Origin of the sequence: Gloeocapsopsis sp. IPPAS B-1203, assembly GCF_002749975.1 — a bacterium.
Classification (GTDB): Bacteria; Cyanobacteriota; Cyanobacteriia; order Cyanobacteriales; family Chroococcidiopsidaceae; genus Gloeocapsopsis.
In genome coordinates this window covers 1-57671 of the sequence record NZ_PEIG01000008.1, presented here as the reverse complement: position 1 = coordinate 57671, position 57671 = coordinate 1, and the positions used below count along the sequence as shown (strand labels likewise).

The following is a 57671-nucleotide window of genomic DNA, read 5'->3' as shown; positions in this document are numbered from 1 at the left end:
TATATCTCCAAAATTAGAATAGGTATAGTTATACTTGTCCACAAACTATATTCTCCTGCCTTTTGAGCATACAATACATGAAATGGTGAGACTGCTATTAATGCAATAGCTATCCATCCAGTCAGTGAAGAGCCAAATAATTCTATGCATAGCCAATAAAAATAGGAAAAAATGAGTATACTAATCAATACAGATAAACTTCTCATCGTTGCAACTAAATCACCTAGCCATTGCGTCCAGAGTTGAGCAGCTAAGAAGTACAAAGGCGGGTGTTGTGGGGCTTCTGTTGCTAAAGAATAAATTGTAGCAAGTAGCGTTGTTTTTGAACTAACTTTTTGGTATTTCTGTAAAGTTTGAACGCTGATTTTCTTACCATCAAATATTTGCTGAACTACTTCAGCGTGTCTGTAGCTTGCAACTCTTAGTGATGTTATAGTTTCATCATACCAGTAAACTTTTTGGTCAAAATTAATAAATCGAAAAAAGCTCCTATTAATGACAGAACTATAAATAAAAAACATATCTTTTGTGGGAGTAATGGTTTAATTCTTATTTTTTCTAAAATATTCAATTTTATACTTGCTTAAGCTTAAAGTACGTTGTATAAGCTGTACTAATTTGACTAATTTTTTTAGTAATATCAGGTGAAAAGAGTTGCATCAAAAACCATTTTATAAAGAAGTACTGAGTTGTGTGGTTAAGTAAAATTCTTGGAGATAAACGTACTGCTATCTGTAGTTTTTTTCCGGCTTGTTTAACATCCTCAAGATTAGTAGCTTGAGCCAAACGTAAACCTGTTAGATATTGATAGAGATTTGCTAAATTTTTATTTTTAAAGTGTTGGAACTGAGGAGGAGCAGCAGAGAAAACAGAGTCAATGACGAGGAGAAGACGTTGTTCCATCAAATCGACTTGTGCCGAAGCTGAAGTGGAAGATTGACGATAGAAAACTTGCCCAACAGGAACAACAACAAACTGGACAACAGCAGCCAAGCGGACAAACAACTCCCAGTCTTCACCATGAGTCAGCGTAGGTTCAAACCCACCCACTAGGACAAGTGCATCACGGCGCACTAAAGGATTGGAACCACTGTAAAGGAAGTTGCGCACTAACAACTGCTGGTACACATCCCCCTCAAACCACACCCCTGGCGCAGCATGCATCGTTGTTGCTGTGGCATTCATGAAATATGTCCAACTATATGCCACTGCTGCATGAGGATATTGTTGCAAAGCCGCAACTTGCAACTCAAGTTTGTCTGCACTCCACAAGTCATCTGCATCCAAAAATGCAATCAGTTCGCCTTGGGCTAGGGCAATGCCGCGATTACGTGCTACTGATACTCCTGCGTTGCTGTAGTGATACACTCGCATTCTTGGTTCTCTGATCCGCTTGAGTAGTTCTGGTGTGCGATCGCTACTCCCGTCATCTATCACAATCAGTTCCCAATCCTGAATTGTTTGCTGTTGAACGCTGGCGATTGTGGCTACTATTGTTTGCTCTGCATTGTATGCTGGTACTATTACTGTTACTTTTGCCATTTAATTTTTATAACTTCAACAATCTACTTGAATAAATGCCTTAAAAATGCTCTTAAAAAGTTAATTATTGTAGTAAGTACTACTTAATAACACTCAGCAGCGACTTTTCAATTCCATTGATCATATTGTCTAAATTAAACTCTGATAAAATATGTTTGCGACACCTATTACCTAGATCAGAATCTCTATCTCGCCAATCAATTGTTTGAGTTAGAGTATTAAATAAAGCTTGTTCATTTCCTGGTTCAAAAAGCTTTTTCTCAAACTCTTCTGTTAAAATTTCGGGGATTCCTCCAGTGCGACTAGCTACTACAGGAGTTCCACAAGCCATGGACTCAATAATGACTCTGCCAAAAGGTTCAGACCACAAGCTAGGTACAACTGTAACATCGCTAACTTGATAAATATAAGTTGTATTTGTTACATGACCAAGAAAATTTACATATTCTGCTATACCTAAATTAATTGATAACTGTTCTAAGGATTTCTTGTAAATTTCACCTTCTTCAGGAGTGGAGTGGGCTACTGGCTTTCCAGCAATTAGTAACTTAATATTAGTGCTACTTTTTATGAGTAAAGCAAAAGCTTTAATTAATACTTCTATTCCTTTCTCTTTATCAATTCTACCTACATATGAAATAACTCTAGTATCTTCGGAAATACCCCACTGTTTTTTCAAAGTAGATAAGCTACCCGTAGGCTGATATGTTTCCCAATTAATACCGACATGAACTATATCAAATTTTTCTTCTTTCAAGCCAACATCAAGCCAGTCTAATTTTGTTTGTTTTGAAAGCGCAATAAACTTATTTACACCTTTTAATCCAAGTGTATGTGGACGACCAAACTTTTTTGTGTGTGGAGGTAGTTGTAAGTAACAAACAAAGGGAATCTGTTTAATTAATGACAACAGATACCCAAAAACAACATCATGATATCGATTACTATAAACTACACTATTTTTACTAATCGGTACTTTCCAAATATCTGTAAAGAATTTTAAGCTGTTTTTAATAGTATTTCGATCGAGAAGAAAACTATTGACTTTAATTAAATGAGTACAGAACTCTTGGTATTGTTTAATTAAGTTGCCTTCCTCCAGATAAAGTAAACTGATTTGATGCCCGCGTTCGGCTAAACCTTTACAAACATCTAGTAAAATTAGCTCTTGTCCACCGCGTTGTGAAGATGGTTGATTTTCTAAAACAATAACGTGCATACAGTAACCTTTAACTATGCAAAATTAACTCTTTGCTTTTTTCTAAGTTTTATTTATGATTTCTTTGATAAAATCAACAAAAAATAATTAATACTCTAGTTCTTCTTTAAGTGCAACACCTAGCATAATTAAGCCTAACCAATACAGGTGAACTATGTAGGAAATATCTATAACAGAGCTAAAAAGAAATAGGACTAAAACAATGCCTAAACCAACTCTAGCAGTCGCATTTTTTTGAGCTTTATATAATAAATTAATGAAACTCCAAAATAAGGGAATGACAAAAGCACTTAAACCAACTATTCCTCGAATAAACAAAAGACCAACCCAAGTGTGATGAGTGCCAATTCCTGGAGTGTTTAGCCAAGGAGTAACAATGCCATGTCCCCAAAGAGGAGCTTCATACCAGCGATCTAATGCTAAGTTAACTAAAAGTCCTCTTACCTCTGAAGAACTTGCACGGAAACTATCGAATTGTTCGCGGGAAGTTTGAATCAAATTAAATAATTGAGGAGTAAATATACTGGTAAGAAAACTGGCTACTGCTAAAGTAATATGAGTTGTAGGCTGAGTCAGCTTTCCTAATACCCAAACTAGTGCAAAAACAGTTGGTAAGCAGATTATAGCTGCGCGAGAGAAAGAACCAATAACCATAGCGATCGCACCAATTACACCAATAATTCTCCATTTACTATTTTTTTCTTGAATAGTAAGAAGAAAATAAATATTAGCTATCATTCCTAACTCAGGACACCAGGGAGCTAGCAATTTTAATCGCAACAAATTAGTTCCATATTCAATTTCATAAAAAGCTACTGAATAAAGCTCGTTTGAACCGCCTCCTAAGATTGCTAAAGGAGAAATATATTCAATGTGAGGTAGAGGTAATATAAAAACTAAATAAGAAATAAAAGCAAAAACTAAGCTTTGCAAGCAAATAATACAAGCTGCACGATAAAGAATTTGAGGTCGTATACTAAGGCAGCCTACTAAGGGAAACAAGGCTAAAAGGACATATTGTCTAGCCCAATTGTTAATTGATGAAAAAATAGTTTTGATTAACCCTAAATCAAAATCTATATGCCCCATAATTAAAGCAAACTCTAAAAGGAACATAGCAACAATCCATACCCAGATTGAAACAGGAATTTTAACTTTCTCAGCTAAAGGATTTTGTATTTGCTGCCAAATTCGCTTACATAGGTAGAGTGTTAAAAGCCAGGCGATCGCAGGTATAAAAATGTACTGTGCTCCTAGCAAATAAAAAACATAAGTACATATTGCCGAGTATAATATGACTTTCTCTTCAAGATTTTGAGGTTTCATCCTAAAATTTAATGGTGTAGTGATAGCTCAAATTTATGGTTTTTGAAACTTTGATTTTGGTCGAGGATCAACTGATTTTTGATAGCGATACATTCCAAACAGTGCTATACTTGTAGTTGCGAAAATCGAAGCTAATACAGTACCAAACAAAACAAATTCTTTTTTTGGCCAACTTGTAGTTTGTGGTAAGTTAGGTTGTGTAACAAATTGAACAAGTGGATAAGAACCAAAAGTATCTGACTTACCTATATCTAGTCTAGTTAGTGTGGAAGAAAAGACTGCTTCAGTAACTTGTAAATCTCTCTGCAAAGCATCTAAATCAGATTCTTTTTGTGCTAATTGGTTAAGTCTATTTTGAAGTAGGGTAATTTGCTCGTCAGTGGTTTGTGCTTGTGCTTGAAATCCTTTTTGTTCTGCTTGAGTCGTTACTAGTTGTTGAAAAAGACTTTCGCGTGCTGAATCCGAGTTAGTGCTATTAAGATTAAGTTGATGTATGGTTGCTTGGCTAACTGGTTTTCTTAAAAGATACTGACTGCGATTGAGTAATGCTGTTTGAGCAGCATTTTGTTTAGCTTGCTGTGCAACTAACTGAGGATTGCCAGGTAGAAACTTTGCGTCTAGAACACTTAGTGTAGCGCTAGCTTCACTGTAATCTTTCAAGTTTTGCTGAAATATTTGATCTGTTTGTAATGTAAAGGCATCTACAGCTTCTAAATTTGATAAATTTAAACTGGCTGATAATTGACTTAAACGAGCACTAGCTTGCTGCTGTTGAGCTAAAATCTCAACTTTTTGTTTGCGTAGCTGTTCAATATTATTAGAAAGATCTCTAAGTTGCTCGTTAGAACTCAAACCTGAACTAGTTTTGTAAGTGGAAAGTCGCTGTTGAGCAATTTCTAACTTTTTCCAAGAGTCACTTAGCGCGTTTTGAACACTTGACTCTCGGCGAATTGCTTCTTCACTTCTTAATTCATTAAGTTTAGCTTCAAAAGCATTATAGAAAGCTAAAGATTTACTCCGCGCTTCTTCAGGACTCGCACCCCTAAAATCGACAGTCATAATTGTAGTGCCATCGATAATTCCAATTCGCGGTTTACCAAATTTTGCTACGGGTATATTTAGCTGATTAGCTGCTGCATTCAATACAGGTTCGCTTTGGGCAATAAACTTATAATTTTCTCTTGGATCTTGGGTTGTACTAGCGTAGAGAGAGGAATTTTCATAAGAAGCTTGTCCTATGTTTGGTAAGTTCACATTTGCCGCCGATCCGGCTTCTGGTAAAGTAATTGCTGAGTGACTTGTATAAGTTGGTGGTACTAGCTTTAAGTAGAGTAAAGCTAAAATTCCAAAGGTTGCGTTAGCTAATAATCCTAGAAGTAAATAACGCTGCCAATAGCTTTGCTTAAAACTTGTTTTGGGAAATGATTTGGGGAATATTACAGAACCAGCCATTAGAAATCCTCAATAAAAGTTTGAACTTGACTTAGTTGCAACTAACGGTAAGAGAATCTATTTGTAAGTTGAGTTTGTACGTTAGGCTTCTCAACTTTGTATAAATGCGATCGCCTAAAATTTATTCCTAAGTTGATAGCTGAAGTTGGTTTTGTCCAAGCTGAACGCTTTAGTTCAGTTCGATTCAAGCCATTTAAATTTTGATACTTATATTGAGTTGAATTAAATCGAAAAATATCAATTTCTTTTTTAGAATTAATGAATTTTGTATTTGCCATACTTACTGTCTGAGTATTTTGACAGTCAGAAAAATTAAGCTTTTGCTTCAAAATCAACCAAAAGAAAGGCAGATCATCTACTAAATATCTTTGCCATAATCTTTGAGGCTCGCACAGTAATCTGTAACACCACTCCAAACCAAAACTACTCATCCATTTTGGAGATCTTTTCAAATTACCTGCTTCAAAATCAATAGTAGCTCCTAAAGCTAAAAATATTTTGATTTTTGATAGCTTACGTCTATATTTATAGATCCATTTTTCTTGCTTTGGTGCGCCTAGCCCTACTGCAAGAACTGTAGCATCTGTGCTGTTAATCATTTTTATAATTTCCTGACACTCTTCTTCGTCTTGCTCAAACCCAAAAGATGGAGAATGTGCCCCTACAACTATGTTCCTTGCAATTTTATTATTAATATTTTTTTGAGCTTGATTAGCTATTCCTTTACCTGCTCCTAACAAAAATATTTTAATATTCTCATTGGTTTTATGGTAGTTATAAAAATCAGGAAAGAAATCAGAACCAGATATTTTTTCTTTAATAGGCGTGCCTAAAAATTTAGATGCATACATAACTATTTGACTATCACAAACCTTGTAATCGGCAACATTGTAAGCCTCTACAAATTCTTTATCTTTTTGTAATTTAATGAGATGATCTACATTGGTTGTAAAAACAATTCCTTTGTTTAATTCTTTTAAAAGTTTTGATGTGGGTAAATTATCAATTTCAACATTTAGCAAATTTACCTTTTGCATTTTTCTTCTCCAATTCATTAGTCAATTTGCTTATGGTTTTACATCGCTAATTGCTAACTGTTCATTACTAATAGAAAACTTATTCGTTACGATTAGCTATTAGCCAATCGCCAGAACCAACTGATGTGTCAATGAATCTTAGTTATCTTGTTATGCCTAATGCGATAAAACTGCGATCGCTTGATTAGTACAGTAATAGGTATCTAAAAACTTTAGCTGTCGGTAAAGCATGGCAAGTTGTGGAGTATCAAGCCCAACTTTTTGAGCAGCATATAAAGGTTTACCAAAGATTGCTTCCACCTCTAGCGATCGCCTTTGATCAAAATCAATTTTTGTACTCGTGCGATATGGTCCCATCTTGGCAATAAATTTGAGCCGTTTTTCGATATAGTCATCTGCGATCGCTCGACCATAAGCCGCCGCAACAGCTACCATCTCCTGCATCATCTGCTCGATCAAAGCCCGTGTATGAACGTCACTTATCAAGTCTTTGATAGTTGCATTGAGTACAACAGTTAGACCATTAAAGGGAATGTTGCAGATAAGTTTTTTCCAACGAGCTAAAAGCAGATCTTCAGCTAACTGAATGAGAACCCCAGCACTCTCAAAGTCACTTTTGACTTGAAGCATACGCTCGGTAATTCCACAACTTAGATAATTACAAGCATATTCGGCGAGCGTAATTACACCGTAATGAAGATGACGAATGTGACCTGGAGCAACTTTGTCATTGCAAGTAAAGCACAAGCCACCCATGACGCGATGCGAGCCGACGATCGCCGCGACGTCCTCTTCTACACCTAGACCATTTTGCAAGACTAAGACAACACTGTTATCTTTAACTAAACTAGGTAGCATTTGCCGTAATAAATTATTTTGCGTTGTCTTTAGCGCAACGATAACAACATCACAAGGTGGTACATCGAGCACGTTACGGTAGGCATTAACATGGGAGAGGCGGAAAGATCCATCTGGAGATTCGATAAATAAACCATGTTTCTTGACATACTCATAATCACTACGCAACAGAAAGTGAACATCGAGTCCAACCTGTTGTAAGCGAGCACCATAAAACCCACCTAATGCTCCAGTGCCAAGAATTGCATAGCTGCGGTTTTCGCTCAGCCGCGTAGCAGGAGAATTGAACTTAGAGTCAGATAGTACTTCCACATCAATCCTCACCAATGATCTTGAGTAGGGACGCAGGATTGCTAGAGAAATCAAAGGTTCAACTGTAAATTAGGCTTCAACTTTCCTGTGATTGAGATGCTGACACCAAGCGATCGCCCTTGACAAAATGCTGAATTTCAGCAGCAACTTTTGCCGGTTGTTCGACGTGCAAGTAGTGACCCGCATTAGGTATCGTAACCAAGCGAGAGTTTTCAATTTGCCACTGTAACATCTTAGATTTGCGTGGCGAGATAATTACGTCATCGTCTCCGGTGAGAATCAATGTCGGTAGCCGTAAAGCTGACACGGCACTACTGAGATCGACACGACTTACACCCATGAAATCAGAAGCATCTGCTTGCAATAAAGTATATTGGAATTCACTTAATACAAGAGCTTTAACATTTTCAGGAATTTCAGGAGCAAAACTTTGACGGAGAGTTTCATAATGCCATTGCCCAGTTATCGCCTGCTGCAGAAAATCAGGATGAAGTTGAATGCGTGCAGAGGTTGCCATTAAGACCAACTGTGCAACTCGATCTGGGTAAGCAAGCGCAAATTGAAGTCCGATCAAGCCTCCCATCGATTGTCCTACGTAACAAATAGGATGCTCAATGCCTAAGCGATTCAAAAAAACATTGAGAAATTCAGCAACGGCATCAATTGAATCAGGTACATACCCCTCCGAAGCCCCATGTCCTGGTAAATCGAGCGCTACAGGAAATTCTGTCGCATCGAATTGAGCTAGCATTGGTTCCCAATGACGGCTGCTACCTCCAGCACCATGTACTAGCAACATTATTTTGCGATCGCCTTGAGACGGCAACCCAAAAGGTGCATTGTAATAAACTTTGCGATTTGCAACCTGAATAAAAGACATACTTGCAATAGGTAATGAGTAATTGGTAATGGGGTGACTAATTAGGACTCCATCACGAGATTGGTTAGCATCGTATTCATCTTGTTAACCGATTCAACATATTCGTTTTGAGGAACCGATTCAGCTACAATACCTGCACCCGCGTTGAGATGAACAGAGTCACCATATTGATAAACAGAGCGAATTGCGATCGCTAAATCTGCTGTACCACTGCTATCAATCCAACCAATACCACCAGCATAAATTCCTCTTGGTTCTTCCTCCAAGCGGTCAATCCATGCTAAAGCTTCTTGTTTATTAATTCCAGAGACTGTAATACCAGGAAACAGCACTTTCAATGCATCCCATAGCGTCTTTCCTGATTTGAGTTGACCGCCTACCCGTGAAGATAAGTGTTGAACGCAACGGTACTGCTTAACTTGCATAAAATCAAAAATCTGTACAGTTTCAGGTGAGCAAACTGTGCTAATCTCACTTTGCGCTAACCAAACAGAAAGTGCGTGTTCCTTAACTTCTTTAGCATCAATAAATAACTCATCACTCAAACGCGTATCTTCTTCTAAATCTGAACTACGCGGTCGCGTTCCTGCTAGAGGATTTGTTACAACAAAACCATCTGTGCTAACTTCCATCAAAATCTCAGGGCTAAACCCTACAGCGCAGACATCTCCCACACTTATACAATACGAACGCGCAGCGTTATTACTCTTAGCTCCTAATATATAAGTGCCAAGCACATCCATATTGCCCTTCACCTTTACTGATCGCGAGATAATCGCTTTATGCAGTTCGCCATTTTGAATGGCATCAATTAGAGTTGCAACTTGTTTTTCATACTGTTGGTTTTCAGTTGCAGCTACAACGGGAGGCGTTGGTACATATTCTGCTAATTTGCTATCAGCAGATAAGACTTCTAGCACTTTTGCAGGTGACTTAATACTTCTAATGTGTACTCCCTTTGTGGTAATGTAAAGTTCGGTTTCTGGAACCAAAAAGTAAAGTAAAGGCTGGTCAATAGCTTTGGAGTAGGAGTAATAAAAACGGGCAATGTCAAAGCCAACGTAACCATAAGCTGTCCAGTTTTCTACTGGCAAAGATGCAAAAATTGACTCGACTTGCTTCAGTGGATCGGTGCAAATTTCTGAGTGCTTCTGGCTCATAAAGCGACTAGACACAGCTTCAGCACTGACTGAAACCTCAGCTAAAGCATTACCCGCAATCCGTACCTCGCTCTCGCTTTCGTACATCACATATTCAGAAAAAACCCCAGTTTGCAATAAAGTTTGCAAGATAACGAGTGGGTCTTTTTGACCTGGAACAAACATTTCGTGATATGTTAAAAAATCACTGGCTAGCTGGTACATTGATAGTTACTCCTTGGGGTTGTCGCGGCAAGTATTAGACAGCGTTTGTTGTAAGAGTCTTAGCAGACCAAGCTTCAACTTTTTCTTTAATCGCTCGCATTTGAACGCGAGTATTTCGGTTAAGAAATGACTCCATCTGTTCAGTTGTCCACTTGCATTCATCGTGGATCTCAAACTTTTGCATCCAAGTCATCACCACACCCACGCCTTGAGGTAACTCCTCATAAGTCCAGTGAATTTTCATGTCCTTAAATGGAAAGGCTTTTTCTACGCGTTCCGCCGTAGCTTGTTTACCAGGCTTGTCAATCAGCCGCCGCGAAACCCAAGTTCGTGAAGGGCGATCGCCTTCAGGATAAGTCGTCAAACTAAACAAAACTTCGTTACCATTGCGCTCTAGTACTTCTGCTTTTTCGTACTCAGTAAATAGTTGTGGCCAAAGCCCAATATCGTTTGTTAGATCGAAAACAGTATTAAAATCTCGCAAAATAACAATATTGTTCTCTGTGTAACCTGTCATATTTACACTCCGTAAAATCTATAAGTTACTGTTGTGAAGTAGTTAGGTGGTAATTGGTAATTGGTAATCGGTAAATACTCCTATTCCCCATTACCCATTTACTATCCCTACTGCGCGTACCCAACTTGCATCTAATCCTTTAACACGCAAAGGAAAGCAAGCAACTTGAAATCCTGTATCGGGTAGCTGTTCGAGATTGACGAGACGTTCGATTTGAATGTATTCGCGTTCGCGACCATAGAAGTGTGCTGGCCAAAGATAACTGCGATCGCCTGTCCGCCAAAAGTCTTCTAGCATCGTGACAAATGGACGGTCAAAGCCGTAGGTGTCAATGCCGATAACTTTGATGCCTTGTTCTACTAACCACTCAGTCGCTTCTCGACTCATGCCTGGTGCATGGGAAAAATACTCACGCTTACCCCAAAGTTTATCGGTTCCTGTCCAAACTAGAACAATATCTAGAGGCTTGAGTTGGTGTTTAGTTGCATCTAAGGCAGTTTTGATGTCTGCAATGCTAATAAAGTCTTGTGGCTGTTTGTGGCGTAAGTCGAGTCGTACTCCATCACTGAAAAACCACTCTAGGGGTAATTCATCGACAGAACGCGCTGGAGAACCTGCACAATCTGAACCGTAATGAATCGGGGCGTCAATATGCGTCCCCATGTGTGTGGGTAAGGTGACAGTATCTAAAGTAATAAAGGCACCATTGGGAAAATCTTCAGGTTCAAGACGGCGATCGTCAGACTTAGCAGCATTTCGCGTTGCCACTTCCGCACAAAAATGCTTAGCACCATTGATGTGATCGAGTCGCTCAACGCGAATTTCCATCGGCTCTGAAGCCGAGTTTTCGACTAAGACACTCAAGTCAACTAGCCGTCGCACCTGCAACCTCCTTTGTTTCGGCTGTGGTGTGTGAGATCGTCTCCATTGCTTGATCTAATGCCATATTGACATCTGTAATGCCAACAATTGGTAGTGCTAAGAGAATTGCAGCAATCACTTCTTCTTTGGTTGCTCCAGCTGCGATCGCGCGCTCTACGTGCGTGTTGATGCCTCGTAAACCCCGATGTGCGCTAAATATACCGATAATAACTAACTCATTAACCTTTTCATCAAGCGGAGAATACTGCTTCACCGATTTTGCCAGATCGAAGAAACTCTGGGCAACATCCGGCGCTTCTTGCATCATGTTCTTCATTTAGTGTTCTCCTTCAAGAATAATGTGTCCGTCTTTGGGGGAAGGTGCTAAGGGAGCCGAGGCAAAGACAACTCGGATTTCCTCATTACCAACGTTAACAATCGAATGCGCTGCACCTTGGGGAGTCAGTACTGCTTGTCCGGCTTGAAAGGGTACAACACCAACGTCTGCAATCTCGATTTCACCTTGACCTTGCAGTACGTAAAAACACTCTTCACCATGTGGGTGTGCGTGACATAATACTCTGCCGCCAACTGGTACGGTTGCTGTGCCCATAATTAACTTGGTGGACTGCACGCTGGTAGGAGAAATCAATACATGAATTTCACCACCTCTGTCGGCGATCGTCGGAACATCACTTGGTCCCATTACCAAGTGTCTTTGTTGCTGCGTTACCATTGAGTTATCCTTTCTTATTGAACCAATTGACTAGCTTTAAGTAATGCCTTGCGGTGAATTTTTCCTGTTGACGTACGCGGTAATCGTTCTAAAAATTGAATCTTTTTCGGAGCTTTAAATCGAGGCAATTGCATTTTGGTAAATCTACGAATGCTTTCTTCTAGTTCAGCCGACTCGGAAAAACCAAACTTCAGGCTAACGTAGGCTACAACTTGAGTTAAATTTTCACCACTTTCAGATTCTGGTACTACTGCAACATCAAGCACACTCTCGTGTTGCAGCAACACGTCTTCAATTTCAAAGGGCGACACCCATTGCCCGTTAACCTTAAAAAGGTCGTCTTTGCGTCCCATAAACCAGAAATAGCCATCTTCATCACAGAGATATTTATCTCCGGTACGCATGGTCTTACCGTAGATCACTTGGCGTGTTTCTTGATGACGGTTCCAATACCGCAGCATCAAACTATCGCCACCTACTTGCAAGTTGCCAATTTCGCCAGTAGGCATTAGGACACCATTCTCATCAATGATGCGGATATCGTAACCAGCAACAGGTTTACCTGAACTACCTGGACGGCATTCGCCTAAACGATTTGAAAGAAAGATATGTAAAAATTCAGTTGTGCCAATACCTTCACAAATTTCTTTACCGTAGGTATTGCGCCATTTTTGCCAAATGCTTTTAGGTAGTTGCTCAGCTGCTGATACACATAAGCGTAATGTTGCAGCATTTAAAGGGGCAATGTCTTGCACTGCCAGAATACTAGCATAAGTAGCAGGAATTGCAAACAAAATTGTTGGTTGATAGTGATGAATATCGGCAATGATGTCGAAGGCATTATTTGCATCCGATAAAATTGATGCTGCACCAACTGCCATTGGCATATACAAAGTGTTTCCTAGACCGTAGGCAAATGGCATCTTGGCGATTGAATATGTAATATCGTTATGATGCAAACCAAGAGTCGCTTTACCGTACTGCTCTGCGCAGACAATCATACTGCGATGAATGTGAATCGCGCCTTTGGGTCTACCTGTACTACCGGAAGTATACAGCCAGAATGCTGGTTCGTCGGGTGATGTTTGTGCCGGCGATAGTTCTTGAGAAAATGAGTTTGAGAGTGTTCTAAAAGAGTTCTCTCCATCTATAAGGAGAATATTTTGTAAGAATGGAGACTGAATTGGAGAAAGCTTTTCTTGCCAGTCTTGAGTTGTGAGTAAGATTTTAGCGCGGCAATCTTGCAGAATATACTCAATATCATTCAAGTTACACGCAGTGTTGATTGGTACAGGTATAGCACCTAACCAAATCGCACCCCAAAAGGCAAATACAAAGTCTGGGCTATCGGGTAATAGGAGTGCGATTCGATTTTCGCGTTCTAAACCTAACTCAGCGAGTAATCCAGCAGCAGCGCAAACTTCATTACTTACTTTACGATACGTGTACGTCTCATCGTGATAGTACAGAGCAATTTTTTCACCATATCCTTTATGCAAATTACCTTTGATAAAGTAAGCTGCCACATTAAAAATATCAGGTAGTTGTTCGTACTGATTCATGTTTATTCGCCCTTTGAAAGAACGTGAACCATCACATAGTCATCCCAATAGCACCAAGTTGCCAGCCATGCTTTCACTCCACACTGCAATGCTTTTTGTTGTGCTACGCCGCGCAACTTAATTGTCAAGCCCGACTGAACTATGACTGTTTCAATCTCATTCCAGTTGATATCAACTAATCCAGTTCCTAAAGCTTTGCCTACAGCTTCTTTAACCGAAAAACAGACGGCGTAATATCGACTAGGATGCGGTGCAAACTGACACTGTTCAATTTCGTCGGGAGTAAAAAGTAGAGTAAGCGTTTCGCTGTTGTAGCGGCTTACTAAAGAGGCAATTTTACTAATAGATGCAATATCAATTCCTATCCCTTTAACTTCGGCAAGTTTTGGTTGGGCAAGTTGTAGATACATGAAAACTTGTGTTCCTTTGCTAGGAAGTCTTATGTAGCAGTAGCAGTAGCAGCGATCGCTTGGTTAACCATCTCGCAGACATCCCCTAATGTCATGTCTTTGCGTGATTCGAGTTTGACATTGACACCGAAGCGACGTTTTAATCCTAGAGAAATGTCTACTGTTTCTGTTGAGTCGAGCTGCAAGTCTTTGCGGAGGAGTGCTGCTGCTGTAATTTCTTGTTCAGGAATTCCTAAATCAAGCAAAATGTCTTTTAGCGCATCCATGACCATAAGTAGATACCTCAATTAAAAATGTAACTTTAGTTTTGATTGGTATTTGCTGTGATGAAGAGCGATTGGGCGAACTTTGGCACTTTCATGCGATCGCAACACATTACTGACCAATCACAAACGATGCATTGACTCCCTCGCGAGCGCGAGAATTCACTAGTGCATGGCGCACCGGATGACTTTGGGGTTGAGTGACAAAGTTGAGCCGACAGTCGGAATCTGGCTCAGTTTGGTTCATTGTAGGTAATTGTTCTGTCTCCATTGCCAAAAGGCTGCAAGCTACCTCAGTAACACAACTTGCACCATAAAGGTGCCCGTAGAGTGCTTTAGGAACTGAAACCGCGACATTTGGTGCTTGGGCAAAAACATTGGCGATCGCTCCGCCCTCAACGCGATCGTTTTGTTGCGTTCCGCATCCTTCGGCTAAGACAATATCAATATCTGTTGGTTGGAGTTGTGCAGATTGAATCGCGCGTGCCATGCAGCGCTCAAAGTTAGCACCGCTAGTGGGATCGGTATCCGTCGTCATACAACCAGAGACAACCTTGCCATAAATCTTCGCACCACGCCCAAGTGCGTGTTCTTTTGATTCTAGTACCAAAACGGTACTGCCCTCACCTAGTACTAAGCCTGAGCGATTGCGGTCAAATGGTAAATAAGCTTTTTCTGGATCACTCGCGGCACTAACTTCTCCTGTTTCGTAATAACACGTCATCCCAAACCGCGTGATCGGTGCTTCCGAACCGCCAGCAATAACGACATCATTAAATCCTTCTTGGATTGACTTGATGCCAAAGTACAATCCACTTGCGCCACTAGCGCGATCGCAAACAAAACTCTTGCTGTACCCGCGAATACCGTAGCGGATTGTAACATACCCTTGAGCCGCTGTCGGAAACCACGCCGTTGCTTGCCAAGGATTAACCATCGTTGCGCCGTCGTTATACAGTTCGTAAAATCCACGTTCGCAGATATCCCAACCGCCTGCGTTGTTACCAAACCAAACACCAACGCGATAGGAATCTTCTTGTGTTAAATCAAGTGCTGCATCTTGCAGTGCCAATTCAGTTGCAGCCAAGGCGTAGTGCGTGAATCGATCTGTTTTGACAATGAAGCGACGCGGAATATAGTCTGCTGGTTCAAACTCTGCAATCTCACCTGCTACCTTGGTTGGAAAGTCTGTAGAATCAAAACGGCTAATCGCACGAATTGCAGATTTACCTGTACTGATATTGTGCCAAAACTCATCTTTGCCAGTACCAGCAGGGTTAATAATACCAATGCCAGTAATGACTACATCGTGTTTACTCACCTAAAAATTCCTCCCGATACTTTTTGAAAATTGCTGCGGAATGGATGCCACCAAAGCCACTCGCAGTTAGTAGTGCAGTGTTGACATCTGTAGAACGTGCCTCGTTGGGTACGTAGTCAAGATCGCAGTTAGGATCAGGAAACTCATAATTAGCTGTTGGGTGAACAACAGAAAGTTCAATTGCACCTAAAGTTGCCACAACTCCTACTAAACTGGCAGAAGAAAGCGAATGACCGATCATTGATTTAGTTGAACTAATTGGCAAGCGATAGGCTTTATCGCCTAGTACTTGTTTGTAAGCATTCGTTTCAAATAGATCATTTTGCGGTGTAGAACTGCCATGTGCATTGATATAATCAAGCTCTTCTGGTTCAACATTGCCTAGGTTTAGCGTTCGTTCCATCACTGCTGCCATTGGGACTCCGTGATCGGGAAGATCAGTCATATGAAAGGCATTACTGACGCTGTAATAACTCACAACTTCGGCATAAATGTGGGCGTTGCGCTCAAGTGCATGTTCTAATTCCTCTAGCACTAATACTGCACCAGCTTCACTAATGACAAATCCACCGCGCTTCGCATCAAATGGACGAGATGCCTTTTCTGGTTCGCAATCGGCTACCGAAAGAGAACCAATGACGTCGAGTGTGGCATAAGTTAAACTAGTAAGCGGCGCTTCAGAAGCTCCTGCCAGCATCACCTGGCATTCTCCAGAACGAATCAGTTCAAAACTTAGTCCTAAAGCATCTAAGCCAGCAGTGCAACCTGTCGATAGCGAGGTACACGGTCCTTGAAATCCGTGCTTTCGTGCTAGAAGTGCCGCAGGATAGTTGAACATACCTGCGTTGTAGAAATTCTCACCAGTGGCAACGTGTCTTAAGGGTTGGCTGCCTTTTTCACTGCATCGCTCAAAGATTTTTTGGATTGTTGGCGTACCACCGATCGCTGAGGAAAAGATAATTCCTAAAGATTCTGGGTTTTCTTGACTTAAGTCTAAACCTGAATCAGCGATCGCCGCCGTACCAGAAACAACACCAAACTGCACTACGCGATCTTGCTCAACCAAATGGTCAAACTCCGCTCCTGAACAGTAATCGGAAAGATCAAAATCAGCAACTCGACACACGACTTTGCTTTTAATACCCATTGCTTCCATTTCAGGGTCAGCTTGCAAATACGATTGTCCGCGAATTGCATTTTTCCAAAACTGCTCCTTACCGATTCCTAAAGGAGCCACAACACCAATGCCTGTAATTACTACTCGTTTCATTCTTTAATTCTTAGTAAGAAAAGTGTTTAATTAGCTTTTAGCCAATTGCTAAGTGCTTTCAAGTGATTGTGCTGCGTTGGGCTTGTCGTAGTCCTGCTAATTCGACAATCTGAGAACAGTCACTAGAACCAATTAATCGCAAGTGAATACCGCGAATGCCTTCGATGGCTTGTATACCTTGAATTAACTCTAAAGTGACTTTAAGGCTTTCTGACTTGCGATCGCTGCTGCGAATGCGCTCAACTACATCATTTGGGATGATGAAACTTGGGATTGTTTGTAAAAACTCAAGTCCTTTCCAGCTACTAACAGGAAAAACTGCTCCAATAAAATGAACTCGTTTGTGCCATCCTCGTTTCACAACTTCTGCCATCCATTGCTGCATTGTGGTCAGATCGAAAGTTGCTTGTAGCTGAATATAGCGTGCACCACGATTAATCTTTGCCGCCAAAAGAGCCATGCTCTCATCTAATTTATCGGGCGCTGTGGAAGGAACTGCGATTGTACCTATATAAAAATCTGGAGCTGGCGCGATCGCATCTCCATTAAACATTTTGCCGTACGTTGTTAGGTTGTGAGTTGCGGCGATCGCATCAATTGCAGAGATGTCATTTACCTCCTTAGCATCTGGATCGCTACCAATTGAACAGGGATAACCCCCTAAAATCATGACATTACGAATTCCTAGTGCTGCTAGTCCTAATAAGTCACTCTGCAAAGCAATCCGGTTTTTGTGACGTAGTGTTAATTGCACAACAGGTTCAATTCCTATTTGCTGGATTAAGTGTGCGGCTACAACATTAGATAACCGTGCTTGTGAAAGCGCATTGTCATTTATGTGTACTACATCTACGTAGGCAGCAATCTTTTCCGCTTTGCTAATCAATGGCTTTATCTTGTAGTGTCGCGGCGGTGTTAATTCAGCTGACACAACAAAATGACCAGCATTTAACAATGTTTGTAACCTATTTGCAGCAATCATTGATTAAATTTAATGCTTGAATACCAACAAGTCACGAGAGATATATCACCTGTTCAACAGGTATTTAGATATTTCTAAATTAGCTCTTGCTCTAATACTAAAATTACTTAATTGAAGTATTCTCAAGTAATTAAAATATTTTAGTTTATTGTTTTGTCAGTTATGGCTAAGTGTTTTTGATGATACTATCTTATATGGCAATGAGAATTTGAGTTTACAGTTAATTACTCCTACTTAATGTTTTTAATAAAATCAAATTCTTTAGTAATACACAAAGCTACAACTTAAGAATTCTAACCCTTAAAACTAAAATCAAGTATCCTCATTTTTAAAAGAATAAGAATGACTCACAAGTATTGAGATTCTTAACTCAATAAGGAAAAAACTTGGCTGCTTCATAACAGTTTATTTGAAAATTTCACCATCTATAACTAGATAAAAAATTCATTAAATTTTTTCCATCAAGGTTGACACAAGAAGCAACATGCAAATGATGCTTTATATTTTTGCATATCTGACAAATTAATCAAGCCCAGTAAGGGTTTAAAGATGTGTATTTTATGTGTTTTTTTTGTATACAGTTTAGTTTGAGTGGTTTTTTCTATAATCTGTTATTTTTAATACAATTTTTGTTTTTTTTATACGAAAAATTTGTTTTTTACACTACAAATATCTTTTACATATTAATCCTCCGTAAGGAAGAGGAAAAAAAATGTTAAAGTAGGAAAAATATTATAAATTCAACCCTCAAGCTTTATGTAAACAATAAATAGTAGCTTTGTAAAATTAATAATTTGAGAGCTAGATAATAGCGAGTATCTGGTGTAAAAAATTACCAAGAATAGTTTAGCTCATTTGTTATGAATAGCTTGACTTATTAGATGAGCTTATTCTATATATATTTTGGGGCATATGTAAGGTTGGATAAGCACGAAAAAATATTGATTGTTGTGGTGAATACAGACTGAATTAATTAGATTATTCTATAATCACAAAAAATTAGCTAATGTGAGTGATCTTCCCAAGCTAGTTTCCTGACTTTTTGAGTTAGCTCTAAATACTGTTAGACAAGTTCTATTCATTACAAACAGACATGAAAGTACAGGCAGGGCGATCGCTAAAAGCATCACCAGAAGGACTCAACCGTGCTAATCGGGCTATGTTGATGTTTGCAACTAAACTTGACTTGGCAGATGAGTTAGAAGTCTCTCGCTCGACAGTACAAAAGTTTTTTGCTGGCAAACCAGTAGGGCGGGAAAATTTTCATAAAATCTGTCAAAGATTAGAATTACCTTGGCAAGATGTTGCTGAACTAGAAAATTGGGAGGAAGAAACTGCTGACTTAATTGAGGAAGTTGAACTTGTTCAGTTAGGGTTAGCTCACTTCAATAGTAAGTGTGACCTAGACGTATTAGTACAAGACATACGCGATAAAGTGCGCACTACCATACAACAAAGGTGTGGGCTAATGCGGGTACTAGATATGTCCCAGCCCATCGAATTAAATAACATTTATACTAAGGTAAACCTACTCAAAAAAATTACAGGACGACGCCGATTAGAACTCACTGATTTGCTCAAAGTTTGCGCACCAGACGAATTTGAGCGTCCTAACTTTGGGGAAGTTACTCAAAGCTCAATATCTGGTTTAGAAGCACTGCAAGAGTACACCAAGTTAGTCGTATTGGGTAAACCAGGCGCAGGTAAAACTACTTTTCTAAAACATATTGCCTTGCAGTGTATTAATGGCAAGCTAAAAGATAACCGAGTACCAATATTAATCGCGCTCAAAGACTTTGCTGAAGCACCAGAACAGCCAAATCTGCTTGAGTACATAGCACAGCAGTTGACAACTTGCGGAGTGACGGATTCTACAGTCATTGCACAAATATTAAGTCATGGTAGGGCGCTAGTCTTACTTGATGGACTCGATGAAGTACAGGGAAAAAATTGCTATCGCGTTGTTCAGGAGATCCGAAGTTTTTCAGCTAAGTTTCTTCATAGCCATTTTGTACTTACCTGTAGAATTGCAACACGCGAATATACCTTTGAAGAGTTTACTGAGGTAGAAATTGCTGATTTTGATGCCGATCAGATAACTAGTTTTGCTTATAATTGGTTTGCTTCTCAAGAAGAGAGTCGAAGTTTTCTGCAGAAACTCCAGCAAAACTCTACAATTCGCGAACTAGCTACTAATCCGTTATTACTGACACTGATATGTCTAGTCTTTGCAGAAACAGCTAGTTTTCCCATAAATCGCACCCAATTTTACAAAGAAGGAATAAATTTACTACTAAAAAAATGGGATGCTAAGCGTAATATTGAACGCGAGCAGGTTTACAAAAACTTGTCAGTTAGACACAAGGAAGATCTATTAAGCCAGATTGCTTTACAGACATTTGAGCAAGGTGAATACTTCTTTAGACAGCAGCAACTAGAACAATACATTGCTGATTATATCCGTAGCTTGCCTAGTGTTGTGACAGCTACTCAACCGTTGCAACTCGATAGTGAGATCGTGCTCAAATCAATCGAAGCTCAACATGGCTTGTTAGTCGAGCGTGCTAGAGGAATTTATTCGTTTTCCCACTTGACATTTCATGAATATTTCACTGCACGAACAATTGTTGATAATTCTGATGTTCAAGCTTTAAATCAAAGTTTACAACAACTAGTTAGTCATGTCACGGAGAAACGCTGGCGGGAAGTATTTTTATTCAGCGTTAGTATGTTACAAAATGCTGACTACCTGCTTCAGTCAATGAAGCAACACGTCGATCAAATCCTTGTTGCAGATGAGCGATTACAAGAGTTTCTCACCTGGATTAGTCAAAAAGCCCGTAGTATGTATCTACAGAAGTCGGTACTTGTGAGAGCTTTTTATTTTGACCTTGACTTAGCGCGTACCTCTAATTTACTTAGTAGTACTTTAGATTTAGCGCGTGCACTTGAGCCGACAATGACTCGAAAAATTAATGATGAGCTGGCGCTTGATCTTGCACTTGATCGTACGCTTGCGCTTAACTACGTGATTAAAGACACTCCAAAATGTATTTTGACTTTTAAGCGCGTTCTTGAACGAGCAATTACCCGTGCTAGTGTTGTTGATTCCAATCTAGAGCAAGAATTGCAACAACTTAAACAAGTATTCAGTTCACTTCAGGACAGTGAATTTGACCTGTGGTGGAAAGCTAACGGTGATACTTGGATGGAACAGTTAAAGCTAGTATCGATTTCCTATCGCAATTTTGGCTACAATTGGCAGTTTAATACTCAGCAGATGGAAAAACTTAAACAGTACTACGATACCAATCAATTATTGATAGATTGCCTGAACAATAGCTGTTATGTCAGTAATAGAGTGCAGCAGGAAATTCAAGATACTTTGTTACTGCCACTTGCCGAACTTCAATCATTGTCAACTTGGTACGATGCTTGTCAAGCAAGCTAAATAATATTAAGTAGGAAATATAACTAATGGTAGAAAACGAGTTGATGAATCTTGCTCGCAACCAAGAGTATGAAAAGATTCTTAATCAGTATCAAGACTATGCGATCGCTTCTATTGCTGAAGTTGCAGATTTCTTACGCGCGGAAGATGTGTACAAAGTAACGACAAAATTATATCAACACTTACTAAAACATAAAGAGACACCAGACTTTCACTATGGAATCGGTCAATGTTATGGCAAAACTTACAATTACGAAACTTCGCTTTATCATCTTGAACAAGCGTTTATCACAAATAGAAACGAGGGAGCAAATTATTACGCCTACATTCTAGAACGAAATTTTCTGATGGATCGTGCTTATGAGTGGTATCACAAAGCTTTAAAGAATGGCTATGACGATGACTTATGGACTCTCTCACATTATGCTTACTTTCTAGAAAAGTACAACCGCCTAGAAGAAGCAGAACAAGTTTACAATGATGTTCTTACCAAAAATCCTGCTTACACTTGGGCAATAAAAAGGTATGCAGTTTTCTTACTGAAACAGAATGACTCTAATCGTTCTGTGCAGGTTATGCAAGATGCATTGCAAAAATTCCCTAACAACCCTTTTGTAAAACTCAACTATTTAGAATATCTCATCATCAGAGGAATGCTAGAAGAATATGATGAGTATTCTCAAAGTTTAGGTTATGACAAACTAGTATTGCCATTTCAAATACTAATCGATCTATTTGACTATTTTTGCTATTTTCTACTCCAGGGCAAAACAGATATTATGAGGGTGAAGTTCTATAAAGAGAAAATCAAAAAGTTTAAGGATGGAATTCATCGAGATTTTGATGATTTAACTGACATTCTTGCAACTAATAATGGCGATCTAGTTGAGTGGAAACGTTTACTTGAGGCGTTATTAGTTTAGTTCGCTAATAGCCTTGATTTTGATTGAAGGGCATCTGGGAGCCATGTAGGAGGTTTTTTGAAGCTACTGAATTACTATGAAAAAGCGGAATAAGCAAGTATTTCGAGTAGATCGAGAGCATCGTAAGCGTTGCGGACACTATATTCCACCCGATAAGCAGACTCAGTTTTTAGCAGCATTTTACTTATTTGAAAAGCGCTTAGAAACTATTCTTGATTGGCTCAAAAACTTAGCCTTTATAGAAATTATTCAACTCATCGGAAATTTATCAATTCTTTCTGCTGTGATTTTTGTTGTTTTTAATGAGCGCCAACAGCGCAATACAGAAATTTATCAAGCATGGCAAGTGATTACCGCAGCATACGATCAATCTGGAAGTGGTGGGCGCATTGAAGCACTTGAGTTTTTAAATAGTACACCTAGAAGAATTCCTTGGTTTTGGTTAGAGTGGGAGCAACAAAGTTTAGCAGGTTTAGCAGCCCAAAAAGCTTATTTGGTAAATATTCAACTCTCTGATGCAATTTTGATTAATGCCAATTTACAGCAAGCTATTCTCGCAAAAGCAAACTTGCAACAGGCTACCTTATTCAAAGCTAATCTCCAAGAGTCTATTTTAGAAGAAGCTAATTTACAGAAGACTAACCTAGCAGGAGCTAATCTACAAAATGCTGATTTGGCAGGAGCTAATTTGCAAGAAACGGTTTTAGCAGGAGCTAACTTATATCAAGCCAACATTCAAGTAGTTGATTTGCAAAGAGCAAAATATACAGATAAGAATACTACATCAGAACTTTGTCACCAATATTTTTTGAGGTATCCTTGTCCTACCATCTTTCCTAGTAATTTTAATCCTCAAGTAGCAGGAATGGTTTTGTTAAAGTAGAAATTTTATTCTAATTGCGATCGCGCTCTTTAACCTTTACCACGATGTCTTGCCTTCGCTTTTTGCTGTGCAATTAGGCGCTTTTGCTCTTTTTCAGCTTCTTTCTGGGCTTTAGAGGTCACTTTCTTTTCTTTTTTTCGAGTTTCTAGCTCTTGTTGAATTACTTCTTGTGCCATTGTAGACACTCCTCTAATAGATTCTTTGGCAACTTCTCTTGCAAGCCTTTTAGGATTAACTCTTTTCTCTTCAGCTATATTTATCTCTATTGAAGAGGTCGTGTTTTCTAATATTTTTAATGCTGAATGAATTACAAAATTCAAGACTTCAGGATCTTTAGGTTCTGAACCAAATATATGTTTTCCTGCTTTAAAACAACCTTCGTAGTTTACTTCAACTATTCCTTCCCAGAATTGACCGTTAAATAGAATTGTCAGTTTCAATTCTCACTCCAATCATCATGATAAAAACTTAAATTATTTGCGAAGAAATAATATTGCATCACACATCATCAAGGGGATGCATGAAAATATTTTTATGCTTAATACATTGTTGAATCAATAGTTATTTGACTTTTCAACAGCATGATTTATAGGAATTTTAGCAATGTCATATCACTAGATATATTAATATTCAACTTTTTTAAAGTAGTGATTGACTAAAAACAAATATTGCACATATCTACACCAAAAGTCTGACATAAAAAATACGTTCATTTTGGTTTTTAGTTCTATGATTTAGTGAACTTAAGTAGAAAATTGTACATATATTACTCAAATATTTTTCTAGCTGGATCAGCTTCTGCTCAAAAATAGTTTACGAACTTATCTATCTTTTTATGTACACGATTCCGGTCAAATGAAGAATCTATAAATTATACAAATTAAGCCTCAAAATGAAAAAAGTAACGGTGATTATTCCGGTGTACAAAGTAGAGAAGTATATAGGTGCAGCAGTAGCATCAGTACTAGCACAGACATATCAAAACTGGGAACTGTTGATCGTGGATGATGGCTCACCGGATGCAAGTGTGACAATTTGTCAGCAGTTTGACGATGCCAGAATAAAAATTATTCAACAGTCAAACAGTGGTGTATCCGCAGCACGCAATACGGGAATTCGTCATGCCCAAGGTGAATATATAGCATTTTTAGATGGCGACGACTTATGGCTACCACAAAAGCTGGAAAAACATCTGGCGCATCTAGAATCTTCTTTTCGTGTGGGTGTCAGCTTTAGCCGTTCCGCTTTTATTGATGAATCAGGAAGTTCTTTAGGGATTTACCAGCTATCCCAACTAAAGGCGATCGCACCATCGTACATACTTTACCGCAATCCAATCGGCAATGGCTCGGCTCCAGTCATTCGACGCGAGGTTTTAGAGGCAATTAAATACACACATAATCGAAACGACTGTTATTTTGATGAGCAGCTACATCATATTGAGGACGTTGAATGTTGGCTGCGTATTGCACTGCAAACTTCTTGGCAAATCGAGGGAATTCCTGACGCCCTCACACTATATCGTGTCAATTCAAAGGGAGCTTCCACAAACGGATTGCAACAGTTAGAGTCATTAGAAAAGGTACTAGCAAAAACGCGAAGCTACGCCCCCGAATTGATTGCACAATGGGAACGTCCCGCGAAAGCTTATCAGTTAAGGTTTTTAGCTCGTAGAGCAATACGCATCCAAGCTACCTCAAAAGCTATACAACTTGTCCATCGAGCTTTGGCGACTCATTGGCAGATCTTGTGGGAAGAACCACGCCGAACATTTCTAACCTTAGCTGCTGCTTACTCACTTTGGCTTCTACCTAACTCAATCCACAAAAAGATGGAAGCAGTTGCTCTCAAAATAACAGGAAATAGTCAAAAACGCCGCATTCTTCAAGAACAATCTAGGCAATTGGTATAAACCACATTACGACAAAGTCACACCTCAAAATGAAAAAAGTAACGGTGATTATTCCGGTGTACAAAGTAGAGAAGTATATAGGTGCAGCAGTAGCATCAGTACTAGCACAGACATATCAAAACTGGGAACTGTTGATCGTGGATGATGGCTCACCGGATGCAAGTGTGACAATTTGTCAGCAGTTTGACGATGCCAGAATAAAAATTATTCAACAGTCAAACAGTGGTGTATCCGCAGCACGCAATACGGGAATTCGTCATGCCCAAGGTGAATATATAGCATTTTTAGATGGCGACGACTTATGGCTACCACAAAAGCTGGAAAAACATCTGGCGCATCTAGAATCTTCTTTTCGTGTGGGTGTCAGCTTTAGCCGTTCCGCTTTTATTGATGAATCAGGCAAGTTGCTTGGGACATTTATGATGCCTAAACTTAAAGATATTACTCCGTCATATCTCCTGATTGATAGTGTCGTTGGGAACGGTTCTGCGGCTGTGATCCGGCGAGAAGTTATAAAAGATAGTGCGATGCAGGATTGTTGTTTCGACGAGCAATTGCATCATGCTGAGGATCTGGAATATTGGCTGCGTATTGCAATTCAAACTTCTTGGCAAATTGAGGGAATTTCTGATGCCCTTACATTGTATCGAGTCAATCCTCAAGGAGCTTCAAAAAATTTACTCAAGCAGCTAGAGTCTTTTGAGAAGGTATTAGCAAAGACCCGAACCTATGCACCTGAACTAATTGCACAGTGCGAACGTCCCGCTAAGGCTTATCAACTCAAGTCGCTGGCGCGTAGTGCGATTCGACTACAAGCAGGCTTTGTAGCTGTCAAGTTAATGCATCAAGCTTTGGCGACTCATTGGAGCATTTTGAAAGAACCGCGTCGTACGCTAATGACTGTAGTTGCTGCGTACTTACTTTGGTTTTTACCAGAATCTTTTTATCGCCGGATTGAGACTACTGCTTTAAAAGCCATAGGGGCTGTACAAAAGTACCGCATTTTGCAAGCCAGACAATCAGGATGAATCCCATGAAGTATGCTAACCGCCCTTGTTCTCGGTCTCGTTTTATCCGGTTTGGGCTACTGGTACTGTCTTCTGGATTGACAACAATGATATGCGATCGCCTCCAAGCGGCACAACCTACAACAGTTAAAACCAGCCGATTACAGACTTTAGCCAAAGGTTTCAACCTCGCACACTGGCAACGACACAGCCTCTTAGATGGATACTATACTGAGGCAAAATTGCAGCAGTACAAGCATTTAGGGCTAACTTACACCCGCCTACCAGTTGTTTTATCAACATTTTTTAATGACAACAACCCTGGTGTTTTAAAAACTGACTCACTAGCGGCACTTGATGCGATCGTGCGTCTTCATATCAAAACAGGGCTAGGAATTATATTGTCGCCGTTCAATCATCCTAAATCGTTGTATTCTGATCCTGCTGTACTGGCTAAATTTGTCGCATTCTTCAACGCTTTTGCGGCTCACATGAACCGCACCGATCCCGAGAAAGTGTTTTTGGAAGTAATGAATGAACCGAATGCAGAAACACCTCAAGCCTGGGATCGAGTGCAAACTGAGTTAGTTAAAGCTATTCGCTCGGGCGCACCAGATCATACAATTATTGCAAGTTCCAATGTCAGTGCTACTACAAATGATTGGAACAACGCGCGATCGCTACCGATGACTCGCATTGTTGCAGATAAGAACGTAGTGTACAACTTTCACTTCTACGAGCCATTTGTTTTCACCCATCAAGGTGCTTCCTGGGGATGGCGTGCTACACAGTTTATGAAGAACATCCCCTATCCTGCAACTCTTGCCAAAGTTGATCCCCTACTCAATGCAATTCAGGATACCGAGGCAAAAAAGGCTATAGAGCATTATGCTCAACAACAGTGGGATCGAGGTCGGCTGATAAGTCTCTTATCTCCTATTGCAAACTGGGCAAGAACGAACAAAGTAGCAGTTTTGTGTAACGAATTCGGTGCAATTCCCTGGACAGTTCCTCGAAGTTCACTGCTGCACTATCTTAAAGATGTTAGACAAGTGCTAGAGTCTTTGGAGATTGGCTGGGGACAATGGTTTGAGTTAGATGTTCGCGATGAGGAATTGATGCAAGCACTTGGGTTGGAATCAATTCGGGATATTCGTAGTTCGTCATCAAAGTTGCACACATATCACACGTAAAATACACATATCTGCTTAGTTATTTGGATGCAGTTGTAGTTATTTTATGAAAGACTTTTAGCAGCTAGATAAACAGCTTTCCCCTGCAACTGTCAACTCAGAATTATTACGAGCTTGAATAATGTTATTAAACAAATAAAGTCTAAGCAGTACGTGAAATTATTATTCTTATTCTGACTTCGGTGTGTTTTGTCACATTTTTTTGAGTACCTCCGACGTCAATCGAAGAGCTATGAATTTTAAACTTTTAACCACATAACGAACGAAATGTCTCGATATAAGTTTACCCAAATTAGTCAAGTTAGTGCTTCCCATGCTGTATTTAGAGGCGCTACTATCAATGACCAAGGAACCGTAATTTTTGAAGGCTTTGGTAACGAAGCTTATCCGCCGAGTGGAATTTTTGCTAGTAAAGGAGAGGAGAATGCAACAGTTGTTGATGGCAGCCCTTTCACTCATATTTTCTTCAGTTCTAATATCAATAACAACAACACTAAGTCATTTATCGGTGTTTTTTATAGTCCAGATTTCGTAGAATCTTATAGAGGTGTTTTTGTCAAGAAGAATGGGGAAGTTAGTACTATTGTTGATAGCAATAGCGAATTTGGTTACTTTAGCCACGCCAAGATGAACAACAAAGGTACAATAGTTTTTAATGCCCTTTTGGATACAGCAGAATCTGGGATTTTTGTAAGTAAAGATGGCAAAGTTACAAATATTGCTTCAAGTAGCGATCGCTTTAGTAATTTCAATGTCGGTTTTAGAACTGTAGGAACTGATGGTCCTGCTAGCGCTTTTAGCGTACCATCTATTAATGATGCTGACACAGTTGCCTTTCACGCTACCTTGGATACAGGAGCAACTGGTATCTTTCTCGGTAGAGGTAAAGGAACTATTACAGTTGCTGATAGTACTGGTAGATTTAGATCTTTCAGTTCACCATCAATTAATAACAATGGAACTGTTGCTTTTTTAGCTCAATTGAATGATGGCAAGCACGGTATCTTTAAAAAGAGACGCGATCAAGAAATAGAGACATTTGTTGACGATAGTAGTCCTTTTAGCTTTTTTCAATCGAATCCTGCACTTAATGACCAAGGTCAAATTGCCTTTTTAGCTTATCTTGACGCAGGAGGTGGTAGTGGTATTTATACAGGAAAAAACCCGAATACTAATAAAGTTATTGCGGTTGGCGATCCTCTTGCTGGTTCTAAAGTGGTAGATTTGATTATTGGAGGAAACAGTTTGAATAATGCTGGTCAAGTTACCTTTGAAGCAATCTTAGAAAATGGTAGTATTGCAGTTTTTCGTGCTGATCCAGTGACTCAATCTCATAGCGGTACACTCTCTCTTGTATCTGTCAGCATTTTCGCTATGGTTGGTTTGTGTTGGCGTAAATGGCATAATTCAGTTGGTAAGTAGAATTGTGGGCAAGCATTCTTGCCCATTTATACACACAAAAAAAACACAAGTTACACACTTTTACACAGTTGTTGAGAGTAGTTTAAAGACAAATTGTGTCATACTAATTTGTAATGTAGATTCGTAGTTGCTACTTCGTAGATGTGTATAAAGGCTTAAAGTAAAATGTAACGCATGATGTGGTTACGAATCGTTTAGAGCTTGAAATCTCAATTAATAACTACAGATAGATCTTGGGAATTATAGCTTGATAAAAGGTGTGGGGTACTTGATCGAATTATCATATCTAGGTTTTTCCCGACTTCAATAACTATTGCCCAAAATTCTCTGCTGTACAGTGCCTATATCTGTTCGCATTACAGCAGGATCATGCAGATATATGAGCAAGATACTATGTCAAGCGTCACAGAGAAGCCAAGGTCAGTTGAGCAGCCGCATTCAAATTCAAAAGGTAAGTGGCGTGTTTCTCTAGCCCTTGCGACAAGTGTTGTTATCGGAACAGTTGCTTTAATAAGATTTTATCAGGTTCCAAATCAAAATACCCCTACAACAGTCACTCCGACGACACCAATTACTCAATCTATTGTTGCTTTAGGGCGTTTAGAACCGCAGGGAGAAGTCATAACACTGTCTCCACCAAGTTCAGCACAAGGCGCAAGGGTTGAGCAGATCTTAGTAAAAGAGGGCGATTGGGTTAAAGCAGGTGAAACAGTTGCGGTTCTAGACACTCATACTCGTCTTGCAGCTGCGCTAGAAAATGCTCAAGCCGATGTTCAAGTTGCGCGGGCGGCGTTAGCAAAAATCCAGGCGGGAGCGCAAACAGGAGAAATCGAAGCTCAAAAAGCTGCGATCGCACGTCTCGAAGCTGAATTAGAAGGACAACAAGAAACTTTGCAAGCAACAGTTGCTCGTCAAGTAGCAGCGCTGCGCAATGCCCAAAGTGACTACGAACGCTACCAGCAATTGTATCAAGAGGGTGCCATTTCTACTCAAGAACTTGAGACGAGACGCTTAAATGCAGAAACTGCACAACAGCAAGTGAATGAAAGCCAAGCAAGTCGTAACGAAACAATTGTAACTCTGCAACGACAAATTGATGAAGCGCGAGCCAATCTCAACCGCATTACAGAAGTACGCCCAACTGATGTGCGCGAAGCCCAAGCCCAAGTAAATCGTATGGTTGCTGCTGTTAAATTAACTCAAGCAGATTTAGCGTTGAGCTATATTAAAGCTCCAATTGATGGTGAAATCATTAAACTTCACACTCGTTCTGGAGAAACAATTAGCACAAATGGAATTGCTGAACTGGCTCGTACCGATCAAATGGTTGTCATTGCAGAAGTTCTTGAAGAAGATATTAGCAAAGTGCGTCCTGGTCAAGCAGTAAGTGTTACTAGTGAAAACCGCGCTTTTACTGAAAAAATTAAGGGAACTGTAGCTCAAGTTGGCAGACAAATTGGTAAACAAAATATTCTAGATAGCGATCCTGCTGCGGATGTTGATGCCAGAGTAGTAGAAGTGAGAATTAGTTTACCCACAACGGCTAGCGAATTAGTTTCTGGTTTTACTTACGCCAAAGTGGTTGTAGAAATTAATGTTTAAATCGAACAATACTTATTTAATGCCAAGAAAATGATTCGTAAAATTCCTTTGGCATGGTTACAACTCACGCGTGAAAAAACACGGTTAATCGTAGCATTAGCTGGAATTGCTTTTGCCAATATTTTAATGTTTATGCAATTAGGTTTTCGAGAAGCACTGTTTGATGGTAATGTTCAGTTTCACCAAAGCTTGAATGGCGAAATTGTTGTCATCAATCCTCAATCGGATGCGTTACTTTCTCTGAAAACTTTTTCCCAGCGGCGTTTGTACCAAGTTTTAGCACTTGAGGAAGTGGAATCCGTTCATCCTATTTATATAGGTTTTACTTCATGGAGAAACCCTCAAACACGCAAGCTGCGTAGTATTCAAGTCATTGGATTTGACCCAGATGCTTCTATCGTTAACTTACCAGGAGTCCAACAAAACCTCGATAAAATTAAGCAACCAGATGTTTTTTTGTTCGACCAAGGTTCGCGTCAAGAGTTCGGTACAATCGCCGCTGATTTTCTGCAAGGGAAGGCGATCGCAACTGAAGTAGGAGGTCGCACAATTAAAATTGGTGGATTGTTTCAGTTAGGAACATCATTTGGTGCTGATGGTAATTTGATGACAAGCGATTTGAATTTTTTTCGATTATTTAATCAAGATGGACGGAACTTCGGACTCATTGATATAGGTTTAGTTAAACTTAAACCAGGAGCAAGCACTGAGGTTGTTCTTGAAAAACTACGCAGTTCGATAACCCAGAAAGATATTAGATTACTATCGAAACAAGAGTTTATTGATTTTGAAAAATCTTATTGGGCAAGTAGTACGGCAATTGGCTTTATCTTTACTCTGGGAACAATCATGGCGTTTGTTGTGGGAACTGTGATTGTTTATCAAATATTGTACAGTGAAATTGCCGATCATTTACCAGAATATGCAACACTCAAAGCAATAGGTTATACTCAAATCTACTTATTAATTGTTATTTTTCAACAAGCCTTAATATTAGCCATTTTAGGCTATATGCCTGGATTTGCTTTCGCAACTTTTCAATATAGCATAGTACAAAAAGAAACGCTTTTGCCAATTACAATGACGATAGGTCGAGCACTATTGGTATTACTTTTGACCGTTTTAATGTGCTGCATATCGGGTGCGATCGCCATACGTAAACTAAGTGCTGCTGACCCAGCAGATATCTTTAATTAAGCAACAGTATATGCAAAAACCAGCACTTAAAATTCAATCTCTCAATCATTACTATGGTAGAGGTGTTTTACAAAAGCAAACTTTACTAGATATTAATTTGGAAATTGGTGTAGGAGAGTTTGTCATTATTACAGGGCAATCAGGCTCAGGAAAAACAACGCTACTAAGTTTGATTGGTGGTTTAAGATCTGTACAAACAGGAAGTATCCAGTTTCTTGGTCAGGAATTATCTGGTACTAGTCAGAAAAGATTAGTTCAACTGCGGCGTCAAATTGGCTATATTTTTCAATCGCACAACCTGCTAGGCTTTCTCACTGCTCAACAAAATGTTCAAATGGCAGCGCAGGTCAATGATAACATCTCGATGCAAGCTGCCCGTGCGCGATCGCAAACGATGCTACAGGCAGTTGGTTTAGGCGATCGCCTAAATTACTATCCGGAAAACCTCTCAGGCGGGCAAAAACAACGCATTGCAATTGCTAGGGCTTTAGTAAATCAACCCAAACTTGTGTTAGCTGACGAACCTACAGCATCATTAGATAGTACATCTGGGCGTGCTGTCGTCGAGTTAATGCAGCATCTTGCTCAAGAACAGATGTGTACGATCGTGATGGTGACACACGATAATCGCATCTTAGACGTTGCAGATCGCATTATTCATATGGAAGATGGTCGCTTAAGCTACAACAATAGCCTTACACCAGCACGCCTATCGAGGCAATTTGAGAGTAACACCTAACAAACAAAAAGTTACACATAAGTTGTACAGGATCTACTCTTTTCTAAAACTTACTTATCGCATTTATGTGAGAAACTATTTACTAAATTACTAAAAGTAAGTATTTTCTAATGTTTTTATCCTTCTAAACTGCTATCTTGAAAAACTCAATAACGTAATAAATCTAGGTTTTTGTAGTTTTGATTCCTTTAAAAAGTTGGTATTTTTAGTCAAAGCTTTAAATTTCTCTAAAAAATAGTTCTACACGGAATTAGATTGCTCTTTTGTCTAATGCCAATTTTTCAAGCTTGAGCAAAAAATTCTACTTTCCAGGAAATAAATTCCGTCTTACCTAACTACAAGCTGCATAAATAATGTACGGCAAAAAATATGAACACAGTAGTGGAACAACACGTTAGAAATCGCCAATCATCTAACAAACAAGATAATAAACTTTATCCTGCATTGCGCAAAGCAGCTTGGCATGAAGTTCATTCTCAACGGCAAGGAAGATTCATAGCAGATGTTCGTATTCGCGGAATTATGCGTATATATTCACAAAAGCGTAATGACGAACAGCCTATATCGATACTCGCTGACTACCCTGTTATAGGTAATAACATTGTCGATGTAGTGCGTTACGCAGAACCAAAGCAGAGTGGCGAAAACGGACTAATTTGGATCAACAAAAAGCAGTACTTCAAGAACATACCATCACAAGTTTGGAACTATCAAATTTGTCAAAAATGGATCAAAGATCGTGAAGGTTCTTATCTCAGTAACAAAGATATTCGACAATATCAACGGATAGTAACCGCATTGAATGAAATGATTGAGTTAATGGCAGGAATTGAGGCAGTATTTCAGCTTGGCTCAAATAAAGAACAATTATTTATCGCCGCTCATCAGTAAGGCAAGGCTAAAGCATGGTTTCATCGCAACACAAACCCTCAGACGCTACAGCACCTCGTCCACTAGTTGCTCAAGGCGTACCACCGCAAGTAAAAATTCTTCAAATGATGAATGCTTATCGACTTGCACAGTCGATTTCTGTGGTGGCAAAGCTTGGTATTGCAGACTTGTTGACACAACCACAGAGTATTACAGAGTTAGCACAAACAACAGCAACTCACGAACAGTCACTTTATCGATTGTTGAGAGTACTTGCTAGTTTTGATATCTTCACTGAAGACGAGAGCGGTTTATTTCACTTGACCCCTAGAGGTGCGTTACTACAGAGTAACGTTTCCAATTCGCTACGAGATTATGCGATCGTTGTTGGTGAAATGTGGCACTGGCGGATGTGGGGAGGAATTCTTCACAGTTTTAAAACAGGTGAACCTGCCTTTGACCATCTTTTTGGAATGGAGTTTGAAGAATACTATCAGCAAAATCCTGAAGTTGCCAAAAATTTTGATGGAGCAATGGTCAGTGCTTTAGCGATGACTGACGTGGCAATTTTAGCTAACTATGACTTTGCCTCGTTTGAGTGCATCGTTGATATTGGAACAGGAGGTCAAGGAGATGGTAAACTCATTGCTTCCATATTAAAGAACAACTCATTGCAACGTGGAGTTTACTTCGACAGTCCAACTCGAATTGAACAGGTAAAACGGCTTGTTGAAGTAACAGGGCTGAGCGATCGCTGCGAAGTTGTCACAGGTGATGTCTTTGCATCTTTTCCTTCTGGTGGTAATGTTTACATTATTAAAAATTTAATTCACGATTATGATGACGATCGCGCGATCGCTATTTTAAAAAACTGCCGTCAGGCGATCGCAGAACATGGCAAACTGTTACTTATTGAGATAGTTATTCCTCCAGGTAACGAACCATCTTTAGGCAAAATTTTAGATGTAGAAGCACTGCTAATGAGTACGGGTGCAATCGAACGCACCGAAGAACAATATCGAGAAGTCCTCAGCGCATCTGGTTTCCAACTTACAAACGTTATCTCCTCAAAGTCTCCAATGAGCATTATTGAATCTATACCAGCTTGATTAAATAATTCATAATTTGTAATTATTTGTTCTTTGCAAAGTAACTTTCTCGAAAATGAATCATGAATTTTTTAGGAGTATTCATTCTCTAAAGTAACTACTTAGAAATTACTCAAGGAGTCAACATGACTACAATCGTCAACAACGAAGAACTCACCACAATATCTAAAGATACTGACTGCATCACTTTAATTAATGTATTTATTGTTGAGCCAGAAAACCAGCAATTACTCGTTGATTTATTAGTAAAAGCAACTGAAGAAGTCATGTGTAATCTTCCTGGTTTTATTGCGGCAAATATCCACAAAAGTTTAGACGGTAAAAGAGTAACAAACTACGCACAATGGCAAAGTATTGAGGACTTTCGCGGTATTTTTAATAATCCTGAAGCTGTGGCACATATGCCTGCAATCGGTAAAATTGCACAATCCGATCCGACGCTTTACGAAGTTTGCTACACCAAACATTCTTAGCATTTTTCAAAACAATCAAGACATCAAAGAGTGAGCGAGAGTCAATAACTACACCTGTAAAGAATTAATAGTCAACGGAAAATCAACAATTAACTATTAACTGACATAAAAAATGTGGTACATAACTATGCCCACTTACCTTAAGAATTTCTGGTTGCCAAATGAGTAAAGAGGGATGATGTCTCAAGCAAATCTTCAACCAAAACCTAAAAAGCCTCCTATGGCGCTGATTCAAGCAATGATGAATGTTACCAGTTCATTGCAGAAATTTAGAGCCAAAATGATGCCACCCCAAGTGGCAATGGTGGAGATGATCAATGCTTACCAGGTTTCGCAAGCAATTTATGTTGCAGCACAACTAGGAATTGCTGACTTGCTTAAAGATGGCGCTAAAAGTAGTAAGGAACTAGCACACCTGACTAGAGTAGATGAACAGTCACTTTATCGATTATTGCGATCGCTTGCGAGTTTTGGAATATTTGCCGAAGACGAGGAAAAATGCTTTGACTTAACAGCTTTAGCTGTGACGTTACAAATAGATTCTCCTGAATCAGTACGTGCTTGGGCAATTATGTCAGGTGAAAAGTGGCACTGGAATTTGTGGAGTAACTTGATTGAAAGTGTCAAAACAGGTAAAACCGCTGTTGAATATACCTTTGGTAAGCCAAATATTTTTGAGTACTTTGTCCAAGATTCTCAAGCTGGCAATCATTTTGATGAGGCGATGACTAATTTAGCTTCGTTAAATAATAGCGCGATCGCCACTGGCTACGATTTTTCAGGAATCTCTAAATTAGTTGATATTGGTGGTGGTTATGGTAGTCATCTGACAACAATTCTTAAAACATATCCATCAATCAAAGGTGTTCTATTCGATCAGCCATCTGTCATTGCTGGTGCTAAAGAGTTTATTACAGAAAATGGACTAGCGGAGCGGTGTGAGTTAGTTGCTGGCGACTTTTTTCAGTCTGTACCGCCAGGCGGTGATGTTTACCTTCTTAAAACCGTTATTCATGACTGGGATGAACATAATGCAGTTAAGATTCTCAAAAACTGTCGTCGCGCCATGACAGAACACAGCAAGCTATTGCTTGTTGAAGCAGTAATTCCTCCTGGAAATACACCTTATTTCGGTAAACTTCTGGATTTAGAAATGTTAACAACTTCTGGTGGACGCGAACGTACAGAAGCAGAATATCGCACACTTTTTGATGCCGCAGGTTTCAAGCTGACAAAAGTCTTTGCCACAGCATCTCCTTGGAAAATCATTGAGGCTGTTGGTGTTAGTTGATCAGGGAAAACAATAGCAAGTTACATAGAAGAATCGTTCATTACAAATTAGTATGCCCCTCACCATCTAACTATCTAGAGAAATGATTACTACTAAACCAAATCCCAATATGCCACCAGACTTACCTCCACAAGTGGCAATGATGCAAATGTTAGGGGGTTTACGAGTAGCACGATTAATCTATGCTGCTGCTGAATTGGGCATTGCTGACTTATTAGCAGATGGTTCTCAAACTGTTGAGGCGTTGGCACAAGCAACCGGAACTCATGCACCATCACTTTATCGGTTGATGCGATCGCTTGCAAGTGTTGGTATTTTTGCCGAGTATGAGTGTTATTTTAGCTTAACGCCCCTTGCTGAGTTCCTTCAAAGTGACACTCCTGATTCAGTCCGCGCTGCTGTTAAATTTTTTGGTCAAGATTGGCACTGGAATGTTTGGGAAAATCTGCATTACAGTGTCAAAACTGGAGAACCTGCGTTTGAATACCTTTATAAACAAGGATTATTTGAATTTTATCAAGATCCCGAAGTTGCGCGAGTTTCTAACGAGTCCAAGGCGAGTATTTCGCAGCGTGCAGCGCAATCGCTACTTGCAAATTATGACTTTTCATTGATTAATAAAGTCGTTGATATTGGTATTTTTGCCAGTGGCGGCACAGTTATTTCACTGTTACAAGCAAACCCCACAATGCAAGGGGTACTTTTTGATTATCCTGCGGCGATCGCTGCGGCAACTTCAGCAATTGAATCAGCCAAAGTTGCAGATCGCTGTGAATTGATTGCAGGTAATTGTTTAGATTCAGTACCTAGTGGCGGTGATGCATACATTCTCATGTTTGTCGTTCACAATTGGGATGACAATCGCGCAGTGCAACTTCTGAAAAACTGTCGTGAGGCAATGTCAGCAGATGGCAGACTTTTAATCGTAGAAATGATTATGCCTCTTGGTAATCAGCCTTTTGTCGGAAAGTTAATTGATTTAGAATCGTTACTCACAACTCCTGGTGGCTATGAACGTACTGAAGCACAATACCGATCTCTCTTAGCATCTGCTGGTCTTCAGGTAACAAGAATTATCCCTACACAAACTGCTAATAGCATCATCGAAGCTGTACGCGCTTGAGCAAAGGAGCTATTTTTAATGGTTGTCCAAACAAAACCAACGTCACAATTTAAACCAGCAGAGGAAATGCCTGGTAGCTTTGGTAAGCTATTTGGAGGTGAGACAAAAGAGCTATTTAGAGACGAAGAACTTTTTTACTGGGATCACTTTCAGCGCTATGGCTCAGTTTTTAAATCACGGATTTTTGGTAAAAATTTCGCTTTTTTAGTTGGTCCTGATGCTAACCGCTTAGTTCTAGCAGAAAAAGCAGATCATCTTTCTGCACGACTAGGTTGGATTTTTTTAGAACCCATTTTTGGTAAAGGGTTGCTCTTACAAGATGGTGCAGAACATCAAGCAACACGCCGCTTAATGTATCCAGGAATGCACGGGCGATCGCTTAATAATTACTTTGACACAATTCAAGAAATTGTTGATAAGTTTTTTGAAGACTGGCAAGCAGGTAGTACAATTTCCCTCATTGAAGAATTCACCAATCTTTCAACAACAATTGCAATTCGCCTCATCTTAGGCACTGAAACCGAAAGCGAATTTGCAGAAGCAACACAGTATTTTTTAGGAATGCTTGTGGGACGAAGGGCAAAGTTAAAACTCGATATTCCCCAAACATTATATGGGCGATCGCAGCAAGCACGGCGCAATTTACAAGCTTTCTTACGGCGTAAAATTGCTCAACGCAGACAACAGGGATTACTACAAGAGTCACGCGATTTTCTTGGATTGTTACTCGCATCTGTTGATGAAAATGGTAACTCTTTGAGTGCATCGGATATTATTGACCAATTACTGATGGTCCTATTTGCAGGACATGAAAATCCGGCAGTGCTACTTGCATGGTTGATGTTTGAGTTAGTCGCGCATCCTGAGTGGTGCGATCGCCTACGTACTGAATACGCCCAAGTCGTGGGTCATGAACCACTTAACTTATCTCATCTTAAACAACTTCCTCAAATGGGCTACGCCCTCAAAGAGGTAGAACGTCTGTATCCTCCTGTACAAAATATGTCGCGTGGGGTTGTTAAAGATATTTATTACGCAGGCTACTGCATTCCCGCTGGCTGGCACGTCGATATTTCTCCACTGCTAACGCATCGTTTACCTGAAATCTATACTGATCCCGATCGCTTTGATCCTGATCGTTTTGCCCCACCGCGTGAAGAAGATAAAAAGCACTCCTTTGCATTAGTAGGCTTTGGTAGTGGTCCGCACAGTTGCTTGGGCTGGCAATTTGCCCAGATGGAAATGAAGATTATCCTCTCCAAGTTGTTGCGTTACGACTGGAGTGTGACTCCTGAACCAAGTGCAATCGTGCCAGTGCGTCAGCCTTCCAAGTATCAAGATAGTCTCCAAGCACAAGTTAAGAAAGTTTTAAATGCGTGAGTTTTAAGTTGTTAATAAATATTTTTCTAATCACCAATTACCAACCTTTCCTATTGGCTATAAGTGTCAACTAGACTGTTAAGGGTTTACTGTACTATGCAACTTAGTTTTGTCAGTCACCCACGATATACGTTGCAACTTGTTAGTAAGCGAATTATTGACATTTTGGGCGCTGGTGTAGGAATACTTCTGCTGAGTCCTTTGATGCTTGCGATCGCACTTGTGATTTCTCTAGACTCAAAAGGATCAATTTTCTTTCGGCAAGAACGTTTGGGGCGCGGTGGAAAACCTTTCTTGATCTGGAAATTTCGCACTATGGTAGTGAATGCTGAGCAACTTTTGCAAGAGCTAGAGCATTTAAATGAATCAGACGGTGGAGTACTCTTTAAAATGAAAGAAGATCCTCGTATCACCCGCGTTGGTAAATTCTTGCGACGGACTAGTTTAGATGAGTTGCCACAACTATTTAACGTTGTTCAAGGTCATATGAGCTTAGTAGGTCCGCGTCCTCTGCAATTACGCGATTGTACTCTAGCCATCAAAAACCATCGCAATACTTTTATAAAACGTTTAGAACTCATGCCTGGGGTCACTGGTTTGTGGCAGATTAGTGGACGTAGTGAGGTGAGCTTTGAATATATGCTGCACTTAGATATGATTTATCGCGATCGCTGGTCTTTATGGTTAGATCTATATATTATCTGGCAAACCGTTATGGTTGTGATTACAGGTAAAGGTGCTTATTAAATTTTTTGTCACACAATTAAACTACTCTAAGTTTATGTAGTTACGCAAGAAAACCAAGGAAACAAAAAAGGAGAAAGCCTTGAGACTTTTCTCCTCATGTGTAAAATACTACTTATTTAGCAGCTTAGATATCAAGTTCAGCAAGATTTAGGCGAGAACCGTAAGTTTCAATAAACTCACGACGTGGGGCGACGCGATCGCCCATCAAAATCGTAAAGATGCGATCAGCTTCGGCAGCGTCTTCAATCTCGACTCGTTTCATCGTGCGCGTTTCAGGGTTCATTGTTGTTGCCCATAGTTGCTCAGGCATCATTTCACCCAACCCTTTAAAGCGTTGAATTGTATAGTTAGCATTGTCAGGGAACTCGTGCCGAATCAAGTTTTGCAGTTCGCGTTCGCTATAGCAGTAGTAGTGATTGCGCCCGCGTTCTACTTTATATAGTGGGGGACAAGCAATGTAAATATAACCTTGATCGATCAGTTCGCGCTGATAGCGATAAAAGAAAGTTAATAAGAGTGTTCTGATATGCGCTCCATCAACATCAGCATCAGTCATAATGACAATGTGGTGATAACGCAATTGCGAAGCATCAAATTCTTCACCCTTAACACCTAATCCTAATGCAGTAATTAAGGCTTGAATTTCGGTGTTCTTGTAGATTTTGGCGTCGTCTGTTTTCTCAATATTGAGAATCTTACCACGCAATGGCAGAATTGCTTGAAAGCGGCGATCGCGTCCTTGCTTTGCACTTCCTCCTGCACTATCCCCTTCCACGATGAAGATTTCTGACTCGCTGGCATCTCTAGAACTACAATCTGCTAACTTACCAGGTAAGGGAGATGATTCTAGTACTGATTTACGCCGGACTAGTTCTCTTGCATGACGTGCAGCTTCTGCAGCTTTGAAAGCTTGAATTGCTTTATCTAGAACCGAATCAGCAACATTAGGATGAAAATCTAAATACTCGGTGAGAACTTCACCAACAAGCGAGTCAACAATACCCCGAACTTCGGTATTACCCAGCTTTGTTTTCGTTTGTCCCTCAAACTCAGGGTCTGGAACTTTAACAGAGATGACTCCTGTTAAACCTTCGCGGACATGTTCGCCACTCAGATTAGGTTCATTATCCTTAATTTTGTTCCGCTTACGAGCGATCGCGTTCAGTGTACGTGTTAGTACAGCTTTTAATCCTTCTAGGTGTGTACCACCGTCAACAGTACGAATATTGTTAGCAAAACCTAATATATTATCTGTGTATGCATCAACAGACCATTGCAAAGCAACTTCAACTTGGACGTTGTTGCGTTCTCCTTGCACAAAGATAATTTCTTCGTGTAAAGGCTGCTTATCCCGGTTCATGTACGCGATATACTCTTTAATTCCACCTTTGTACTCATATGTCTCGACTTTCGGTTCGCTGCTTTTTAATAGTTCTAAGCGGCGATCGCTAAAAGTAATCTTGACACCAGCATTGAGGTATGCGAGTTCGCGCAAACGACCAGCTAGAGTAATGTAATCAAACTCGGTTCCTGTTGTGAAAATCGTTGCATCTGGCTTAAAGGTGACAGAAGTTCCTGTTTTACCCTCATTAAAAGCTTTAACTTGTAATTCAGTCACAGGAATGCCACGCTCGAAACGTTGAACGTGAACACGTTTGTCACGCCATACAGTAACTTCAATCAACTCAGATAAAGCATTGACAACGGAAATTCCAACTCCGTGCAATCCTCCAGAAACTTTGTAACCACCTCCACCGAATTTTCCTCCGGCGTGTAATACTGTCATTACTGTTTCTAATGCTGATTTGCCAGTTTGGGGGTGCGTATCTGTGGGAATGCCTCGACCATCATCTGTTACTGTAACTGAACCATCTGCATTTAAATCCACCTCCACATGAGTGCAGTGTCCCGCTAAAGCTTCATCGATCGAATTGTCTACAACCTCGTAAACTAGATGATGGAGTCCTCGCGGACCAGTGGAGCCAATGTACATACCCGGTCTTTTGCGCACCGGTTCCAGACCTTCCAGAACTTGAATCTGATCGGCGCTGTAACTGCTAGTCATGCAAGGTATTCTCCACGAAATTTAAAGTTTGAGCAGCTATCTGACTCAAAAAATAAAAAAACACTCATAAATTGTAGCATAAAAGCCTTGAAGACGGCTGTAGAGGTATTTTAGAGGAATTTTTCAGGGGGATGTACCCAAGTAATTTTTATCGATCTTGCTTAATCACAATTTGTGGTGCGACAGCAACAGGTAAATCACAACTTGCGATCGCACTTGCAACGAAACTCGGTTTGGCTGTGATTCTCAGTGCAGATTCGCGCCAAGTATACCGCGAGTTTAATATTGGCACAGCCAAGCCATCAATTGCTGAACAAAATTTAGCACCACACTATTTAATTGATATCTGCGCACCTACTCAAACTCTCACTGTCGCAGATTACCAAACACAAGCACAAGGTTTAATTACTCAGTTTCAGCAGCAAGGAAAAATTCCCTTCTTAGTGGGTGGAACAGGGCTATACATTCGTTCAGTAGTGCAAGGGTTAAAAATTCCGAGAGTCGCACCGAATACCGAGTTGCGATCGCAGCTAGAATCGCTCGGTCAAACCCAACTTTATAGTATTTTGCAGCAGGTCGATCCAATTGCAGCGCAGAAAATTCACAGTAACGATTTAGTCAGAACATTGCGGGCGTTGGAAGTGTTTTACGTGACAGGTTGTCCAATTTCACAGCAACAAGGAGAGCAGCCACCGAGTTATCCAATTTTACAGATTGGTTTAGATTGTAGTACAGAGTGCTTACGCGATCGCATTTTTCAACGCACCGAACAAATGATTGCAGACGGCTTAGTAGCTGAAGTGGAATATCTTTATCACAAATACGGTGCTGATCTACCACTATTAAATACACTGGGATATCACGAGATCAAGCAGTACCTTGCTGGCGAAGTCACACTAACTCAAGCAAAAGAACTGATAGTTTTGCATACAAGGCAATTTGCCAAGCGACAGCGTACCTGGTTTCGTGCGTATCCTCAAATTGAATGGTTTAATGCTGATGCGCCTAGCTTATTTGACCAAGTTTACCAGCGAGTACAAGCATTTTTAAATAAAAAACCTCTTACATAAATGCGAGTGCAAATAAATTTGTTGTTCTCATTGAGTGAGATAGTATTACCCATAAAATTCTGTTTATAAAGTGTGCGTAGGCATACTTCGTCTATGTAGCCCCGACTTCAGTCGGAAGGCTCAATTCCCATCCTCCGTAGTTGTTCAGCAAGGAGTTGAGCGCGTTGTTCAGCTTGTGAAGCGCGTTGTTCGGCTTGTGAAGCGCGTTCATCTCCAGTAAGCAAAATATTTCCATCTTGGTAGCACCAGCGTAACCATGTATCTTGCCTGCCTTCAAATTCTCCTTGCCATATTGTCACACCTAGTCCGACTTGTTCGAGCCAAGTTTCACTAATTTCCGAATATCGCATTCCTCTGAGTTCATACACCCGTAGCACTTGTCCAAATTGCCCAGTAGGATCGTACACAATATAGTAGCTGACGCGCATATGCTCGTAGATTCTTAGTTTCTTACCCAGTTCATCCCCTTCTTTGTTAGAAACAATCTCAATCGCAACTTCTGGTGGTTTTCCAAAACGCCACACCATATAACAACGATTTTGCTTTTCCCACCAATTTTGTGGAACTTGCACGTCAAAACTGAGAAACACATCGGGTACAATCGCGGGTTGCAAATCGGTGTAGTAAACGCCAACGTTTGCTTCAGCTAAAAAAATTTGTGTTTTTAATGCACTGTAAAGGGAACTAACAAGCAGGCGTTGCTGTTTAGCAGAGGCGAAATTATCCACAGGTGTATCGTCTTCAGTAATTAGCTGATTAGCATCTGGTACGTAGTAGTCATCGTCACAGATGAAAGTTGGCTCAACCATGATTACCACTTGAGAAACGCTATTTCTAGATTAGTTGATAGATGCGATCTAAATAATATATGTCAGCTTCTTGAGCTTCTCGTATAGGGGTACAGGGAAGAACAAATCATGACAAATAACAAATTAGTCGCAAATCTTGTCAGAATATTATTTAAGCCCTTCGTTTAACACAAGCCACTATGCTTCTTAGAAATCAGCAGCACAGCAAATGGAAACCACTTATTAAGCAATTTGAGGCTGTTCTTGGCAAAAATGGCGTAGTGCAGCGCAAGGAAGAATTAATTACTTATGAGTGTGATGGTTTAACTAGTTATCGTCAACGCCCTGCGGTAGTTGTGTTACCACGCACAACTGAACAAGTCGCAGAGATAGTGAAAATATGCGATCGCAATTCAATTCCCTTCATAGCACGCGGTTCTGGTACTGGCTTATCTGGTGGTGCGCTACCAATTGAAGATTGTGTTTTGATTGTAACCGCCATGATGCGGCAAATTCTCAAGGTAGACTTGGAAAATCAGCAAGTTATTGTCCAACCTGGAGTCATCAATAATTGGGTAACGCAAACTGTTAGCGGTGCTGGATTCTATTATGCTCCCGATCCTTCTAGTCAAATTATCTGCTCAATTGGTGGTAATGTTGCAGAAAATTCGGGTGGCGTCCACTGTCTCAAATATGGCGTAACGACAAATCATGTTTTAGGATTAAAGCTTGTACTTCCTGATGGCACAATTACTGAAGTGGGCGGACAAGTTCCAGAAATGCCTGGATATGATCTTACAGGAGTGTTTGTTGGTTCAGAAGGAACACTAGGTATTGCCACAGAAATTACACTAAAGATTCTCAAAACAGCTGAATCAATTTGCGTTCTCTTAGCAGATTTTACCAGCGTAGAAGCCGCAGGTGCTGCTGTGTCTGATATTATCAGTGCTGGAATCATTCCTGCGGGGATGGAGATGATGGATAACCTCAGTATTAATGCAGTGGAAGATGTTGTTGCGACAGGCTGCTATCCTAGAGACGCACAAGCAATTCTATTAGTCGAAATCGATGGCTTAGCTATAGAAGTGGCTACAAATAAACAACGAATTGCTGATATTTGTAAACAGAATGGCGCACGAAACATTACTACAGCAAATGATCCAGAAACACGCTTGAAGCTATGGAAAGGACGTAAAGCAGCTTTTGCCGCTGCAGGACATCTTAGCCCCGATTATTATGTCCAAGATGGAGTTATTCCCCGTACACAATTGCCGTTTGTTTTGCAAGAAATTGAGAACTTAAGTAAACAATACGGTTATCGAATTGCTAATGTATTCCATGCGGGTGATGGTAATCTTCATCCTTTAATTTTGTACAATAACTCCATTCCTGGTGCATTAGAACAAGTGGAAGAATTAGGTGGAGAAATTCTCAAGCTTTGTGTTAAAGTCGGTGGAAGTATTTCAGGTGAACATGGAATTGGTGCTGATAAGCGATGCTATATGCCAGATATGTTTACCCAAACCGATCTAGAAACCATGCAATATATTCGTCAAGCATTTAATCCGAAAGGACTGGCAAATCCTGGAAAAATATTTCCGACACCTCGTACGTGTGGAGAAGCTGCAAGGGCTGAATTAGCAAATAAATTTGATTCAGTAGAGCGATTTTAAATGTGAATAAAAGCAAAAATAAATAATACACTTTAGCATTGTTCAGGTATTGTGACAGTGACTGTAGTACCAACTCCAACTTGACTCTCTATGACAATATTTCCATTGTGTAAATCCACGCACTGTTTTACTATGGACATACCTAAACCTGTTCCAGGAATTGTACTAGTGTTGCTACCACGATAAAAAGAGTCAAATAAATATTTTTGGTCTTTTTCTGGAATACCAACTCCTTGGTCTTGAATTCTGAAAGTAATCTCTTGTGATTTATATGCTAATTCAAAGTTAATATTTCCACCCTGAGGCGAATACTTAATAGCATTAGATAATAAGTTTATGAGAATATGTCTCAATAGTTTTGCATCTAGGTAAACATGAGTAACTGAACTTGTACAGTTGAATTTAATTGTATGCAAATTAGTAGTACTGCTAATTTGCATATGTTCTACTATTTCACCACAAAATTGTATTAAATCTAAATAAGTTGGAGCAAACTGTAACTTTTCCGCTTCAAGTTTACCAACTATTAAAATATCATCTAACAACTGTGTCATGTGATTACCTGCAGTTTGAATACGTTCGAGATAAAGTTGTTTCTTTTCTTCTGATATTTGGTTACTGAACTTTTCAAGTAATTTAGCTGCCATAAGAATAACTGCAAGTGGTGTACGGAACTCATGCGATGCTGTCGTGATAAAACGCGATTTAAGTTCAACTAATTCTCGTTCTTTCGCCAAAGCGTAGTGAATTTCGACTTCAGCTTGCTTGCGCTCAGTTATATCCCGAAATATACCTCTAGTTGAAACTGGTTTACCTTGAACAAACTTACAATTAATGCTTCCAGAAAGTATAACTTTCCTACCACTTTTTGAAATAAACGTAGCTTCAACTTCATTACAAACCTCACCAACCATTATTTTTTTAAAAATTTCCATACAATGATCTAAGCAATCAGGATGAATAACTTCAAATATGGAAAGAGTTTCTATCTCCGTATCACTGTACTCTAGAGTGGCTTTCCAAGCTTGATTTACATAAATAAATTTACCTTCTGGTGTAACGCATTGAATTAAATCATTCGCATTTTCAAATAAATCGCGGTATCTTTCTTCGCTTTCGCGTAGAGCTATTTCCATCTGCTGCTGTTCAACAATTTTATCTGCTAGTTGTTGATTAACTTGTTGTAACTGTAGAGTTTGTTTTTGAAGCTTTTGCTCTAAAGTTTGATTGATTTTTTGAATTTTATTTGACTGTTTATTGTAAGCGATCGCATTTTGTTTGTGATTCAAAAATGACTTTATCTGAATAATTGTCTTTTCCCACATAGTGATAGCTTTTGCAATTTTTAAATGACTCAATTAAATTATTATGCAAAAAAATAGACCACAAAAGAATATGATTATCAAACTTCTTAAGATAGAATTATTAATAACAGGTAATTGAAACTCTTGTATATAGATAAACAAGGACACAAGCTTAATATTTCAACAAAAAATATTATAGTTTATTTCTATTTTTGCTTTTTAGACGAAATATGATAATTATTGTGTTTTTGCAATATTGTAACTTTTAATTCATTATTAACTGTGCATTTTAATAATTTCCTCTAGAAGAATGAGTCAAATATAATACAAGTGTTATCAAAAAATAATAGTACGATTACGGAAAAATCATTTCATAAAAAATTGACTAATATATAATGCGCGTCTAAAAACTTTTTGACTATAGCAAAAGTAGTTAAAATAGAAAAAGTAAAATTAGCACAAGTATCTTAATATTTAAGAATTATATGTAAAGTATTAAGTTAAATCTAAATAGTGAGGCTCAAGTCAACACAATCTAAGTAAAATCTACTTTGAAAGCAACGTTAATGTAATCACTTAAGTAGTATGGATGCGATCGCCCAAAAACTAGAAACTATTGTTGGTAGTTCTGGAGTTGTAGCATGGGATGATATTGAAGCTAAGCATCGCGAACGGATACAACAGGCGATCGCAACAAAAAACTATCCTTATCTTATTTATCCCCAAACTCAAGCAGAACTTGCAGCAGTTGTTACCTGTGCTTGCCAAAATCAATGGAAAATCCTATGCTGCGGAAACATGACTAAACTCGATTGGGGTGGATTAGCACAAGGCGTACAAGTTGTTATCAGTACCGAACGCATTCACCAATTAATTGAACACGCAGTTGGCGATTTAACCATAACAGCAGAAGCTGGAATTCTCTTTGCAGATTTACAAACAAGGTTAGCAGCCGCAGGACAATTTCTGGCACTTGATCCATTTGCACCTCAAGCAGCTACATTAGGAGGAATCGTCGCCACCGCCGATACTGGTTCGTTGCGTCAACGTTACGGAGGAGTGCGCGATCAACTATTAGGAATCACTTTTGTACGCGCCGATGGCAAAATTGCCAAAGCTGGAGGCAGAGTTGTTAAAAACGTTGCTGGTTATGACTTAATGAAGTTGTTTACTGGATCGTATGGTACGTTAGGTATTATTACAACTGTTACATTCCGCGTATTTCCCATTCCAGCAGCTTCTAGTACAGTAGTGTTGACTGGAAATGCAAATGCGATCGCCCAAGCTGTTAAAAGTTTACGCGCATCGGCTTTAACTCCAGTTGCGTCTGATTTACTCTCAAAGCAATTAGTTGCAAATTTAGCTCTTGGTCAAGGTTTAGGCTTGGTTGTTCGGTTTCAAAACCTCGCTGCAAGTGTCAAACAACAAGCTACATCACTTTTGGAATTAGGACAACAGTTAAATTTACAGGGCGCAGTTTACACAGATGATGAGACTGAGTTATGGCAGAAATTACAACAACAAATGCGATCGCCTACCAAATCTACTAAAATTACTTGCAAAATAGGTGTATTGCCTATAAATGCTGTTACAACGCTTACGCAATTTGATCCGCACATGGGTTTGATTCACACTGGTAGTGGTTTAGGTTTATTGCGGTTTGATGCTGATGTGGACAAGCAAAGTATTTTACAAATACGAGATTTTTGTCACTCTCAAGGAGGTTTTCTCACAGTTTTATCAGCCCCAAAAATTCTCAAAGAAACAATCGATGTTTGGGGATATCGAGGTAATGCTTTAGAACTAATGCAGCGAATTAAATACCAGTTCGATCCCAATAATCTTTTGAGTCCATCTTGTTTTGTTGAGGAACTTTAAATCTTCACCCTTCTTCCTCTGCGTTACGCCAGTTGCTACAACGGAGGAAACCTCCGCAACGCACTGGCTCCTCTGTACCTCTGTGGTTTATAAAAATGAGTAGCATTATCTTAGATTTACAACCTTTTCTCGATCTAACCGACGATCAATATTATGAATTATGTCAAAAACATCCTAATTTGAAATTAGAAAGAAATTCCTCAGGTCAACTGATTATTATGCCACCTACAGGAGGAAAAAATGCAGATATTGTTAGTCAATTAGTCGTTTGGAATAAAAAAAAGAAACTAGGAGTTGTCTTGAATTCTTCAACCGAATTCAAGTTACCCTTAGGTAGCGATCGCTCTCCTGATGCTGCATGGATTAAGTTAGAACGCTGGTGATCGCTTAGTGATGAAGCAAAGAAAAAGTTTCCTCCCCTCTGCCCAGATTTTATTATCGAGCTAAGATCAGAATCAGATATCCTCAAAGAATTACGCGCTAAGATGCAAGAATACCTTGAAAATGGTATGACTTTAGGTTGGTTAATTGATCTGCAAAATCAACAAGTAGAAATATATCAACAAAATTAGAAAGTAGAAATTATAAAGTCTCCTCAAATGCTTTCATGCAAAGAAACATTACCAGAATTTATTTTAGATTTTACCGAGATTTGGGATTAAATTTCTGAGAAAATAAGAATACAATGCAAACTTCAAATTCTTCACAAGATGCAATACCTGCTAATTTGAGTCATGGGAGTGGCTTTGATCCGCAACATCCACCCGATCCAAAGTTAATCGACACTTGCGTTCATTGTGGATTTTGTCTGTCAACATGTCCGAGTTATCGTGTAATTGGCAAAGAAATGGATTCTCCCCGCGGCAGAATCTATCTTATGGATGCTGTGAATGAAGGAGAAATTCCACTAAGTAAAGCAACAGTACAGCATTTTGACTCGTGTTTAGGATGTCTTGCGTGTGTGACAACTTGTCCTTCCGGCGTACAATACGACAAACTAATTTCTGCAACACGTCCCCAAGTAGAACGAAACTATCCACGTAATTTAGGCGATCGCTTGTATCGTCAACTCATTTTTTCCTTATTTCCCTATCCTAATCGTCTGCGGGTGCTACTTGCACCTTTACTGCTATATCAAAAGACAGGTGTGCAAAAGCTTGTTCGTTCGACAAGGTTACTTCAACGCTTTTCTCCTCGTCTCGCCGCGATGGAATCAATCTTACCGCAAATTAGTTTCAGTTCATTTCAAGACAAACTACCAACAATTATTCCTGCCCAAGGTGAGAAACGCTATCGCGTAGGTATGATTTTAGGTTGCGTACAGCGACTTTTTTTCTCACCAGTCAACGAAGCTACTGTAAGAGTTTTAACAGCAAATGGCTGCGAAGTTGTTATTCCCAAAACACAAGGCTGTTGCGCAGCATTACCACATCATCAGGGGCAAGAAGAACAAGCTAAAGCCTTAGCACGTCAGATGATTGATAGCTTTACAGATACTGGTGTAGATGCTGTTATTATCAATGCAGCTGGTTGCGGTCATACATTAAAAGAATACGGGCATTTACTGCAAGACGATCCAGAATACCGCGATCAAGCTAAAGACTTTGCTGCAAATGTTAAAGATGCACAAGAGTTTCTTGCTACCGTTGGTTTAACAGCCAAACTTTCATCTCTAGCTGAAAAACCTCTAACTTTAGTTTATCAGGATGCTTGTCATTTATTACATGGACAAAAAATTAGTATTCAACCCCGCCAGTTACTTCGACAAATTCCTGGAGTACAACTAAGAGAACCCCTTGATGCAGCTTTGTGCTGTGGAAGCGCAGGTGTTTACAATATGCTACAACCTGAAGTTGCGGATGAGTTAGGTAAGCAGAAAGTACAAAATCTCTTGAATACAGGTGCAGAATTAGTTGCGTCTGCTAATCCTGGTTGTACTTTGCAAATTACTAAGCATATGCAGCAGCAAAGTAGCAAAATTGCTGTGATGCATCCGATGGAGTTACTAGATTACTCAATTCGCGGAATTCAGGTAAATGTCCATCACAAATAACTTTAAGAGTAGCGTAGCTGGAGCAGTTTTTATGGGAGAATACCTCTTCATATAACAACTGCATGACGACTCATGGTTGGCTTTTTTGATACCTATGGGTTTTTAATTGTCTCAATGGTTATTGGGGCAATGCTCGGACTATCATTATACTTACCTCTCATGGCTGGACAACTGTCTTTAGCAAGTCCTGGCTTTTATGCTTTGGGAGGCTATGTTGCTGCAATTCTGTCAACGCAAGTCTTTTCTGCTACGCAAGGGTTATTTCCGGTTCCACTGTTACTGTTAGAAATGCTAGTTGCTGGTGTCATATGTGGGATACTAGGCGTCATTGTTGGAATTCCTGCATTACGGTTACGCGGAATTTATTTGGCGATCGCCACAATTGCTTTTGTTGAAGTATTACGGGTTATTTCCCTTAATCTCGAAATTACTGGCGGTGCAGTAGGTATTTTTGGTATTCCGCAACCGTTTCAAACTGCGATTGAGTACCTATGGATTGCAGTTCCTTTACTTGCACTCAGTATGTTCTTTCTATACCGCGTAGAAAAAATTCGTGTTGGAAGGGCTTTTGCTGCAATTCGCGAAGATGAACTCGCCGCTGATGCAATGGCAATCAATCCAACTTACTACAAGGTTTTGGCTTTCACTCTAGGCGCAATTTTAGCAGGAATGGTAGGTGCGCTTAGTGCCCACTTTCTCAACACCTGGAATGCTCGTCAAGGAACTTTTGATGCGAGTATCATCTATCTCACTTTTGTGTTGATTGGTGGCTCAAGAAGCTTTGTTGGGCCAGTATTAGGCGGTATGGTATTTACAGCATTACCAGAAGTGTTAAGAGCGATCGCTGACACCGCAGGATTACCAGTGACATTAGCACAATTTCTCCGTGATGGTCGTTTAATTATATTTGGATTGCTGATTGTCGTTGGTACAATATTTTTCCCTCAAGGTTTGGTCACACCAGAATTATGGAAGGGGCGAGGGATAAGATCGTGGAAGAGGTAAACTTAAAGCATAATCATCCTATTTTGGAAGCACAGCAGCTAACGCGGAGATTTGGTGGTTTAGTTGCAGTAAATACTGTTTCGTTTACTGTTAATAAAAATGAGATTTTTGGTCTAATTGGTCCTAATGGTGCAGGTAAAACAACACTATTTAATTTAATTACAGGATTAATTCAACCTTCTAGTGGAACATTACTGTATTGTGGTAAAGAACTTATTAAACTTCGCCCGCATCAAATTGCCTCTCAAGGAATCGCTAGAACATTTCAAAATATTCGCTTATTCGGCGAACTGACTGCAATAGAAAATATTGTTGTTGCTAGACATATTCATACTAATAGTAATGTGATTACTGGAGTTTTAGGTTTACCACCCGCGCCTAAAGAAGAGAAAAATAATAGGCAAAAAGCACTAGAACTTCTTGCCATGGTTGGTTTAAGCAGTCGTGCTTCAGAAAGGTCTTATAACTTACCTTATGGCGATCAACGAAGATTAGAAATTGCTCGCGCGTTAGCTTTAGAACCACAAATTTTACTTTTAGATGAACCAGCAGCAGGAATGAACCCCAACGAGAAACAAGGTTTAAGTAAATTTATTCGGCAAATTGCTACAGATTTTAACTTAACAATCATCCTAATAGAGCATCATGTACCACTTGTAATGGGATTATGCGATCGCATTGCTGTTTTAGATTTTGGTCAGTTAATTGCGCTCGGAAAACCCGAAAAAGTCAGAACTGATCCAGCAGTCATAAAAGCTTACCTAGGAGCAGAATCATGAGCTTAGGTAATTCCAAAGAAGTAATTTATCCTATCAACTATTTATTAGAAATCAAAAACTTATCGGTAAATTATGGCGGAATTCAAGCACTAAAAAATATTGATATTACTGTTAATTCTGGTGAAGTTGTTACCCTAATTGGTGCAAATGGTGCAGGAAAAACTACTACACTACGTGCAATCTCTCGACTTGTCAATTGTCGTAGCGGACAAATATCCTACAACGGATGCAACATCACTCGCTATCCTGCGCACAAAGTTGTTCACGGTGGTATCGCACATTGTCCCGAAGGAAGACGAGTACTAGCCCGCCAAACAGTTCTCGATAACTTAAAACTTGGTGCATATATCCGCCCCGACTCCGCAACTGTCAAAGCTGATATCAATTATCAGTTCAAGATTTTCCCACGTCTATTTGAACGCCGCAATCAACTTGCAGGAACCCTTAGTGGTGGCGAACAACAAATGCTAGCGATCGCCCGCGCTTTAATGAGTAAACCGAAACTCTTACTCTTAGACGAACCTAGCCTAGGACTCGCACCCGCGATTGTTCGTGAAATCTTCTCTATCATCCAAAACCTCCGCACTACTGGCGTCACTATTCTCTTAGTCGAACAAAACGCCAACCTCGCCCTGCAAATCGCCGATCGAGGCTATGTTTTAGACGCAGGCTGCATTACCCTTACTGACAAAGCCTCTAACTTACTCAAAAACGAACAAGTCAAAAAAGCTTACCTAGGTTAAAATCACAACAAAAATATCCCCTAATCCTTGTTGGTGAGTTTTTCTATACTACAAACACTCTGTTATTAGTTGCTTCAATTATTAGTTGCTTCAATAAGAAAACTCTGTATCTTTTCACGTGTCCTTTTGCGTGATTCTCTATCTCAAATATATGCTTATAAAATTAATCCCGCTTTTATTAAGCCTCCTTACGTTCTCTTCTAATTCATCTATCATTTCTACACTCAATTCAAGAGCGCTCGCCCAAGAAAAACCCCTTATGCTTGACCTCAAATCATATCAATGGAAAAACCGCCTGCTACTAGTAGCCGCCCCATCAGAAAATACCCCAGAATACCAACAACAAATGCAACTGTTCTCAGATCAAACTGCAGAATTTGCAGACCGAGACTTACTCTTAATTGAATTGTTCTCCCAAGGTACAAGCCGCATTAACGGTAAAAATGTTGATTCAGCAGATGTTACCCAAATCAAACAACAATTTAATATTAGTAACGAATTCAGCGTAGTTCTTATTGGCAAAGATGGTACAGTCAAACGCCGCGAAACTACTCCCATTGAACCCACAGCTATTTTTCAAAAAATAGATGCTATGCCAATGCGCCAGCGAGAAATGCGCTCAAAAATTAATTAAAGGCTGAAAATGTAGAATTACTCTCCACTAATCTGCACAAATACACTTCTCGTACGCGGACCATCCAAATCAAAAAATAATACCGATTGCCATGTCCCCAATGCCAACTTTCCGTCCGCGACTGGAATAACCTCGCTACTACTCAGCATTATAGCCATCAAATGCGAGTGCGCATTCATCGGTTCACCTGGTGGAACAATTCTCAAATGCAAGTCGTTGTGTAAGTACTTCTCAGAAGGAGGCGCTAACTTCTCTAAATGCACCTTAATATCGTGCAGTAATCTCTCCTCATCTTCATTAATTGCCAAAGCTGTAGTTGTGTGTCGCGAAAATACCAAAACTTGACCATTTTGAATTGCTGTAGCACTCAGAATTTTCTCGATTTCAGACGTAATATTGTGAATGCTAATCCCTTCAGATGTTTTGATGTCAATTAGCTCATTCTTTATCGGCATAATTTTGCACCAACGTTTCCTGTGGTGTCACAACTCAATAACTCATATTGAATAACTGTTTAAACGGAGAGGGTGGGATTTGAACCCACGATGACGTTGCCGCCATAACGCATTTCGAGTGCGTCGCATTCAACCACTCTGCCACCTCTCCAGGTAGGTACACTTTTGCCTAGTATAAATAACAGTATCACGAACTGGTTCTTTTTTACAGCAACGCAGCACCATTTTCTACCTCATCCATCGTTGCTTTAAACCTTTCTTGAGGTGTCCATTGGATCGCTCCGTCTCTTCCTGTCCAAAAAAGCTGAATTTTGTCTCTACTGAGTAACGATATGATGTCAGCATCCACGTTGATAGCAGAAGCGATCGCAACTTCTGGTTTCACCGTTGCTAATACTTCCTTTTCTAAAGTCTCTCCAGACCACCACAGCACTTGTGCATGAGGCAATTTTTTTGTAGAGGCTAGCTGCTTTTGCTCATCAGGTGCAACATTATCCAGTAATAACCACGTTTGCTCTTTTATTTGCAATTGCAGTACATTGCTTTTGTGAATTTGGATCTTTGCAGTACCTGCCACTATTGTTTGTTCAGGGCGTCGAACACTTGCTTCGATTGAATTAGTCGGAGTATAAAAATTCTTAACTGATAAGCGCTTGCTAATCTCTTTCCAACTCTGGTAACTTTCCCTATCAGTAGCGATCGCCCACTCAATTTGATTGACACCCTGCTGTTGCATAAAAGGTAATACTGCAAATCGTACTGTACTCACGTCACCACTATTGATTAGCAGCACCTTGCCTTGATCTTGAATTACCAATACTGGTTCATTCGTAGTCCCTAAGACTGTTGCTTGAAATACAGTAGCTTGAGTATGCCACATCGGAATTAAAACGATACTCATCGCCATAACTCCAGCTAACCACAAACGCTTTTGCCACCAAGGTTGTAACCAAACTAAGACAATTAATCCATAGACCATCAATAACTGTAAAACTGAAATTCTACCTACATTAATTGAGTTTCCTGGTAACTGCGCAAAAAATCCTATCAATCCAATTAAAAAATGAATTGGGTAATATAACAGCCAAGCTAAAGCACTTCCTACAACAGGGTAAATTATGGATGCGATCGCGCTTATAATTCCACCGATACTGATTACCGAGATCAATGGCGTACTCAAAACATTAACTATCAAGCTATAAAGCGGAACAACGCCAAACACTTGCAGTTGTAATGGTAAAGTCCACAAAGTTGCTGCTAGCGGAACAGCCATCAAAGTCGCGATCGCCACTGGTAGCCAATCCAAACGTTTAATTAACGGTGGTACAGTAACTAATAACCCTAAAGTAGCTAAAAAGCTTAGTTGAAATCCTAAATCCCAAATCCACAGGGGATTGAATAGCAATAATAAGGTTGCAGCTAATAATAGTGAACCTAAGGGTTTAACTTTACGCTTTGTTCCAATTGCAACAAGTACCGCAAACCCCATAATAACAGCACGTAACACTGAAGGCTGCACGCCAGTTAATCCTAAAAAGAGTAGTAATGCACCTCCTGCAAAACACGTTTGCAGCACTACCGAAAACCGCCGTAACAACGCCAACATCACACCCAAAATCAATGAAGTTTGAAATCCCGATGCTGCTAAAGCATGGGCTAATCCAACTTGTACAAATAAGTCACGGATATCATAAGGTAAATCAACTGCTCTGCCACCCATTACCATTGAACTCACAAGTGGTCCTTCTGGACTACCTAGCCACCGTACTTGCGATCGCACAATTTTTTGACGAATCTTCCACCAACCCCATTTAGGAAATTCTTGTCCTTCCGTAACTTCAACTCGTCGCCCACTCAAACCTGCAAACGTACTTTCTCTTGCTAAATACGCCCGAAAATCAAAGCTTCCTGGATTTGTTGCTATTGAAGGTTGATATAAGACACCAGTGACTGCAATTCTTTGTCCAGGATATAACCCTGTTGCTTGGAGTAAAGGTACAGTAACGTAAACTTTTCCTGTGACTTTACTTCCTTCCAACCAACTCGTCGCTAACCAAAATTGTCCTCGTTGACTCCGAGTTAAGCGCGGCGTACTTGTAATTTCTCCCTGAACAGTAACAACTTGCTGTTGGTTTTCAATTAACTGACTAATATCATTCTTTGCTGGTTGCGGTATCCGCGCTTGAAAGTACAAACTTGCTAACAAGCCGATGACTCCGGCGATTAGCCAAACTTGTGGTTTAGGACTACCCCGCCAAAAGCGTTTAATGAAAACAGACGCAACTATCCCGATAGATAATACTGCATATCCTCCCCACACAAAAGCTGTAGATAACAAACCTGCAATAAAAGCTAAACATAGAATAGCTGCGTTCATCTGCGTTGTTAAATCGCTAAACCTAATTTCAACCCGAATACAGCATGAAGAACCATCAAACCGAGGACTGTACTTCCGAAATAGGCGTGAATTGTGCGTAATGTACCTTGATCGCGTCCAAAACCAAATAATGCGATCGCCGCATTCACTAGCAACAACACTAGCAAACTCGAACCTGTCCAAAAATGCGGACTTTCCCTAATCGGCTGACGTTGCATTACCAAAGACAACACACCACCGATATAACCAAGCGCCATAAACAAAAACATCCACGGTGCTAATGTCCGATGATCTGCCAAACTCTTACTGGTGATAGCTTTATCTGTCGCAACTCGTCCCCGCCATCCAGCAAATCCCACAAAGCTACCCATAACAAATATGACAATTGCCATCATTGCTGGGTGTCCCCAATGCACAATCGGTTCTGGTATTCCCAAACTACGAAACCAAAGCGCGATCGCTTCTAACACTTCAGTTAAGTTAAACATTTGCCTCGACGCCTCCCTTTGCTTTCAATAGCGGGAAACCGAGGGTTTCTCTTTGCTGTACATAAAGCTGAGCGATTTTCCTTGCTAAGCTACGGATTCTAGCAATATATCGAGTTCGTTCCGTGACAGCGATCACTCCTCGCGCATCTAACAAGTTAAACGCGTGCGAACACTTCAAAACATAATCTAAGCTTGGTAAAACTAATCCTCTATCTGCTAGTTGCTGTGCTTCTTGTTCGTATAGATTAAACAAAGTAAACAACAACTCTGGATTTGATGCTTCAAAGTTATAAGTACACTGTTCTATTTCTCCTTGCAGGTGGACATCGCCATAAGCAATGTTGTCTGTCCACTGAATCTTTATAATCGCCTCAACCTCTTGAAGATACATTGCTAACCTCTCCAGTCCATAGGTAATTTCAATTGAAACTGGACGACAATCAATCCCCCCACACTGTTGGAAGTAAGTAAATTGCGTAATCTCCATTCCATCGAGCCAAACTTCCCAACCAGTACCCCAAGCACCAACCGTGGCATCTTCCCAGTTATCCTCCACAAATCGCACGTCATGATCTTCTGGACGAATCCCCAAAGCTCTTAACGAGTCAAGATAAATTTCTTGAATGTTATCTGGTGAAGGCTTAATCAAAACTTGATACTGATAGTAGTACTGAAAGCGATTAGGATTTTCTCCGTAGCGTCCATCAGTAGGACGACGACACGGTTCAACATAGGCCACTGCCCAGGGTTCAGGGCCTAAAGCCCTGAGGAATGTATGGGGATTTTTCGTTCCTGCACCCTTTTCAATGTCATAAGGCTGGGCGATTAAGCAACCGCGATCAGTCCAAAACTGATGCAATGCCGCAATGACTGACTGAAAATTCATCCTATTTCAAACCTTTTTTCGTAACTCCTTCTCAAAGTTTGCCTTATGGTTGCTTTCAAATGCCCTCTGTTACTGTATTTTCAGCAATTTTGAAAAACTTTCTCCAAAAAGCTTGACAATATCGATTGAGGTTAGATATATTAGTAAAGCGCCAGAAGGAAAGGCGAGCGCAAAGCGCCTCCGGAAGGGCAACTGAACCAAGAAAAGAATAATAGTTTGAAAGCCAAATAAAGCACATC

Annotated in this window: 52 protein-coding genes, 1 tRNA gene and 1 pseudogene (1 of these 54 running past the window's edge); 26 read left to right on the top strand and 28 right to left on the bottom strand. The window is 39.9% G+C overall.

Annotated elements, in window-relative coordinates:
- The 19 genes from CSQ79_RS15320 to CSQ79_RS15230 form a co-directional block, all read right to left on the bottom strand.
- On the bottom strand, nucleotides 1-521 hold the 5' portion of the coding sequence (locus CSQ79_RS15320) for a glycosyltransferase family 39 protein (protein ID WP_099702040.1). Its footprint begins 352 nt before the window's first position; only the first 521 of its 873 coding nucleotides appear in the window; it begins with the start codon at nucleotides 519-521; the stop codon falls past the left edge of the window.
- 52 nt (nucleotides 522-573) lie between these two features.
- Nucleotides 574-1542: a glycosyltransferase family 2 protein gene (locus CSQ79_RS15315; protein ID WP_099702039.1), complete on the bottom strand. Its 969-nt coding sequence runs from the start codon at nucleotides 1540-1542 to the stop codon at nucleotides 574-576.
- Nucleotides 1543-1621: 79 nt separating this feature from the next.
- On the bottom strand, nucleotides 1622-2761 hold the full coding sequence (locus tag CSQ79_RS15310; protein WP_099702038.1) for a glycosyltransferase family 4 protein: 1140 nt from the start codon (nucleotides 2759-2761) through the stop codon (nucleotides 1622-1624).
- A gap of 87 nt (nucleotides 2762-2848) precedes the next feature.
- A complete protein-coding gene (locus CSQ79_RS15305; RefSeq protein ID WP_099702037.1) occupies nucleotides 2849-4087 on the bottom strand; it encodes an O-antigen ligase family protein in 1239 nt (412 codons plus the stop codon).
- A gap of 33 nt (nucleotides 4088-4120) precedes the next feature.
- Nucleotides 4121-5539 carry a GumC family protein gene (locus CSQ79_RS15300; protein ID WP_099702036.1) on the bottom strand — a complete coding sequence of 473 codons (1419 nt, stop codon included), beginning with the start codon at nucleotides 5537-5539 and terminating at the stop codon, nucleotides 4121-4123.
- Nucleotides 5540-5580: 41 nt separating this feature from the next.
- A complete protein-coding gene (locus tag CSQ79_RS15295) occupies nucleotides 5581-6576 on the bottom strand; it encodes a WecB/TagA/CpsF family glycosyltransferase (RefSeq protein ID WP_099702035.1) in 996 nt (331 codons plus the stop codon).
- Between the two features lie 156 nt (nucleotides 6577-6732).
- A complete protein-coding gene (locus CSQ79_RS15290; protein ID WP_099702034.1) occupies nucleotides 6733-7746 on the bottom strand; it encodes a putative 2-dehydropantoate 2-reductase in 1014 nt (337 codons plus the stop codon).
- Nucleotides 7747-7822: 76 nt separating this feature from the next.
- Complete coding sequence (locus tag CSQ79_RS15285; protein WP_099702033.1) at nucleotides 7823-8626, bottom strand: alpha/beta fold hydrolase; 804 nt, start codon at nucleotides 8624-8626, stop codon at nucleotides 7823-7825.
- A gap of 41 nt (nucleotides 8627-8667) precedes the next feature.
- A complete protein-coding gene (locus tag CSQ79_RS15280; protein WP_099702032.1) occupies nucleotides 8668-9990 on the bottom strand; it encodes a salicylate synthase in 1323 nt (440 codons plus the stop codon).
- 34 nt (nucleotides 9991-10024) lie between these two features.
- Nucleotides 10025-10507, bottom strand: coding sequence for an SRPBCC family protein (locus CSQ79_RS15275; RefSeq protein WP_099702031.1), 483 nt, complete (start codon nucleotides 10505-10507; stop codon nucleotides 10025-10027).
- A gap of 90 nt (nucleotides 10508-10597) precedes the next feature.
- Nucleotides 10598-11389 carry a cyclase family protein gene (locus CSQ79_RS15270; RefSeq protein ID WP_099702030.1) on the bottom strand — a complete coding sequence of 264 codons (792 nt, stop codon included), beginning with the start codon at nucleotides 11387-11389 and terminating at the stop codon, nucleotides 10598-10600.
- On the bottom strand, nucleotides 11373-11705 hold the full coding sequence (locus CSQ79_RS15265; RefSeq protein ID WP_099702029.1) for a carboxymuconolactone decarboxylase family protein: 333 nt from the start codon (nucleotides 11703-11705) through the stop codon (nucleotides 11373-11375). Before CSQ79_RS15265 ends, CSQ79_RS15270 begins: the two co-directional genes overlap by 17 nt.
- Nucleotides 11706-12104, bottom strand: a complete 399-nt coding sequence (locus tag CSQ79_RS15260; protein WP_099702028.1) for a cupin domain-containing protein — start codon at nucleotides 12102-12104, stop codon at nucleotides 11706-11708.
- Between the two features lie 14 nt (nucleotides 12105-12118).
- Entirely contained in the window at nucleotides 12119-13666 is a 1548-nt protein-coding gene (locus CSQ79_RS15255) for a benzoate-CoA ligase family protein (protein WP_099702027.1), read from the bottom strand.
- 2 nt (nucleotides 13667-13668) lie between these two features.
- Entirely contained in the window at nucleotides 13669-14076 is a 408-nt protein-coding gene (locus CSQ79_RS15250; RefSeq protein ID WP_099702026.1) for a holo-ACP synthase, read from the bottom strand.
- A gap of 29 nt (nucleotides 14077-14105) precedes the next feature.
- Nucleotides 14106-14348, bottom strand: coding sequence for an acyl carrier protein (locus CSQ79_RS15245; protein WP_289501165.1), 243 nt, complete (start codon nucleotides 14346-14348; stop codon nucleotides 14106-14108).
- Between the two features lie 103 nt (nucleotides 14349-14451).
- Complete coding sequence (locus tag CSQ79_RS15240; protein WP_099702025.1) at nucleotides 14452-15660, bottom strand: beta-ketoacyl-[acyl-carrier-protein] synthase family protein; 1209 nt, start codon at nucleotides 15658-15660, stop codon at nucleotides 14452-14454.
- Nucleotides 15653-16930 (bottom strand): beta-ketoacyl-[acyl-carrier-protein] synthase family protein, encoded by a 1278-nt coding sequence (locus tag CSQ79_RS15235; protein WP_099702024.1) that lies wholly within the window; start codon nucleotides 16928-16930, stop codon nucleotides 15653-15655. Before CSQ79_RS15235 ends, CSQ79_RS15240 begins: the two co-directional genes overlap by 8 nt.
- A gap of 58 nt (nucleotides 16931-16988) precedes the next feature.
- A complete protein-coding gene (locus CSQ79_RS15230; protein ID WP_099702023.1) occupies nucleotides 16989-17912 on the bottom strand; it encodes a methylenetetrahydrofolate reductase in 924 nt (307 codons plus the stop codon).
- A 1093-nt stretch (nucleotides 17913-19005) separates the two neighbouring features.
- Here CSQ79_RS15230 and CSQ79_RS15225 point away from each other — a divergent pair.
- From CSQ79_RS15225 to CSQ79_RS15215, 3 genes are all read left to right on the top strand, one after another.
- Nucleotides 19006-21363 (top strand): NACHT domain-containing protein, encoded by a 2358-nt coding sequence (locus tag CSQ79_RS15225; RefSeq protein ID WP_099702022.1) that lies wholly within the window; start codon nucleotides 19006-19008, stop codon nucleotides 21361-21363.
- 26 nt (nucleotides 21364-21389) lie between these two features.
- The gene (locus tag CSQ79_RS15220) at nucleotides 21390-22286 is read left to right on the top strand and encodes a tetratricopeptide repeat protein (protein ID WP_099702021.1); all 897 of its coding nucleotides are present in this window, start codon (nucleotides 21390-21392) and stop codon (nucleotides 22284-22286) included.
- A 76-nt stretch (nucleotides 22287-22362) separates the two neighbouring features.
- Entirely contained in the window at nucleotides 22363-23169 is an 807-nt protein-coding gene (locus tag CSQ79_RS15215) for a pentapeptide repeat-containing protein (RefSeq protein WP_099702020.1), read from the top strand.
- A 29-nt stretch (nucleotides 23170-23198) separates the two neighbouring features.
- Here the strand turns inward: CSQ79_RS15215 and CSQ79_RS15210 are convergent, their stop codons facing one another.
- Entirely contained in the window at nucleotides 23199-23609 is a 411-nt protein-coding gene (locus CSQ79_RS15210; RefSeq protein WP_099702019.1) for a YjdF family protein, read from the bottom strand.
- A gap of 452 nt (nucleotides 23610-24061) precedes the next feature.
- On the opposite strand from CSQ79_RS15210, the gene CSQ79_RS15205 reads away from it, so the two are divergent.
- From CSQ79_RS15205 to CSQ79_RS15140, 14 genes are all read left to right on the top strand, one after another.
- Nucleotides 24062-25081, top strand: a complete 1020-nt coding sequence (locus CSQ79_RS15205) for a glycosyltransferase family 2 protein (protein WP_099702018.1) — start codon at nucleotides 24062-24064, stop codon at nucleotides 25079-25081.
- Nucleotides 25082-25110: 29 nt separating this feature from the next.
- A complete protein-coding gene (locus CSQ79_RS15200) occupies nucleotides 25111-26109 on the top strand; it encodes a glycosyltransferase family 2 protein (protein WP_099702017.1) in 999 nt (332 codons plus the stop codon).
- Nucleotides 26110-26114: 5 nt separating this feature from the next.
- Nucleotides 26115-27281 carry a glycoside hydrolase family 5 protein gene (locus CSQ79_RS15195; protein WP_099702210.1) on the top strand — a complete coding sequence of 389 codons (1167 nt, stop codon included), beginning with the start codon at nucleotides 26115-26117 and terminating at the stop codon, nucleotides 27279-27281.
- A gap of 267 nt (nucleotides 27282-27548) precedes the next feature.
- The gene (locus CSQ79_RS15190; protein ID WP_099702016.1) at nucleotides 27549-28703 is read left to right on the top strand and encodes a DUF7453 family protein; all 1155 of its coding nucleotides are present in this window, start codon (nucleotides 27549-27551) and stop codon (nucleotides 28701-28703) included.
- Between the two features lie 393 nt (nucleotides 28704-29096).
- A complete protein-coding gene (locus CSQ79_RS15185; protein WP_099702015.1) occupies nucleotides 29097-30305 on the top strand; it encodes an HlyD family efflux transporter periplasmic adaptor subunit in 1209 nt (402 codons plus the stop codon).
- A gap of 30 nt (nucleotides 30306-30335) precedes the next feature.
- Complete coding sequence (devC, locus tag CSQ79_RS15180) at nucleotides 30336-31502, top strand: ABC transporter permease DevC (protein WP_099702014.1); 1167 nt, start codon at nucleotides 30336-30338, stop codon at nucleotides 31500-31502.
- Nucleotides 31503-31512: 10 nt separating this feature from the next.
- A complete protein-coding gene (locus tag CSQ79_RS15175; protein WP_099702013.1) occupies nucleotides 31513-32241 on the top strand; it encodes a DevA family ABC transporter ATP-binding protein in 729 nt (242 codons plus the stop codon).
- Nucleotides 32242-32610: 369 nt separating this feature from the next.
- Nucleotides 32611-33132, top strand: a complete 522-nt coding sequence (locus CSQ79_RS15170) for a type ISP restriction/modification enzyme (RefSeq protein WP_143755460.1) — start codon at nucleotides 32611-32613, stop codon at nucleotides 33130-33132.
- A 14-nt stretch (nucleotides 33133-33146) separates the two neighbouring features.
- Nucleotides 33147-34220: a methyltransferase gene (locus CSQ79_RS15165; RefSeq protein WP_099702012.1), complete on the top strand. Its 1074-nt coding sequence runs from the start codon at nucleotides 33147-33149 to the stop codon at nucleotides 34218-34220.
- Nucleotides 34221-34345: 125 nt separating this feature from the next.
- Nucleotides 34346-34693 carry an antibiotic biosynthesis monooxygenase family protein gene (locus tag CSQ79_RS15160; protein ID WP_099702011.1) on the top strand — a complete coding sequence of 116 codons (348 nt, stop codon included), beginning with the start codon at nucleotides 34346-34348 and terminating at the stop codon, nucleotides 34691-34693.
- A 175-nt stretch (nucleotides 34694-34868) separates the two neighbouring features.
- Nucleotides 34869-35984 carry a methyltransferase gene (locus tag CSQ79_RS15155; protein WP_289501164.1) on the top strand — a complete coding sequence of 372 codons (1116 nt, stop codon included), beginning with the start codon at nucleotides 34869-34871 and terminating at the stop codon, nucleotides 35982-35984.
- A gap of 82 nt (nucleotides 35985-36066) precedes the next feature.
- Nucleotides 36067-37107: a methyltransferase gene (locus CSQ79_RS15150; RefSeq protein ID WP_289501163.1), complete on the top strand. Its 1041-nt coding sequence runs from the start codon at nucleotides 36067-36069 to the stop codon at nucleotides 37105-37107.
- 18 nt (nucleotides 37108-37125) lie between these two features.
- The gene (locus CSQ79_RS15145) at nucleotides 37126-38487 is read left to right on the top strand and encodes a cytochrome P450 (protein ID WP_099702009.1); all 1362 of its coding nucleotides are present in this window, start codon (nucleotides 37126-37128) and stop codon (nucleotides 38485-38487) included.
- Nucleotides 38488-38583: 96 nt separating this feature from the next.
- Nucleotides 38584-39234, top strand: a complete 651-nt coding sequence (locus CSQ79_RS15140) for a sugar transferase (RefSeq protein ID WP_099702008.1) — start codon at nucleotides 38584-38586, stop codon at nucleotides 39232-39234.
- Nucleotides 39235-39358: 124 nt separating this feature from the next.
- Here CSQ79_RS15140 and gyrB read toward each other — a convergent pair whose 3' ends face one another.
- A complete protein-coding gene (gyrB, locus tag CSQ79_RS15135) occupies nucleotides 39359-41299 on the bottom strand; it encodes a DNA topoisomerase (ATP-hydrolyzing) subunit B (protein WP_099702007.1) in 1941 nt (646 codons plus the stop codon).
- Nucleotides 41300-41430: 131 nt separating this feature from the next.
- On the opposite strand from gyrB, the gene miaA reads away from it, so the two are divergent.
- Nucleotides 41431-42369, top strand: coding sequence for a tRNA (adenosine(37)-N6)-dimethylallyltransferase MiaA (miaA, locus tag CSQ79_RS15130; protein ID WP_099702006.1), 939 nt, complete (start codon nucleotides 41431-41433; stop codon nucleotides 42367-42369).
- A gap of 107 nt (nucleotides 42370-42476) precedes the next feature.
- On the opposite strand, the gene CSQ79_RS15125 is transcribed toward miaA, so the two are convergent.
- Nucleotides 42477-43178, bottom strand: coding sequence for a Uma2 family endonuclease (locus tag CSQ79_RS15125; protein ID WP_099702005.1), 702 nt, complete (start codon nucleotides 43176-43178; stop codon nucleotides 42477-42479).
- A 179-nt stretch (nucleotides 43179-43357) separates the two neighbouring features.
- Between CSQ79_RS15125 and glcD the strand changes: the two genes are divergently transcribed.
- Nucleotides 43358-44830: a glycolate oxidase subunit GlcD gene (gene glcD / locus CSQ79_RS15120; protein WP_099702004.1), complete on the top strand. Its 1473-nt coding sequence runs from the start codon at nucleotides 43358-43360 to the stop codon at nucleotides 44828-44830.
- Between the two features lie 32 nt (nucleotides 44831-44862).
- Here glcD and CSQ79_RS15115 read toward each other — a convergent pair whose 3' ends face one another.
- A complete protein-coding gene (locus CSQ79_RS15115; protein WP_143755459.1) occupies nucleotides 44863-46188 on the bottom strand; it encodes a PAS domain-containing sensor histidine kinase in 1326 nt (441 codons plus the stop codon).
- 531 nt (nucleotides 46189-46719) lie between these two features.
- Here CSQ79_RS15115 and CSQ79_RS15110 point away from each other — a divergent pair.
- From CSQ79_RS15110 to CSQ79_RS15080, 7 genes and pseudogenes are all read left to right on the top strand, one after another.
- Nucleotides 46720-48012 carry an FAD-binding oxidoreductase gene (locus CSQ79_RS15110; protein WP_099702002.1) on the top strand — a complete coding sequence of 431 codons (1293 nt, stop codon included), beginning with the start codon at nucleotides 46720-46722 and terminating at the stop codon, nucleotides 48010-48012.
- A gap of 95 nt (nucleotides 48013-48107) precedes the next feature.
- Nucleotides 48108-48674: pseudogene (locus CSQ79_RS15105) on the top strand (Uma2 family endonuclease).
- A gap of 23 nt (nucleotides 48675-48697) precedes the next feature.
- A complete protein-coding gene (locus tag CSQ79_RS15100) occupies nucleotides 48698-50065 on the top strand; it encodes a (Fe-S)-binding protein (protein WP_099702001.1) in 1368 nt (455 codons plus the stop codon).
- Between the two features lie 72 nt (nucleotides 50066-50137).
- Entirely contained in the window at nucleotides 50138-51070 is a 933-nt protein-coding gene (locus CSQ79_RS15095; protein WP_099702000.1) for a branched-chain amino acid ABC transporter permease, read from the top strand.
- On the top strand, nucleotides 51058-51849 hold the full coding sequence (locus CSQ79_RS15090; RefSeq protein ID WP_502693933.1) for an ABC transporter ATP-binding protein: 792 nt from the start codon (nucleotides 51058-51060) through the stop codon (nucleotides 51847-51849). Before CSQ79_RS15095 ends, CSQ79_RS15090 begins: the two co-directional genes overlap by 13 nt.
- Nucleotides 51846-52592, top strand: a complete 747-nt coding sequence (locus CSQ79_RS15085; RefSeq protein ID WP_099701998.1) for an ABC transporter ATP-binding protein — start codon at nucleotides 51846-51848, stop codon at nucleotides 52590-52592. Before CSQ79_RS15090 ends, CSQ79_RS15085 begins: the two co-directional genes overlap by 4 nt.
- A 259-nt stretch (nucleotides 52593-52851) precedes the next feature.
- On the top strand, nucleotides 52852-53226 hold the full coding sequence (locus tag CSQ79_RS15080; protein WP_099701997.1) for a DUF4174 domain-containing protein: 375 nt from the start codon (nucleotides 52852-52854) through the stop codon (nucleotides 53224-53226).
- Between the two features lie 17 nt (nucleotides 53227-53243).
- On the opposite strand, the gene CSQ79_RS15075 is transcribed toward CSQ79_RS15080, so the two are convergent.
- The 5 genes from CSQ79_RS15075 to glyQ all read right to left on the bottom strand — a co-directional run bounded on the left by CSQ79_RS15075 (nucleotide 53244) and on the right by glyQ (nucleotide 57432).
- A complete protein-coding gene (locus CSQ79_RS15075) occupies nucleotides 53244-53681 on the bottom strand; it encodes a secondary thiamine-phosphate synthase enzyme YjbQ (RefSeq protein WP_099701996.1) in 438 nt (145 codons plus the stop codon).
- A 64-nt stretch (nucleotides 53682-53745) separates the two neighbouring features.
- Nucleotides 53746-53832 (bottom strand) — tRNA-Ser (locus tag CSQ79_RS15070).
- A 54-nt stretch (nucleotides 53833-53886) separates the two neighbouring features.
- Nucleotides 53887-56058: a ComEC/Rec2 family competence protein gene (locus tag CSQ79_RS15065; RefSeq protein ID WP_099701995.1), complete on the bottom strand. Its 2172-nt coding sequence runs from the start codon at nucleotides 56056-56058 to the stop codon at nucleotides 53887-53889.
- Between the two features lie 8 nt (nucleotides 56059-56066).
- Entirely contained in the window at nucleotides 56067-56546 is a 480-nt protein-coding gene (locus CSQ79_RS15060) for a DUF4079 domain-containing protein (RefSeq protein ID WP_099701994.1), read from the bottom strand.
- Nucleotides 56539-57432 carry a glycine--tRNA ligase subunit alpha gene (gene glyQ, locus CSQ79_RS15055; RefSeq protein ID WP_099701993.1) on the bottom strand — a complete coding sequence of 298 codons (894 nt, stop codon included), beginning with the start codon at nucleotides 57430-57432 and terminating at the stop codon, nucleotides 56539-56541. Before glyQ ends, CSQ79_RS15060 begins: the two co-directional genes overlap by 8 nt.
- Between the last annotated feature and the right edge of the window lie 239 nt (nucleotides 57433-57671).

Excerpts from the sequence above, each read along its gene's own strand:
- CSQ79_RS15315 (WP_099702039.1), bottom strand. The coding sequence starts at position 1,542 with ATGGCAAAAGTAACAGTAATAGTACCAGCATACAATGCAGAGCAAACA.
- CSQ79_RS15310 (WP_099702038.1), bottom strand. The coding sequence starts at position 2,761 with ATGCACGTTATTGTTTTAGAAAATCAACCATCTTCACAACGCGGTGGA.
- CSQ79_RS15305 (WP_099702037.1), bottom strand. The coding sequence starts at position 4,087 with ATGAAACCTCAAAATCTTGAAGAGAAAGTCATATTATACTCGGCAATA.
- CSQ79_RS15300 (WP_099702036.1), bottom strand. The coding sequence starts at position 5,539 with ATGGCTGGTTCTGTAATATTCCCCAAATCATTTCCCAAAACAAGTTTT.
- CSQ79_RS15295 (WP_099702035.1), bottom strand. The coding sequence starts at position 6,576 with ATGCAAAAGGTAAATTTGCTAAATGTTGAAATTGATAATTTACCCACA.
- CSQ79_RS15285 (WP_099702033.1), bottom strand. The coding sequence starts at position 8,626 with ATGTCTTTTATTCAGGTTGCAAATCGCAAAGTTTATTACAATGCACCT.
- CSQ79_RS15280 (WP_099702032.1), bottom strand. The coding sequence starts at position 9,990 with ATGTACCAGCTAGCCAGTGATTTTTTAACATATCACGAAATGTTTGTT.
- CSQ79_RS15275 (WP_099702031.1), bottom strand. The coding sequence starts at position 10,507 with ATGACAGGTTACACAGAGAACAATATTGTTATTTTGCGAGATTTTAAT.
- CSQ79_RS15265 (WP_099702029.1), bottom strand. The coding sequence starts at position 11,705 with ATGAAGAACATGATGCAAGAAGCGCCGGATGTTGCCCAGAGTTTCTTC.
- CSQ79_RS15260 (WP_099702028.1), bottom strand. The coding sequence starts at position 12,104 with ATGGTAACGCAGCAACAAAGACACTTGGTAATGGGACCAAGTGATGTT.
- CSQ79_RS15255 (WP_099702027.1), bottom strand. The coding sequence starts at position 13,666 with ATGAATCAGTACGAACAACTACCTGATATTTTTAATGTGGCAGCTTAC.
- CSQ79_RS15250 (WP_099702026.1), bottom strand. The coding sequence starts at position 14,076 with ATGTATCTACAACTTGCCCAACCAAAACTTGCCGAAGTTAAAGGGATA.
- CSQ79_RS15245 (WP_289501165.1), bottom strand. The coding sequence starts at position 14,348 with ATGGTCATGGATGCGCTAAAAGACATTTTGCTTGATTTAGGAATTCCT.
- CSQ79_RS15235 (WP_099702024.1), bottom strand. The coding sequence starts at position 16,930 with ATGAAACGAGTAGTAATTACAGGCATTGGTGTTGTGGCTCCTTTAGGA.
- CSQ79_RS15230 (WP_099702023.1), bottom strand. The coding sequence starts at position 17,912 with ATGATTGCTGCAAATAGGTTACAAACATTGTTAAATGCTGGTCATTTT.
- CSQ79_RS15225 (WP_099702022.1), top strand. The coding sequence starts at position 19,006 with ATGAAAGTACAGGCAGGGCGATCGCTAAAAGCATCACCAGAAGGACTC.
- CSQ79_RS15220 (WP_099702021.1), top strand. The coding sequence starts at position 21,390 with ATGGTAGAAAACGAGTTGATGAATCTTGCTCGCAACCAAGAGTATGAA.
- CSQ79_RS15215 (WP_099702020.1), top strand. The coding sequence starts at position 22,363 with ATGAAAAAGCGGAATAAGCAAGTATTTCGAGTAGATCGAGAGCATCGT.
- CSQ79_RS15205 (WP_099702018.1), top strand. The coding sequence starts at position 24,062 with ATGAAAAAAGTAACGGTGATTATTCCGGTGTACAAAGTAGAGAAGTAT.
- CSQ79_RS15200 (WP_099702017.1), top strand. The coding sequence starts at position 25,111 with ATGAAAAAAGTAACGGTGATTATTCCGGTGTACAAAGTAGAGAAGTAT.
- CSQ79_RS15195 (WP_099702210.1), top strand. The coding sequence starts at position 26,115 with ATGAAGTATGCTAACCGCCCTTGTTCTCGGTCTCGTTTTATCCGGTTT.
- CSQ79_RS15190 (WP_099702016.1), top strand. The coding sequence starts at position 27,549 with ATGTCTCGATATAAGTTTACCCAAATTAGTCAAGTTAGTGCTTCCCAT.
- CSQ79_RS15185 (WP_099702015.1), top strand. The coding sequence starts at position 29,097 with ATGTCAAGCGTCACAGAGAAGCCAAGGTCAGTTGAGCAGCCGCATTCA.
- devC (WP_099702014.1), top strand. The coding sequence starts at position 30,336 with ATGATTCGTAAAATTCCTTTGGCATGGTTACAACTCACGCGTGAAAAA.
- CSQ79_RS15175 (WP_099702013.1), top strand. The coding sequence starts at position 31,513 with ATGCAAAAACCAGCACTTAAAATTCAATCTCTCAATCATTACTATGGT.
- CSQ79_RS15170 (WP_143755460.1), top strand. The coding sequence starts at position 32,611 with ATGAACACAGTAGTGGAACAACACGTTAGAAATCGCCAATCATCTAAC.
- CSQ79_RS15165 (WP_099702012.1), top strand. The coding sequence starts at position 33,147 with ATGGTTTCATCGCAACACAAACCCTCAGACGCTACAGCACCTCGTCCA.
- CSQ79_RS15160 (WP_099702011.1), top strand. The coding sequence starts at position 34,346 with ATGACTACAATCGTCAACAACGAAGAACTCACCACAATATCTAAAGAT.
- CSQ79_RS15155 (WP_289501164.1), top strand. The coding sequence starts at position 34,869 with ATGATGTCTCAAGCAAATCTTCAACCAAAACCTAAAAAGCCTCCTATG.
- CSQ79_RS15150 (WP_289501163.1), top strand. The coding sequence starts at position 36,067 with ATGATTACTACTAAACCAAATCCCAATATGCCACCAGACTTACCTCCA.
- CSQ79_RS15145 (WP_099702009.1), top strand. The coding sequence starts at position 37,126 with ATGGTTGTCCAAACAAAACCAACGTCACAATTTAAACCAGCAGAGGAA.
- CSQ79_RS15140 (WP_099702008.1), top strand. The coding sequence starts at position 38,584 with ATGCAACTTAGTTTTGTCAGTCACCCACGATATACGTTGCAACTTGTT.
- gyrB (WP_099702007.1), bottom strand. The coding sequence starts at position 41,299 with ATGACTAGCAGTTACAGCGCCGATCAGATTCAAGTTCTGGAAGGTCTG.
- miaA (WP_099702006.1), top strand. The coding sequence starts at position 41,431 with ATGTACCCAAGTAATTTTTATCGATCTTGCTTAATCACAATTTGTGGT.
- CSQ79_RS15125 (WP_099702005.1), bottom strand. The coding sequence starts at position 43,178 with ATGGTTGAGCCAACTTTCATCTGTGACGATGACTACTACGTACCAGAT.
- glcD (WP_099702004.1), top strand. The coding sequence starts at position 43,358 with ATGCTTCTTAGAAATCAGCAGCACAGCAAATGGAAACCACTTATTAAG.
- CSQ79_RS15110 (WP_099702002.1), top strand. The coding sequence starts at position 46,720 with ATGGATGCGATCGCCCAAAAACTAGAAACTATTGTTGGTAGTTCTGGA.
- CSQ79_RS15100 (WP_099702001.1), top strand. The coding sequence starts at position 48,698 with ATGCAAACTTCAAATTCTTCACAAGATGCAATACCTGCTAATTTGAGT.
- CSQ79_RS15095 (WP_099702000.1), top strand. The coding sequence starts at position 50,138 with ATGGTTGGCTTTTTTGATACCTATGGGTTTTTAATTGTCTCAATGGTT.
- CSQ79_RS15085 (WP_099701998.1), top strand. The coding sequence starts at position 51,846 with ATGAGCTTAGGTAATTCCAAAGAAGTAATTTATCCTATCAACTATTTA.
- CSQ79_RS15080 (WP_099701997.1), top strand. The coding sequence starts at position 52,852 with ATGCTTGACCTCAAATCATATCAATGGAAAAACCGCCTGCTACTAGTA.
- CSQ79_RS15075 (WP_099701996.1), bottom strand. The coding sequence starts at position 53,681 with ATGCCGATAAAGAATGAGCTAATTGACATCAAAACATCTGAAGGGATT.
- CSQ79_RS15065 (WP_099701995.1), bottom strand. The coding sequence starts at position 56,058 with ATGAACGCAGCTATTCTATGTTTAGCTTTTATTGCAGGTTTGTTATCT.
- CSQ79_RS15060 (WP_099701994.1), bottom strand. The coding sequence starts at position 56,546 with ATGTTTAACTTAACTGAAGTGTTAGAAGCGATCGCGCTTTGGTTTCGT.
- glyQ (WP_099701993.1), bottom strand. The coding sequence starts at position 57,432 with ATGAATTTTCAGTCAGTCATTGCGGCATTGCATCAGTTTTGGACTGAT.